Origin of the sequence: Providencia zhijiangensis (genome assembly GCF_030315915.2) — a bacterium.
GTDB classification, from domain to species: Bacteria; Pseudomonadota; Gammaproteobacteria; order Enterobacterales; family Enterobacteriaceae; genus Providencia; species Providencia zhijiangensis.
Window position 1 is genome coordinate 173014 of sequence record NZ_CP135990.1, and the last position, 57671, is coordinate 230684.

At 43.4% G+C, this 57671-nt stretch carries 58 protein-coding genes and 1 pseudogene (2 of these 59 only partly in view); 33 read left to right on the top strand and 26 right to left on the bottom strand.

Annotated elements, in window-relative coordinates; translation table 11 throughout:
- The 13 genes from QS795_RS00770 to QS795_RS00830 all read left to right on the top strand — a co-directional run.
- On the top strand, nt 1–377 hold the final stretch of the coding sequence (locus QS795_RS00770) for an EscV/YscV/HrcV family type III secretion system export apparatus protein (RefSeq protein WP_286271560.1). Its footprint begins 1690 nt before the window's first position; 377 of the gene's 2067 nt are visible here — the last part of the coding sequence; its start codon lies beyond the left edge, outside the window; the stop codon is at nt 375–377.
- Between the two features lie 11 nt (nt 378–388).
- Complete coding sequence (locus QS795_RS00775) at nt 389–793, top strand: InvB/SpaK family type III secretion system chaperone (protein WP_154602203.1); 405 nt, start codon at nt 389–391, stop codon at nt 791–793.
- A 6-nt stretch (nt 794–799) separates the two neighbouring features.
- Complete coding sequence (sctN, locus tag QS795_RS00780) at nt 800–2092, top strand: type III secretion system ATPase SctN (protein ID WP_318627168.1); 1293 nt, start codon at nt 800–802, stop codon at nt 2090–2092.
- On the top strand, nt 2092–2544 hold the full coding sequence (locus tag QS795_RS00785) for a hypothetical protein (protein ID WP_286271561.1): 453 nt from the start codon (nt 2092–2094) through the stop codon (nt 2542–2544). The genes sctN and QS795_RS00785 overlap by 1 nt, the downstream gene beginning before the upstream one ends.
- Nucleotides 2519–3748, top strand: coding sequence for a SpaN/EivJ family type III secretion system needle length determinant (locus QS795_RS00790; protein ID WP_286271563.1), 1230 nt, complete (start codon nt 2519–2521; stop codon nt 3746–3748). The genes QS795_RS00785 and QS795_RS00790 overlap by 26 nt, the downstream gene beginning before the upstream one ends.
- Nucleotides 3748–4677 carry a FliM/FliN family flagellar motor switch protein gene (locus QS795_RS00795; protein ID WP_154602206.1) on the top strand — a complete coding sequence of 310 codons (930 nt, stop codon included), beginning with the start codon at nt 3748–3750 and terminating at the stop codon, nt 4675–4677. Before QS795_RS00790 ends, QS795_RS00795 begins: the two co-directional genes overlap by 1 nt.
- Before the next feature lie 2 nt (nt 4678–4679).
- A complete protein-coding gene (locus QS795_RS00800) occupies nt 4680–5345 on the top strand; it encodes an EscR/YscR/HrcR family type III secretion system export apparatus protein (RefSeq protein ID WP_036949952.1) in 666 nt (221 codons plus the stop codon).
- Between the two features lie 16 nt (nt 5346–5361).
- Complete coding sequence (gene sctS / locus QS795_RS00805; protein WP_318626732.1) at nt 5362–5634, top strand: type III secretion system export apparatus subunit SctS; 273 nt, start codon at nt 5362–5364, stop codon at nt 5632–5634.
- The gene (gene sctT / locus QS795_RS00810) at nt 5631–6425 is read left to right on the top strand and encodes a type III secretion system export apparatus subunit SctT (protein WP_286271567.1); all 795 of its coding nucleotides are present in this window, start codon (nt 5631–5633) and stop codon (nt 6423–6425) included. The genes sctS and sctT overlap by 4 nt, the downstream gene beginning before the upstream one ends.
- A gap of 32 nt (nt 6426–6457) precedes the next feature.
- Nucleotides 6458–7531, top strand: a complete 1074-nt coding sequence (locus QS795_RS00815; protein WP_318626734.1) for an EscU/YscU/HrcU family type III secretion system export apparatus switch protein — start codon at nt 6458–6460, stop codon at nt 7529–7531.
- A 129-nt stretch (nt 7532–7660) separates the two neighbouring features.
- Nucleotides 7661–8194, top strand: coding sequence for a type III secretion system translocator chaperone SicA (gene sicA, locus QS795_RS00820; RefSeq protein WP_418055361.1), 534 nt, complete (start codon nt 7661–7663; stop codon nt 8192–8194).
- Between the two features lie 13 nt (nt 8195–8207).
- Nucleotides 8208–9473, top strand: coding sequence for a hypothetical protein (locus tag QS795_RS00825; protein WP_286271571.1), 1266 nt, complete (start codon nt 8208–8210; stop codon nt 9471–9473).
- A 67-nt stretch (nt 9474–9540) separates the two neighbouring features.
- Nucleotides 9541–10709 (top strand): IS3 family transposase gene (locus tag QS795_RS00830; RefSeq protein ID WP_166685554.1). Its coding sequence is split into 2 segments (ribosomal slippage): nt 9541–9790 and nt 9790–10709, totalling 1170 coding nucleotides; the frame shifts between segments, so codons are not numbered across the junction.
- Nucleotides 10710–10712: 3 nt separating this feature from the next.
- Here QS795_RS00830 and QS795_RS00835 read toward each other — a convergent pair.
- The 5 genes from QS795_RS00835 to proP form a co-directional block, all read right to left on the bottom strand.
- Nucleotides 10713–11057, bottom strand: coding sequence for a DUF6392 family protein (locus QS795_RS00835; protein WP_286271581.1), 345 nt, complete (start codon nt 11055–11057; stop codon nt 10713–10715).
- Complete coding sequence (locus QS795_RS00840; protein ID WP_181477839.1) at nt 11054–11563, bottom strand: DUF6392 family protein; 510 nt, start codon at nt 11561–11563, stop codon at nt 11054–11056. Before QS795_RS00840 ends, QS795_RS00835 begins: the two co-directional genes overlap by 4 nt.
- Entirely contained in the window at nt 11560–12963 is a 1404-nt protein-coding gene (locus QS795_RS00845; protein WP_318626735.1) for an S-type pyocin domain-containing protein, read from the bottom strand. The genes QS795_RS00840 and QS795_RS00845 overlap by 4 nt, the downstream gene beginning before the upstream one ends.
- A gap of 220 nt (nt 12964–13183) precedes the next feature.
- Entirely contained in the window at nt 13184–14608 is a 1425-nt protein-coding gene (phrB, locus tag QS795_RS00850; RefSeq protein WP_286271590.1) for a deoxyribodipyrimidine photo-lyase, read from the bottom strand.
- Nucleotides 14609–14633: 25 nt separating this feature from the next.
- Entirely contained in the window at nt 14634–16136 is a 1503-nt protein-coding gene (proP, locus tag QS795_RS00855; protein ID WP_108478692.1) for a glycine betaine/L-proline transporter ProP, read from the bottom strand.
- Between the two features lie 718 nt (nt 16137–16854).
- Between proP and poxB the strand changes: the two genes are divergently transcribed.
- Nucleotides 16855–18579, top strand: a complete 1725-nt coding sequence (gene poxB / locus QS795_RS00860) for a ubiquinone-dependent pyruvate dehydrogenase (RefSeq protein ID WP_036948406.1) — start codon at nt 16855–16857, stop codon at nt 18577–18579.
- Nucleotides 18580–18660: 81 nt separating this feature from the next.
- Here poxB and QS795_RS00865 read toward each other — a convergent pair whose 3' ends face one another.
- Nucleotides 18661–19578 (bottom strand): DNA-3-methyladenine glycosylase family protein, encoded by a 918-nt coding sequence (locus QS795_RS00865; RefSeq protein ID WP_286271596.1) that lies wholly within the window; start codon nt 19576–19578, stop codon nt 18661–18663.
- Nucleotides 19579–19788: 210 nt separating this feature from the next.
- Here QS795_RS00865 and QS795_RS00870 point away from each other — a divergent pair, with 210 nt between their 5' ends.
- Genes QS795_RS00870 through QS795_RS00880 form a run of 3 tightly spaced genes read left to right on the top strand, consistent with a single transcriptional unit; the run spans nt 19789 to nt 21219 of the window.
- Entirely contained in the window at nt 19789–20286 is a 498-nt protein-coding gene (locus tag QS795_RS00870) for a DUF2569 domain-containing protein (protein WP_154626357.1), read from the top strand.
- 28 nt (nt 20287–20314) lie between these two features.
- Complete coding sequence (locus QS795_RS00875) at nt 20315–20674, top strand: DUF488 domain-containing protein (RefSeq protein ID WP_154602241.1); 360 nt, start codon at nt 20315–20317, stop codon at nt 20672–20674.
- 14 nt (nt 20675–20688) lie between these two features.
- Entirely contained in the window at nt 20689–21219 is a 531-nt protein-coding gene (locus QS795_RS00880; RefSeq protein ID WP_286271602.1) for a DUF2569 family protein, read from the top strand.
- Nucleotides 21220–21267: 48 nt separating this feature from the next.
- On the opposite strand, the gene QS795_RS00885 is transcribed toward QS795_RS00880, so the two are convergent.
- The 7 genes from QS795_RS00885 to QS795_RS00915 form a co-directional block, all read right to left on the bottom strand.
- The gene (locus QS795_RS00885) at nt 21268–22851 is read right to left on the bottom strand and encodes an ATP-binding cassette domain-containing protein (protein ID WP_286271604.1); all 1584 of its coding nucleotides are present in this window, start codon (nt 22849–22851) and stop codon (nt 21268–21270) included.
- Nucleotides 22852–23227: 376 nt separating this feature from the next.
- The gene (gene glpD, locus QS795_RS00890; protein ID WP_286271607.1) at nt 23228–24730 is read right to left on the bottom strand and encodes a glycerol-3-phosphate dehydrogenase; all 1503 of its coding nucleotides are present in this window, start codon (nt 24728–24730) and stop codon (nt 23228–23230) included.
- Between the two features lie 258 nt (nt 24731–24988).
- Nucleotides 24989–25747 (bottom strand): DeoR/GlpR family transcriptional regulator, encoded by a 759-nt coding sequence (locus QS795_RS00895; protein ID WP_036948423.1) that lies wholly within the window; start codon nt 25745–25747, stop codon nt 24989–24991.
- A gap of 27 nt (nt 25748–25774) precedes the next feature.
- Nucleotides 25775–26620 (bottom strand): rhomboid family intramembrane serine protease GlpG, encoded by an 846-nt coding sequence (gene glpG, locus QS795_RS00900; protein WP_154602245.1) that lies wholly within the window; start codon nt 26618–26620, stop codon nt 25775–25777.
- 16 nt (nt 26621–26636) lie between these two features.
- Nucleotides 26637–26960, bottom strand: a complete 324-nt coding sequence (glpE, locus tag QS795_RS00905) for a thiosulfate sulfurtransferase GlpE (protein ID WP_036948430.1) — start codon at nt 26958–26960, stop codon at nt 26637–26639.
- 99 nt (nt 26961–27059) lie between these two features.
- The gene (nfuA, locus tag QS795_RS00910; RefSeq protein WP_036948432.1) at nt 27060–27638 is read right to left on the bottom strand and encodes a Fe-S biogenesis protein NfuA; all 579 of its coding nucleotides are present in this window, start codon (nt 27636–27638) and stop codon (nt 27060–27062) included.
- Nucleotides 27639–27701: 63 nt separating this feature from the next.
- Nucleotides 27702–28385, bottom strand: a complete 684-nt coding sequence (locus QS795_RS00915) for a phosphoribosyltransferase family protein (RefSeq protein WP_286271612.1) — start codon at nt 28383–28385, stop codon at nt 27702–27704.
- 56 nt (nt 28386–28441) lie between these two features.
- Here QS795_RS00915 and bioH point away from each other — a divergent pair, with 56 nt between their 5' ends.
- Complete coding sequence (gene bioH / locus QS795_RS00920; RefSeq protein ID WP_154602346.1) at nt 28442–29215, top strand: pimeloyl-ACP methyl ester esterase BioH; 774 nt, start codon at nt 28442–28444, stop codon at nt 29213–29215.
- A 39-nt stretch (nt 29216–29254) separates the two neighbouring features.
- On the opposite strand, the gene QS795_RS00925 is transcribed toward bioH, so the two are convergent.
- The 4 genes from QS795_RS00925 to QS795_RS00940 all read right to left on the bottom strand — a co-directional run bounded on the left by QS795_RS00925 (nt 29255) and on the right by QS795_RS00940 (nt 34895).
- On the bottom strand, nt 29255–29488 hold the full coding sequence (locus QS795_RS00925; protein WP_286271613.1) for a FeoC-like transcriptional regulator: 234 nt from the start codon (nt 29486–29488) through the stop codon (nt 29255–29257).
- 10 nt (nt 29489–29498) lie between these two features.
- The gene (gene feoB / locus QS795_RS00930; protein ID WP_286271615.1) at nt 29499–31817 is read right to left on the bottom strand and encodes a Fe(2+) transporter permease subunit FeoB; all 2319 of its coding nucleotides are present in this window, start codon (nt 31815–31817) and stop codon (nt 29499–29501) included.
- 56 nt (nt 31818–31873) lie between these two features.
- The gene (feoA, locus tag QS795_RS00935) at nt 31874–32104 is read right to left on the bottom strand and encodes a ferrous iron transporter A (RefSeq protein WP_154626375.1); all 231 of its coding nucleotides are present in this window, start codon (nt 32102–32104) and stop codon (nt 31874–31876) included.
- A gap of 448 nt (nt 32105–32552) precedes the next feature.
- Complete coding sequence (locus QS795_RS00940) at nt 32553–34895, bottom strand: Tex family protein (RefSeq protein ID WP_286271622.1); 2343 nt, start codon at nt 34893–34895, stop codon at nt 32553–32555.
- Between the two features lie 162 nt (nt 34896–35057).
- Between QS795_RS00940 and greB the strand changes: the two genes are divergently transcribed.
- From greB to hemN, 14 genes are all read left to right on the top strand, one after another.
- Nucleotides 35058–35543, top strand: coding sequence for a transcription elongation factor GreB (gene greB / locus QS795_RS00945; RefSeq protein WP_036948453.1), 486 nt, complete (start codon nt 35058–35060; stop codon nt 35541–35543).
- A 114-nt stretch (nt 35544–35657) separates the two neighbouring features.
- Nucleotides 35658–36377, top strand: a complete 720-nt coding sequence (ompR, locus tag QS795_RS00950; RefSeq protein WP_036948456.1) for an osmolarity response regulator transcription factor OmpR — start codon at nt 35658–35660, stop codon at nt 36375–36377.
- Nucleotides 36374–37705 carry a two-component system sensor histidine kinase EnvZ gene (gene envZ / locus QS795_RS00955; protein ID WP_286271628.1) on the top strand — a complete coding sequence of 444 codons (1332 nt, stop codon included), beginning with the start codon at nt 36374–36376 and terminating at the stop codon, nt 37703–37705. The genes ompR and envZ overlap by 4 nt, the downstream gene beginning before the upstream one ends.
- Nucleotides 37706–38216: 511 nt before the next feature.
- The gene (pstS, locus tag QS795_RS00960; RefSeq protein ID WP_286271629.1) at nt 38217–39260 is read left to right on the top strand and encodes a phosphate ABC transporter substrate-binding protein PstS; all 1044 of its coding nucleotides are present in this window, start codon (nt 38217–38219) and stop codon (nt 39258–39260) included.
- Nucleotides 39261–39371: 111 nt separating this feature from the next.
- A complete protein-coding gene (pstC, locus tag QS795_RS00965) occupies nt 39372–40328 on the top strand; it encodes a phosphate ABC transporter permease PstC (RefSeq protein ID WP_036948465.1) in 957 nt (318 codons plus the stop codon).
- A 1-nt stretch (nt 40329) separates the two neighbouring features.
- Nucleotides 40330–41211 carry a phosphate ABC transporter permease PstA gene (gene pstA, locus QS795_RS00970; protein WP_154602251.1) on the top strand — a complete coding sequence of 294 codons (882 nt, stop codon included), beginning with the start codon at nt 40330–40332 and terminating at the stop codon, nt 41209–41211.
- Between the two features lie 38 nt (nt 41212–41249).
- Entirely contained in the window at nt 41250–42026 is a 777-nt protein-coding gene (gene pstB / locus QS795_RS00975; protein ID WP_154602252.1) for a phosphate ABC transporter ATP-binding protein PstB, read from the top strand.
- 13 nt (nt 42027–42039) lie between these two features.
- The gene (phoU, locus tag QS795_RS00980) at nt 42040–42771 is read left to right on the top strand and encodes a phosphate signaling complex protein PhoU (RefSeq protein WP_006663093.1); all 732 of its coding nucleotides are present in this window, start codon (nt 42040–42042) and stop codon (nt 42769–42771) included.
- Nucleotides 42772–43011: 240 nt separating this feature from the next.
- The gene (locus tag QS795_RS00985) at nt 43012–43851 is read left to right on the top strand and encodes an ABC transporter substrate-binding protein (protein WP_036948477.1); all 840 of its coding nucleotides are present in this window, start codon (nt 43012–43014) and stop codon (nt 43849–43851) included.
- Nucleotides 43852–43925: 74 nt separating this feature from the next.
- Complete coding sequence (locus tag QS795_RS00990; RefSeq protein WP_154638567.1) at nt 43926–44678, top strand: amino acid ABC transporter permease; 753 nt, start codon at nt 43926–43928, stop codon at nt 44676–44678.
- A gap of 1 nt (nt 44679) precedes the next feature.
- The gene (locus tag QS795_RS00995) at nt 44680–45432 is read left to right on the top strand and encodes an amino acid ABC transporter permease (RefSeq protein WP_286271639.1); all 753 of its coding nucleotides are present in this window, start codon (nt 44680–44682) and stop codon (nt 45430–45432) included.
- Nucleotides 45433–45659: 227 nt separating this feature from the next.
- Entirely contained in the window at nt 45660–46994 is a 1335-nt protein-coding gene (locus QS795_RS01000) for an NCS2 family permease (protein WP_286271641.1), read from the top strand.
- A 388-nt stretch (nt 46995–47382) separates the two neighbouring features.
- Nucleotides 47383–47901 (top strand): Der GTPase-activating protein YihI, encoded by a 519-nt coding sequence (yihI, locus tag QS795_RS01005; RefSeq protein ID WP_286271643.1) that lies wholly within the window; start codon nt 47383–47385, stop codon nt 47899–47901.
- Between the two features lie 215 nt (nt 47902–48116).
- A complete protein-coding gene (gene hemN, locus QS795_RS01010) occupies nt 48117–49490 on the top strand; it encodes an oxygen-independent coproporphyrinogen III oxidase (protein WP_286271645.1) in 1374 nt (457 codons plus the stop codon).
- Nucleotides 49491–49702: 212 nt separating this feature from the next.
- Here the strand turns inward: hemN and ampC are convergent, their stop codons facing one another.
- On the bottom strand, nt 49703–50845 hold the full coding sequence (ampC, locus tag QS795_RS01015) for a class C beta-lactamase (RefSeq protein WP_286271650.1): 1143 nt from the start codon (nt 50843–50845) through the stop codon (nt 49703–49705).
- A 154-nt stretch (nt 50846–50999) separates the two neighbouring features.
- Between ampC and QS795_RS01020 the strand changes: the two genes are divergently transcribed.
- The gene (locus tag QS795_RS01020; protein WP_286271652.1) at nt 51000–51890 is read left to right on the top strand and encodes a LysR substrate-binding domain-containing protein; all 891 of its coding nucleotides are present in this window, start codon (nt 51000–51002) and stop codon (nt 51888–51890) included.
- Nucleotides 51891–51959: 69 nt separating this feature from the next.
- Here QS795_RS01020 and QS795_RS01025 read toward each other — a convergent pair whose 3' ends face one another.
- The 8 genes and pseudogenes from QS795_RS01025 to QS795_RS01060 all read right to left on the bottom strand — a co-directional run.
- The gene (locus QS795_RS01025) at nt 51960–52238 is read right to left on the bottom strand and encodes a helix-turn-helix domain-containing protein (protein WP_286271654.1); all 279 of its coding nucleotides are present in this window, start codon (nt 52236–52238) and stop codon (nt 51960–51962) included.
- 77 nt (nt 52239–52315) lie between these two features.
- Nucleotides 52316–52543 carry a helix-turn-helix domain-containing protein gene (locus QS795_RS01030; RefSeq protein ID WP_154638574.1) on the bottom strand — a complete coding sequence of 76 codons (228 nt, stop codon included), beginning with the start codon at nt 52541–52543 and terminating at the stop codon, nt 52316–52318.
- Nucleotides 52544–52727: 184 nt separating this feature from the next.
- Nucleotides 52728–53009, bottom strand: a complete 282-nt coding sequence (locus QS795_RS01035; protein WP_154638575.1) for a helix-turn-helix domain-containing protein — start codon at nt 53007–53009, stop codon at nt 52728–52730.
- A gap of 39 nt (nt 53010–53048) precedes the next feature.
- Nucleotides 53049–53543, bottom strand: coding sequence for a fimbrial protein (locus QS795_RS01040; protein WP_286271657.1), 495 nt, complete (start codon nt 53541–53543; stop codon nt 53049–53051).
- Between the two features lie 10 nt (nt 53544–53553).
- Complete coding sequence (locus tag QS795_RS01045) at nt 53554–54069, bottom strand: fimbrial protein (protein WP_286271658.1); 516 nt, start codon at nt 54067–54069, stop codon at nt 53554–53556.
- Between the two features lie 9 nt (nt 54070–54078).
- Entirely contained in the window at nt 54079–55056 is a 978-nt protein-coding gene (locus tag QS795_RS01050) for a fimbrial protein (protein WP_286271660.1), read from the bottom strand.
- Nucleotides 55057–55070: 14 nt separating this feature from the next.
- A pseudogene (locus QS795_RS01055) lies at nt 55071–57560 on the bottom strand (fimbria/pilus outer membrane usher protein).
- A gap of 24 nt (nt 57561–57584) precedes the next feature.
- A protein-coding gene (locus QS795_RS01060; RefSeq protein WP_154638588.1) for a fimbrial biogenesis chaperone crosses the window boundary here: on the bottom strand, nt 57585–57671 show its final stretch. 585 nt of this gene lie beyond the right edge of the window; 87 of the gene's 672 nt are visible here — the last part of the coding sequence; the start codon falls outside the window, past its right edge — the gene reads right to left on this strand; its stop codon occupies nt 57585–57587.

The window sequence follows — 57671 nt, forward strand, 5'->3', positions numbered from 1 at the left end:
AAGACAGCATGATGCTGGTAGAACATATTCGCAGCTCCATGGCGCGTTATATCTCATCCCGTTTCTCGGTGGAAGGGCGTTTGAATGTCTTAATGGTGAATGCCGAACTTGAAGACACCATTCGCCAAGGTATCCGCCAATCATCCGGTGGCGTTTATCTACATTTAGAACCTGAAAAAAGCAACGAACTTATTCAAGCTGCTGAAGTGGCATTAGAAAACAGTTACTTATCTGTTAGGGATATCAATGTATTGGTACCTGTGGATATCCGCAGGTTTGTGAAAAAAATCTTAGAAGGTCGTTTCCCTGAACTTGAGGTGCTCTCATTTAATGAGGTTTCCGAAATGGTGAAGGTCAACGTTATTAAAACGATATAAGGAATATGTAAATGAAATACCGTTTTGTCGAGAAATTGAATGAATTTTTAAATTCTATGGGGCGTAGTGATTTAATTAATCCGCAGCTTGATTGCCATTCCAATATTCAACTCGAAATGGATGATGCACCTGCGATTAATATCGATTTGTCATCCGATGATTTAATTATTTGGTGCAACTTAATGGAATGCAATTACAGCCGACTCGATGCATCCAGCGCTTCATTATTAAAAGACATTTTAGAGTATGTCCCGCGTAATTTTCACGCGGGACAACCTGCACTGAATCTCATCGAAAACAACTTGGTGCTATCGGCAGTATTAAAGGCGACTTCATTGGATAACATGCAATTATTTGCAGACTCTTTTGACGAATTTTTTGAGCGCGCCACCGAATTGCGTCTGCAATTATCGTAATTGATGATGAAAATTTTTGACGTTTGCGCACATCCTGTGCGCATTCATGGATGCTTGATTGAAGCCCCATTGAATGGCGTATTTATTGGCGAGATTTGCTTTATTGAGCAGTCATTGGCACAGCCAAAAATTATCGCCAAAGCGCAAGTGATAGGCTTCAAAGAGGGGCTAACGGTGCTGAGCCTAATTGGTCGTGCTCAGGGCTTCACCCGTGAAGTGGTTATTCGTCCAAGTGGCTACCCGTTTGTATTCCAAATGGGGGAGCACCTTGTGGGGAATATTTTTAATGCCGCAGGGGAATTAGAAGGCGCATTAAGCCAGAAAAACAGCGAAATCACTCAGTTAAAAACCAAACTGCAACGCATTGATAATCCTCCGGTAAGTGTAAATAAACGCCGTCCAATCAATGAACCGATGGTTACGGGAATTCGTGCTATTGATGGATTGTTGACGTGCGGGGTAGGCCAGCGCATCGGTATTTTTGCAGCCGCGGGTAGCGGCAAAACCTCATTAATGAACATGCTGATCAATCATGCTCACGGGGATATTCATATCGTGGCATTGATTGGTGAGCGTGGGCGAGAGGTGATTGAATTTATTGAAGAACTGAAACTGTCCCCCCATGCGGATAAAACCATTCTTGTGTATGCCACCTCTGACAGCCCGCCGATTGAGCGCTGTAATGCCGCCTTGTTGGCGACGGCGATGGCGGAATATTTCCGTGATTTAGGTAAGCAAGTTTTATTGTATGTCGATTCGATGACCCGTTATGCAAGGGCATTACGCGATGTGGCTCTTGCGGCAGGGGAACTCCCCGCACGTCGTGGTTATCCCGCCTCTGTTTTCGAACAACTCCCGTTATTACTCGAACGCCCAGGGCGCGTAAAACAGGGTTCAATTACTGCGTTTTACACCGTGCTATTAGAGAGCGAGGAAGAAGCCGACCCTATCGGAGATGAGATTCGCTCTATTTTGGATGGGCACATTTACCTCAGTCACAAACTTGCAGGACGAGGACATTATCCTGCGATTGATATTTTGCACAGTATTAGCCGTGTTTTTCAGAAGGTAACAACGCCGGAACATCGCCGATTTGCTGTCGATATTCGTGAAAATTTATCTCGCTTAGAGCAGATCAAGTTGTACCTCGAATTGGGGGAATACCAGCGAGGTGAAAGCCAAGAAAATGACCATGCGTTAGATAAACAGCAGGATATCAATCATTTCTTACAACAAAACATGGATGAATCAGAGGGCTTTGAGGAGATATTAGCCCAATTACACCATTTGGCATCCTGATGATTAATCAATTATTAGTGTTGACTGAAAAGCGTCTCGAAAGAGTGCAATTAGAGCAAAACAAGCTGAAAAACGCCATTTTGCAGTTGCAGCAACAGCGTCAAGATATCCACCAACGGATAGCTATATTAGCTCTGCAAGTGGGGATGTATGAAAAATCTGAAGAATTAACGCAAATGGATTTTTGGGAACGGCAACGGCAAAAAGCTGTGGTTTTATCAGAAATCGCCCAATGTGAATTTCAGATAGAAAACATCGACGCTGAATTATCTAAGTATCATTTATTGAAGCAGCAAATGGCTGAACAAACGTTCATTTTGCGTAATAAGTGCGAGAAATTCCGAAAATATCTCAAGCAACAACGTAGGGCGCAGTGGTTAAAATTAGAGCGCCAGCAACAAAATGAAATTGAGGAGCTGTTTGTTCATGTCGACAATAAAATCATTGCCTAATGAAAGTAAATTTAATTCCATGATGGAAGGTAAAAGTGCGTCGCTAGGTTTTCATCATCAACAATATGATCAGCAAAAACCGGGTTTTCAAAAGGAAGGCGGGCAACAGCATTCAGTAAAAAAAGCCGCTCAGGATATTGTTCAGAAAAAACTGACTCAAGTGTCTGGCAATAAAATAAAGCCCAAAAAACCAGTAGAAGAGTTGGCAATACCCGTTCTGTTGAACTTGCCGACGCCAATCCAGCACATTTACTCTGGTGGGAAAGTGGCATTTCTCTCTGCAGAATATGGCTCAGATAAAAAAAATAGTGAAGCGAATCATTCGTTAACGGCACAATCCGATAGCTCACTAAGTCAAACGGTGAGTGAAGGCGATATTCCACCGAGCACTTTTAACGCCAATGTTGGAGCGGTATCGATTGGTCAATTGGTTGACACGAAAACCGTTAAAACAAAAACAATGGAACAAAAAGCGGCTCGATTTTTGTCAGATAACCCGGCAAGTGCAAAGCAAACTCAATGGATGGATATTCCATTAGTGCAGCAGACTGAAACTGTGGAAATGGCGACATTGAAATCGCCTCTGCTTGATGGTCAATCAAACATAGTGGATAAAACGCCACCTTCGTCTGAACCTGTTATGCAAAATCAGCCGGTGCCAAATGAGCATTTGGCAGCTCAATATTTTCCCGACATGGAAAACCTCAACATTGAAAAATCATTTGTGATTCAATCGGATGAAATGGATATAGCCAAGAGCATCTTAACGCAAGTGCACGCAGAAATGGGGGAGAAATCACTGGCTGTGATACCCCAAATCTCGACTTCTCAAACTCCAGCTTCCCAAACATCAGCGTCTCAAGCCTCAGCACATATACAGCAAGCCTCTTCAATGGTCAGTAAGGTCGCTGAACTGATGGCAGCTTCCGAGGTTGAAAGTTCTAAAACAGTGCCTTCACGTACTCTGAGCTACACCTTTAGCCAATGGCAAAATGCACCAACGGTCTCTTTTGCTTTAGCGAGCGCCAGTAAAGATCAGGTGGTGGCATCAACGCTAAGCCATGAAGTTCAGCAGGTTTTGCAAGACAACCAGCATCTATGGACAGGCGAGCAAAAAATGGTGATCCGACGTGAAGAACATGAAGGTCAACAGCGTCAACAGCGTCAACGGCAGCAACAGCATCAGCAAGACGAGGAATCCTAATGCTAAATATTTGTCGAATTAGCCACCGAGAAAAGCAGGTGAGAGAGTGGCAGCAGCGTTTTCAATGGGACTTAGACATACATACTCCCAAGGTGGGAGAACGCTATTTTCAAGTCACCCTACACAGTAAAACGCAGAAAATCCAAGTGCTAGTGAATGCTGAAGAATGGTGCCGTTACCGCTGGCCTAAATTGGCTCACTATGCATGGAATCTCTTAGATACCAAAAGCTTATGTAAAGTTTTTACTTATGAAAATACCGGAAAGACGTTTTTCTCCGAGCAATTCCGTTGTCATTGTGTCGAGATTATTGATGATGAACAGCTTCAGCAACCTTGGTTAACTGTGAAAGAAAAAAAACTTGGCATTGTATTGCTAGCTGAGCCTATTGAAGGGCTAACTGAGCGTAAGGCGCAAAACGGGATAGCCGAGCAGCTTAAGCTGCAAGCCGACTGGATTTTAGGTTATAGCCATATCAGTCGTAAAACTTTGCAGTCTATCGCGCTTGGCGATGTGCTGCGTATTCAGCAATTGCAATTAGACATGACCGTTGCAGGGCGTGTATTGGCCCATTTTCAAAAACAACAAGAAGGCATTTTTATGATTGAACAGTTAATGACAGCAGATGACGAACAAATAGCTTCCGTGGTGGAAGAGGAGTTTGTCGATGAAACTGTTCGTCCTTTTAATTTGCAGGACATTACAGTCAAATTGACCTTTGTATTGGGTCATTCAGACATCAGTGTAGAGGAATTGAATTCGCTCCAGCCGGGGGCAATCTACTCAATTGGTGAAAACAAAGAGCGTGAAGTGAAGGTGTATGCGAACAAACAACTGATCGCGGAAGGTGAGTTGACCTATATTGGTGATAGTGACGAATTAGGCTTAGAAATTAAGCGATTGGTAAGCTTAGGCGATAAAAGGTTATAAGCATGCCAACAGTACCGAATGAAATTCCTTTATTAGTTCTGATCGCGTTTTCCACGCTACTCCCTTTTATCATTGCGGCAGGCACGTGCTATCTGAAAATTTCGATTGTACTAATCATGGTTCGAAATGCGATGGGGGTGCAGCAAGTGCCTTCAACAATGGCATTAAATGGTATTGCTTTGCTGCTGTCCATTTTTGTCATGATGCCGGTACTGCAAGATGTGAACAATTATATGCGTCACGAAAGCGTGGACTTTAGTAATGTGGAATCCATCGACAACTTCGTTGATAACGGGCTAGGGCGTTATAAAGATTACTTAGTTAAATATTCTGATCCTCAATTAGTGAATTTTTTCGAGTCTATTCAGCAGGGTAAAACGGAAGCCGAGGTGCAAGAAGAGCAAGCGGCACCAACGCTGTTTTCATTACTGCCAGCCTACGCATTGAGCGAAATTAAATCCGCGTTTGAAATTGGTTTTTATATCTATTTACCGTTTGTGGTTATCGACTTGGTGATCTCAAGCATTCTGTTGGCGCTCGGTATGATGATGATGAGTCCCGTGACTATCTCAGTGCCAGTGAAATTGATTCTGTTTGTGGCAATAGATGGATGGTCACTGATTTCGAAAGGGCTGGTGATGCAATATTTCGAACTCGCACAGCATTGACGTAAGGGAATAGAAAATGGATTCAATCATTTATGTCAGTAATAAAGCGATGTTGTTGATCGTCATACTGTCGGCTATTCCTGTGATTGTGGCGACGGTAGTGGGGCTGTTAGTGGGGCTTTTGCAAACCGTGACTCAGCTTCAGGAACAGACATTACCTTTTGGTATCAAGTTATTAGCGGTGTTTGGTTCCTTATTTATGATTTCAGGCTGGCTGGCGGATAAAGTGATGAATTACGCCATTGAAGTGATGACTACGGCGTTGCCAGCCATAGGATTATTGGGATGAATCAGGAGATGCTTGGGCTAGCGGCATCCTTGTATTTTAATTTCCAGCAAGGGTTAGTGAAAATCGCGTTTGCGTGGTTGCGTATTGCCCCTGTCATGTTTTTTTTGCCTTTTTTGAGTAACAAATTACTCAATGGTGGGATCATTAAAAACTGTGTCGTTGCGTATTTGGCGTTAGGAATGTGGCCTTATCTTACCGCTCGCGAAATAAATTGGGATGAAATCAGTCTCAGTGAGGTTTTTATTTACGAAATCAGTATTGGCATTGTATTGGCGCTGATTTTAGGGCTGCCATTTATGATTGCCAATGTTATCGGCGAGTTGATAGATACCCAGCGGGGAGAAACCATTAGTAGTATTGTAGACCCTGCAAGTGGTACGGAAGCCTCTGAACTGGCAGTGTTTATCAGCTATATCGTGTGTATGGTGTTCTTAGCGCAAGGGGGGATGTATCAACTTGCTAACGTATTTGCACAAAGCTACCAATTATTACCCTTTGCCCATGGGTTTACTTCATTCAATAGTTTGCCGTTAGGGGAATGGATAAATAAGGCAGTAGTGAATGGCGTGATATTAACGGCACCGATTATTGTGACACTCTTTATTTCGGAAGTCGCACTCGGGTTATATTCCCGTTTTTGTCCACAATTAAATGCATTTTCATTATCTTTGGCAATTAAGTCGATTATCGCTTTTATTGTGTTTTTACTTTACTTCCAAAATGAAGTTCCGGATATATTGGTTAATATGATTTCGATATCGCCATTAAAAACTATTTTTTATTCATCTTAATGAATATTGATACAGGATGATGAGACTGTGTTATGGCTGAAAAAACAGAAAAGCCTACCGACAAAAAAATAAAAGATTCTGCCAAAAAAGGACAAAGTTATAAAAGTAAGGACACTATAGCAGCGATTGTTTTAGTTACTGGTGCATTTGTTATTGGCGGAATGTCCAGTTTATATGAACTGGGTGGGTTAATGAAAAAATTATTATTAAACCCACATGATATTCATATCGACAATTTACTTTGGCAATTCTCAAAAATATTTTTGAGCATAGTGGTGCCTGTTTTGATTGCCTGTTTTTTATCAGGCACCATTATTTCACTATTACAGAGTCGATTTAGATTAGCGACTGAGGCAATCAAACTCGATTTTACAAAATTAAACCCAATTGCTGGATTTAAAAAAATATTTTCTTTAAATTCGCTTAAAGAATTAATTAAAGCCATTCTATATTTGTTGGTCTTTAGTGTTTCCGCTGCAACCTTTTTTGTGGTGTGGCGGCACGAAATTTTCATGCTATACCGTACCACGATCAATGGCATGATGACGCAATGGGTAAGTCTTTGTATTATTTTTGTTTTTGTTTTTCTTGTCGTAGCGATAGTTATTGTTTTGGTGGATGCAATTGCCGAGTTTTTCTTATTTATTAAAAACCTAAAAATGGAAAAACAGGAAGTCAAAAAAGAGTACAAAGATAATGAAGGCGACCCTCATATTAAAAGTGCACGTAAAGGGCTACACCAAGAAATATTATCAGAGGAAGTGAAGTCGAATATTAAAAATTCGACGTTCGTTATGGCAAACCCGACACATATTGCCATGTTGATTTATTATGATTCGAATATCGCACCACTACCTTTCTTAATGTTAAAAATGCGCGGAGTACAAGCTAAAGCTGTTGTTAAATATGCAGAGCAACAGAATGTACCCGTGGTAAGAGATATTATTTTGGCTCGCCAAATATGGCGAAATTATAAAAAAGATAGTTTTATTGATGAGAATGGATTGCAGGATGTAATGCAGATTATTACTTGGCTGATTCGTGTGGAATTAGAAAAATTAGGAATAGATGTTGATGAAGCATTGGAGCAGTTAATTTCATCATGAATCGATGGCGCGATAAATTAATTTATTCACTCATTGAATCGTTTTTTATAAGAAATGGAAAATTTGATTATTTATGATGCAACAGAGCCGTTTGCGTCATATATCACATATTAATAACGAGGTGACTATATGAACCACACTGAAACAGGCAGTTCCCAAACTGACAGCACTCAAATCGAAATGGAAGCATTACTCGACGGCATTACCACAGCACTCATGGATGGGGCAACGTATAAAGATATTCATGGTATTCCGCAAACAACGATGGATGGAATTTATGCCTATGCTTATGAATTTTATCAGCAAGGAAAATTAGAGGAAGCGGAAACCTTTTTCCGATTTTTAAGTATTTACGATTTTTATAACACTGACTATGTCATGGGATTAGCTGCTGTTTATCAATTAACGAAACGTTATGAGAAAGCAACGGAATTATACGCACTCGCCTTTGTTTTGGCGAAAAATGATTACCGACCATTATTCCATGCTGGGCAGTGTAATTTGATGCTGAAAAAAAGCAGTGCGGCAATTCACTGTTTTGAAAGCGTCGTTGAAAACAGTCTTGATGCTGATTTACAGAAAAAATCAGAGGCTTATTTGAGTGCTTTAAAAGCAAACTTCGAAAAAGCAGAGCCATCAGAATTATCGGACTCTAACACCTAGAGAAGGAAATATCATGAGTCAAGTCACTATGCCCGGCGTTAGTAGCGCTTCAGGTAACGATAGAATTAATAATATTCATACTTTCTTGAAAGGAAATAACCCTCTGGGGTTAGGTGAGGCAAGTGCAAAAGCGGTATTAGCCTTAGAAGAGGCATGTGGCGAATTAATGTCTTCAGAACAAATGAAGCGTCAACGTTCAGAGCATCTTCCAAAGCTAGTAGAGCCCAAAATGTCGGCAATGAAAATGTCACCAGAGGCTCAACAAGCTAAAGGGTTTAATGCAAACGCAGTACTGATTGAAACATTTTCAACCATTCGCCAGTTATTACATGAAGGTAATATTGGTGAGTTAAATAACCGCCTGCAGTTATTAAATATTGAATCGGAAGCATTGCGTCAAAAAGGTGCTGAGTTATTGGATTCCTTTGCTGGTTCTACTGAGCAGCTTAACGATATCCATGACAAAATGACTGAAAAAAAGGCTCAGTTAAATCCGCTGAATCTTAAATCTAACTCACTGGCGAATCAACGCTCGAGAAGTGAGGCTTTATTTACCGGTAATGAACAAAAGCTTACCAAGCTAAGCACTAAATTAGCAGAAAACAAAACCGCATTAGCTCAATTAGATTCACTTCCGAAACCTTATACCGAAGAGGTGTATAAGCAAGAGGGGATGTTGGAAGCGAACATTGCGCAACTTTCGAGTGAAATTGAGCAAATTACCCAACAGCAAAAAACGTTAGATTCAAACATTACAGTCTTCGATAGCGAGCTTAGTGTACTTAAAAATGAGATTAGCCAGTTAAATTCATCATTAGATTCATTGCTAGATGACTCCACAAAGGTAGCGGCAATTGCCGATGAAGACCGTCAGAAATTAAATCAATTTATAGAGACGGCACCGCTTCAAACGAATGTTGATGGTGAAAAGTGGGAAAATACTATTGCGTTGTTAACCATGCTGACAGCTCAATTGAAAAAAGCGATGAGTGAAGATTCAATCCGCAATATGAAAGAGCAAGAAGAGGTGATGATGAAAATCAATGAAGCCTCTCGTAAAGACTCTGATAAAAAAGCCAAAGAAGCCGCCGAAGCAGAACGTAAAGCGGCAGATGCCAATAAAGCGGCATCCTGTGCCAGTAAAGTATTTAGCTACATAATGTTAGCTGTTTCCGTCATCGCCACGGTGGCGACATTCGGTGCAGCCGCTCCACTGACACTTGCCATTGCTGCGATTGGTATTGCAATGTCGATAGCCGATATTGTCTTGGAAGTGTAGTGGTTTAATAAATTTGGCCACCTGAACAGAGGTGATATGCTCACCTCAGAACAACACAGGTGCCTTAATGAAAAAACGAAATTTCAGTGCAGAATTCAGACGTGAATCAGCCCAGCTGGTTGTGGATCAGAACTATACAGTTGCAGATGCCGCGAAAGCCATGAATGTCGGGCTTTCCACCTTGACGCGGTGGGTAAAGCAATTACGGGACGAACGGGCAGGCAAAACACCGAAAGCATCCCCTATCACGCCGGAACAAATTGAGATACGTGAGCTGAAGAAAAAAATTCAACGTATTGAAATGGAAAACGAAATATTAAAAAAGGCTACCGCGCTCTTGATGTCAGACTCCCTGAACAGGTCTCGGTGATCGGGAAACTCAGAGCGCATTATCCTGTGGCCACTCTTTGCTGCGTGTTCGGAGTTCACCGCAGCAGCTATAGATACCGGGAAAACCGGCCTGACAATCCGGACGGCAGGAGAGCCGTATTACGTAGTCAGGTTCAGGAGCTGCACGGCCTCAGTCATGGCTCAGCAGGTGCAAGAAGTATCGCTGTAATGGCAACACACAGGGGCTTCCGGATGGGACGATGGCTTGCCGGACGGCTAATGAAGGAGATGGGGCTGGTGAGCTGTCAGCAGCCTGTTCACCGGTATAAACGTGGCGGTCATGAACACATTGCTATCCCGAACCACCTTGAGCGACAGTTCGCAGTGACAGAGCCCAATCAGGTATGGTGCGGCGACGTAACGTATATCTGGACCGGTAAACGCTGGGCATACCTGGCCGTTGTACTCGACCTGTTCGCAAGGAAACCCGTGGGCTGGGCAATGTCATTTTCTCCGGACAGCAAACTGACAACCAAAGCGCTGAAAATGGCATGGGAAATACGAAATAAGCCATCCGGGCTCATGTTCCACAGTGATCAGGGTAGCCACTATACAAGCAGGCAGTTCCGACAGTTACTGTGGCGATACCGGATAAAACAAAGTATGAGTAGGCGTGGTAACTGCTGGGATAACAGCCCGATGGAGCGCTTCTTCAGAAGTCTGAAAAATGAGTGGGTGCCGGTGACCGGCTACATCAGCTTCAGTGAAGCAGCCCATGCAATAACGGATTATATCGTCGGGTATTACAGCGAAGTCAGGCCGCATGAATATAACGGTGGATTACCACCAAACGAATCAGAAAACCAATACCGGAAAAACTCTAAAACCGTGGCCAATTTTAGTTGACCACTACATACCCATAACTATTTTTTCATTAGCAATGCGAATAGGTGAACCAAAACGTTCACGCAATGACACCTCTGTCATCACTTGCTCTAACCCAAAAGGAATATCATTGGGAAACTTCCACCCATTACGCATATCATCTGGAATAACTGTTATTGTGACTTCTCTTAACGTTTTTGATGGATTATCAAAAGATAAAAAAACATATTCTTTTTTCATATCTAGCGTGACAACATCATCTCCTGAATTCCCTTGGGGCTTAGTTTTATAAGGGATTAACCCGTCATGATAAAGTTCATCATAGGTATCCCCTAACCGTTGTACTAATGCTTCAATATTTACACTCATTTGTAATGATCTACTTTCCAGCGTTTTTCCAAATTCGCTAATAATTCAAAAGTAACTTCTTGAGCAAGCATTTTCATCTTGGGGTGAAAGCTCACAATCATAGCTATAGGCTCCATAGATTGCGTTGTAATGCTTAGCTTAAATACCTCAGTTTTTCCTATAGGGATACCCAAAATAACATCTTCAGGAGCTTGTCTTATTGGATTGCCTATATGCTCATAAAACCAAACATCAGACATCACTTGTTCTAATCCAAAGGGAATTTGGTTCGGGAAAATCCATCCATTACGCTTATTATCTGGGATGAGAGTCATAGTAATCTGTGATAATTTTTTGGACGGATTATCAAATGCTAAAAATGTATATTCCTTTGACATTCTAAGTGTTAATACATCATCTCCAGAGTTGCCTTGGGGCTTAGTTTTATAAGGGATTAACCCGTCTTGATAAAGTTCATCATAGGTATCCCCTAACCGTTGTACTAACGCTTCAATATTTACACTCATTTGTATAATCCTTTTGCTTCGTTTAGTTCATGAATTTTGTCTAATTTTTCATCCAGTAATTTGCTATCGTAGCCTTCATTTTCTAGGCACTCTCGGTTAGCAGCCCAATTTCTGTCAACCGCCTCCCGTAAACTTTGCGCATCCAGTTCTTTTCGGCGTATTGATGATCCATTTTCAAGATTAACCCAACTATTATTCCGTCCTCCATAAGTTTCACTGCATTTTTGATGCACCTCTTTAGGTATCGCAATTGAAGCCACTTGATTAACCATTTTATCTAATTGTGTTTCTGTTAACGTTGAATATTTGTTTTTTAAATACATACGAACAGCTGCTTTAGACGGAAGGTGATCTATTTCATACATTCCCCCTCTTGAACGTCCGATAAAATTCTCGTAATAATCCACTTCCAAATCATCGACTGGCTCTTTTTGAAAAAACACATAGATTGCAGGTACTTCCCCTCGAGGATCGACAATCACATAATCATTAAAATCCGTTTCGTGAATAGGTACCCATTCAATCCATCCCGTTGATTGCTCGGGTATCGGACTTACGGTTATTTCTGGTTTTTCAATGTCGGGAATAGGATTTGGTAAACTCCAAATTTTTTGCGGTTCAGGTAAAGGGGTTGGTGGGGATGTATGTCCAATTTCACCACCATCATGAACGATGGTTTCCCGACGTCCGTTATCTAAACTAAATTTAACGGACTGAAAACCTAGTATAGGTTTTTCTGCGACTTCCTGAGCGGTGTAATCATTGTATTCCACCGTATTCTCTTTGAGATCCCAAACAAATTGTCCTTTAAATTCAGGGTCTGAAAATGTCGCCGTGCCATCCTCACGAATTTCAGCAAAGCGGACTCTTACCCTATCTAATCCACTTTTTTCATCCACTTCATACCCAACAATTTTCGGGTTTCCCGTCTCTTCATCTACTATGACTCGAAAACGAACACGGGTTGTTACTGTACTTTTTGCCGCGGCTATTTCTCTTAAAAAGGCTTCCGACGTATAGTCATAGGTAGATACCGTTGATGCTGAACGAGAAAAACCACCAAAAATGAGTCGCTTCTCAAAAGGACGACCAATAAAAATACGATCCATTGTCGCATCACCCACACTCGGCGAGTAAAAAAGACCCATCAATAATATCGTCATCGGGTTTGGCGCTTTAACTACCTGAGTTAATATTTCTAAGGCATCTTTCGGGGATATTGATGGTTTTGGTATTGCGGTTGTTGGTGGAGAAAGCGGGATAGATTGCGCAGGAGCAAAAGATAGCGCTCTAGGCTCCATGAAAAATCGTAGTTTCGGGACAGTGACATAAACCGTTGTCGTTGATGTTCCTATATTTGTTCGGCTACTTGCACTTCCAATGTAATTATTTTCTGGCATCCGAGCATCTCCTTTTAGCAGCAGGCTCCAATCTTAAAATGTGATGACCTTATTAAGACCATACAGTGAGATTAACTCAAATTCACCATTTAATTGATTTAGACTTAGTCTGAATTTTAGATAAGGTGGAATTATAGATTGAGAAAATAAGGATGTTTCAGAAAATGAAAAGGAAGCTTTATATCGGTATGGAGCTCGTGAAAAAATGGCGAAACTAACGCTATACAGCCCGCTTCCCTGCCTCAAACGCTTCCAACGTCATCAGCCGTGCCTGCTTATGGTCAACAATCGGGGTTGGATAATTCAGCGTGATTTGGTGAGATTCAGCCCATGTATGGGGTTCGTGAATAAATTTCTCGGGAACATCGCGAAGTTCGGGAAGCCACTCGCGGATAAACGTCCCCTGTGGGTCGAATTTTTTCCCCTGAGTGGTTGGGTTAAAAATACGGAACCACGGCGAGGCATCTACACCCGTTGACGCTGACCATTGCCAGCCGCCGTTATTCGCCGCCAAAGTGCCATCGATTAACTGGTTCATAAAGTAGTGCTCCCCTCTGCGCCAATCGACCAGCAAATCCTTGACTAAAAAACTTGCTACAATCATCCGTAGCCGGTTATGCATCCAGCCCGTTTGATTGAGTTGGCGCATGGCGGCATCTACTATCGGGTAGCCTGTTTGCCCGTTTTTCCATGCGGTAAATCCGGTTTCATCGGGGGTCCATTGAATATACTGCGTCCATTCAATAAACGGTTGGTGACGACAAAGGCGCGGAAAAGCGACCAATAGATGACTATAAAATTCTCGCCAAATTAATTCATTCAGCCAGCTAAAACCGCCACTTTCTTGGGAGTCAAAAACCTGCGGGTTCTCTGCCAATAAGCGATTCACACATTGGCGAGGCGAAAGCACTCCAAGGGCTAAATAGGGGGATAATTGGCTAGTACCATCAATGGCGGGAATATCTCGGTCGCGTTGGTAATCTTGTACGCGCTTGCTGCAAAATTGGCGTAACTTCGCTAATGCAGCTTGCTCTCCGGCAATAAATTGCGGTGAAATTTCAACGGATTGGTGAGCAAAAAGTGGAGGTGTATTTTCAACGGTTAATGCGGCTCCCCGTGGTTTGGGAGCAGGAAACGAGCGAAAATCACTCATCAGCAATTGACTCAAAAAGGCGCGGCGAAATGGGGTATAGACTTGGTACATATCCCCTTTTTGCGTTGTCACTGAACCTGGCGGAAGTAATAGCGCATCATCATAGGTGAAAATATTCAGATGTTGTGCCTGCTGGCGTAACTGTTCATCCCGCAAGCGCTCATTTAACTCGTACTGGTGATTGAAATATAACCCTGTGGCATTTTGCTGTTGGGCAAAATCTAGCAACCATTTCACGGAATCCGCAAAGGTCGCCGTGGTATGGCAAATCAGGGGAATACCTCGTTTCGCTAAAGCGTGTTGTAGCTCCACCAGGTTTTGATGCAAAAAGGCAATTTGCCTTGGTGATACGTTGTGAGTTGCCCACTGTTCTGGCGTCGCAATATAGACGCCAATCACAGTGGCAGTAGGATCCTCACACGCGAAGGTAAGCGCTTTATTATCGGTGACTCGTAGATCGTTGCGAAACCAAACTAAGTGACAAGCCGACATCGCTTTCCTCGCTGTTTTTTAAGGATTAATCTAATTTTGGGTGCTGGTTTATCAGCGACTGACGCTGTTTTTCCAGCTCGGCAATTTGTTGTTCGATATCTTCAACTTTCTGTTCGATATTGTCAAAATGCTCACTCAAAATTTCTTTTGCTTCTGCTTTATCTGAGGCCGCCGGTGTTGCACCACGTAGTGGTTTATTGGCCGTTTCTGGCATTCTAATACCGGTATACAGACCAATTAATGCAATGACTATCAGATAATATGCAGGCATATACAAGTCATTAGTCGCTTCAACTAACCATGCTGCCGCCGTTGGTGTTGCACCCGCAATTAATACCGAAATATTAAAAGCGATAGCTAATGCACTATAACGAATATGAGTAGGGAAAATAGCGGGTAAAATCGATGCCATCACCCCGGTAAAACAGTTGAGCAATACCGCAAGAATCAGCAATCCGACAAAAATTAAGCCAACAGAGCCGCTATTAATCATCATAAATGCGGGGTAAGCCAATACAATTAATCCCACGCTGCCCATGATCACGAAAGGTCGGCGACCAATTTTGTCACTGGCTAAACCAATGATTGGCTGTACAAACAGCATACCAATCATAATGGCGATAATAATCAACACACCGTGGTCGGTCGAGTAGTTCAAATTATGGGACAAATAGCTCGGCATATAGGTCAGCAGCATATAGTACGTCACGTTAGTGGCGATAACTAAGCCGACACAAATCATCAAGCTTTTCCAATATTTAGATGCAACTTCACGGAAAGAGACTTTCGGTGGATTTTGAATATTGGCTTTGTCTTGCTGCTCTAAGCTTTCAATATGTTGCTGGAATGCAGGGGTTTCTTCCAATGAATGACGTAAATAGAGACCGATAATACCCAGCGGTAAGGCTAAGAAGAACGGAATTCTCCATCCCCAATCGTGGAAGTTAGCTTCACCCACAAGGCTTGAAATCAGCACGACGACACCCGCACCCATCACAAAACCTGCGATAGAACCGAAGTCTAACCAACTGCCCATAAAGCCACGCTTACGGTCAGGGGAATATTCAGCAACAAAGATGGCTGCACCGGAATATTCACCACCTACGGAGAAACCTTGAGCCAGTTTAGCGAGCAGTAATAAGATAGGCGCCCAAATACCAATTCTTTCGTATGATGGGATCAGGCCAATACAGAAGGTACTGATTGCCATAATAATAATGGTCATGGACAACACTTTTTGTCGGCCGTATTTATCCCCGAGAATACCGAAGACAACACCCCCAAGGGGTCTAACCAAGAAAGGCACGGAGAAGGTGGCTAACGCCGCAATCATCTGAACGCTCGGTGATGCGTCCGGAAAGAAGACTTGACCCAGTACATAGGCTAAGAAGCCGTAAACACCGAAGTCGAACCATTCCATCGCATTACCCAGCGAAGCCGCTGTGATTGCTTTTTTCAATTTTCCATCATCAATAATTGTAATATCGTTGATATTTAATGGTTTTTCTTTTTTCTTTCTGATCTTCATGGAACCATCCTCTTATTTGAATTTTAAGATGTGGGTTTCCCGATCCGATTTGCTCGGACAATCTGCAAATAATGAAAATTAGTATGGATAATTAAATGCAGTATCTAAACTAATTGAATGGAGAGTAACGAATAAGCTATTTAATGTTACAGCAAAATAACTATATCAATAATGCAGGGGTAGATTGAGAATACTGCTCTTTAATATTTAATGCCAAGTTATGAAAATATATCAAAAATATCACCTTTAAATTGTCATTTATTGAATAATAATATCGCAAAAATGGTAATTTGTAAAATCGAGGGAAAGATTAATACTATTTTAGCTGAAACTTTTTGGTTGATTTTCAATGATATTTATTTGTTTTTATTGGAATTTATCTGATCTGTTTTTCGATGGTTTATAAAACGGTTGATGGGTATGAAAAGTGAGTCTGTAACGAAAAAATAATTCCCACATTCAGAGGTCATTTCGTATTGAAACGGCACCGTCTTTTTGTGACTTTATATTTGTCCTGATATTGCTGTCTTCTTTCGATATTCGCGGATGAATATCTTGTTCTGTTTTTGAATGTACTGCATTGGTAGGAATGGGGAATCGATTTAGTTAGAATCGAATACATATTATTAAGTGTATTTGAAAATCAGCACCGCTTGTTAAATATGTCATTGTTAACAAGAATACATTGAATTTAATCCGACTTAAAAAGAGTGCCATTATGAAAAAACAGAGTATTGCATCCTATATTGCGAAAGTACTGGATAACGCAGGTGTTAAGCGCATCTGGGGAGTCACTGGGGACTCATTAAACGGTTTAACAGATAGTTTACGTAAACAAGGGGCTATTGAGTGGTTAGGTACCCGTCATGAAGAAGTGGCTGCATTTGCCGCGGGCGCAGAAGCGCAACTAACGGGTGAGTTAGCGGTGTGCGCGGGTTCTTGTGGACCTGGCAACATGCACTTAATCAACGGGTTGTATGATTGCCATCGTAACCGTGTACCTGTATTAGCCATTGCTGCGCATATCCCATCGAGTGAAATCGGTAGTAATTACTTCCAAGAAACCCACCCAACGGAACTGTTCCGCGAATGTAGCCACTATTGTGAAATGGTGACTAACCCTGAACAAATTCAACAAGTTTTGGGCATTGCGATGCGTAAAGCGATCCTGAATAAAGGCGTTTCTGTTGTCGTTATTCCGGGTGATATCGCCCTGAAAGATGCACCAGAATCGGCGAAAGAAGAGTGGTATCAGCCACAAGCACCTTTGATCATGCCTCAGCGTCCTGAAATTGAAAAATTAGCAGAAGCACTGAATCAGTCAGAAAACATCACGTTGTTCTGCGGTAATGGCTGTGCTGGCGCTCATGATGAAGTGGTGAAACTGGCAGAAACCTTGAATGCGCCAGTGGTACATGCGCTGCGTGGTAAAGAGCATATTGAGTGGGATAACCCAAATAGCGTGGGTATGACGGGGTTAATCGGTTTCTCATCTGGCTACCACGCGATGATGAATGCGGACACCGTTGTGCTGCTAGGTACGCAATTCCCGTATCGTCCGTTCTACCCAACTGATGCGAAAATTATTCAGATTGACCTGAATGCCGGAAGCTTAGGCTCCCATTGCCATATTGATATGGGGCTAATCGGGGATATTAAGGCGACATTGACTGCCTTACAGCCACATTTAACGGCGAAGCAGAATCGCAAACATTTGGATGGCGCACTGAAGCACTATGCCGAGGCGCGTAAAGGGCTGGATGATTTAGCTAAGCCGGGTCATGAAGGGCTGATCCATCCACAATATTTAGCCACTAAGCTGAGTGAGCTGGCGAACGACGACACTATCTTTACCTGTGATGTGGGCACACCAACGGTGTGGGCTGCGCGTTACTTGAAAATGAACGGTAAACGCCGCCTGATCGGTTCGTTTAACCACGGTTCGATGGCAAACGCAATGCCACAAGCGATTGGTGCGCAAGCGGTTGATAAAAATCGCCAAGTGGTTGCGATGTGTGGTGATGGCGGTTTCAGTATGTTGATGGGTGACTTTATTTCACTGTCGCAGATGAAATTACCAGTAAAAATCATCATTCATAACAACGGTGTGTTGGGCTTTGTGGCGATGGAAATGAAGGTTGCAGGCTTTATGACTGCGGGCACCGATTTACAGAATCCAAACTTTGCTGCGATTGCCAATGCGGCAGGTATCAAAGGCATTCGCGTTGAGAAAAGTGAAGATCTGGACGGTGCGCTGAAAGAAGCTTTTGCCCATGATGGCCCAGTTGTTGTGGATGTATTGACGGCGAAGCAAGAGCTTTCAATGCCTCCAGAGATTGAAGCGCAAGAAGCCAAAGGCTTTAGCTTATATATGCTGAAGGCAATTATGAGCGGTCGTGGTGATGAAGTGGTGCAATTGGTGAAAACCAACTGGTTGCGTTAATTGTTATCTAATCGAGTAGCACCCTAAAATTAGTATCATAAATAAATCCCCAATTCGGTGTACTGGATTGGGGATTTTTGTTTAATATCCCGCAGCGGATTGGCTGCGCCAAAGGTGGGCTGCAACCAGCGCTCGCCATGGTGCAAATTGGGCTAGCCATTGTTGGGTTTCTTTCGCAGATGGTTGCGCATCTTGGGCTAATAAGGTTTGTAGATTGCGCCGCACGGCAACATCCCCATGCAGGGAGCCATCTAGGTAATTAAATCCCCGCAGGAGACCATAGCTGACAGTCCAAGGTCCAATGCCTTTGATGGCTAGCAATTTTTCGGTGACATCATGAACATTTTCAGGGGTAACGGCGTTGTCTAGGTCTAATTCACCCGCCTGAATAGCGGCACACAGCCCGCGTAAGGCGATGATTTTTCCAAGAGAAAAACCCGCTTGCCGTAAAATTTCATCGTCCACATTGATGACTGAGACGACGGTGGGAAAGCACCAAATGCCTGATGAATGCTGCTGCCCGGCAGCTTGAATAAAACGTCGGCGGATGGCGATGGCAGCAAGAACACTAATCTGCTGGCCGATAATGGCCCAGACGAGTGCTTCAAACGTGGTGGCGGATTGATACACTCGCACACCTCGCTGTGGCGCAATCAGTTTACCCAGTATTGGGTGGGTAAGGTATTTTTCTTCAAATTGATCAACGGGTTGATTCAATCCGAGTAAATGAATCGCAAGCGTGTGTAGCTCATTTAAGGAAGGCGAAGTTTCTGCATTATCAACATCAAGCTGCAATATTGCTTGTTTATTGTCAGTGGCTTGGCCGTTAATGGATAGGCGAATTTGCGCAGCGTGTTCCTGCCAGATGATCCCTTTGCGCAAGGTGTTTTTTTCAACAATCTCGGCGATATTTTGCGGATCCCGCAAGTGAAAGGCAAAAAAATCATCAATACGGTAATGAAGTGGCAGTGATATAGAAACGGATTGCGTTGATGCCATAGTTCGTCTTCTTCTGATTTATGCTCATTTTTGGTTAATTTTTGACAAAAAACGTCAAACGCTACATTTTTAGCCGTTAGAGTATGTTAGCTTAGCAAAAAGGTGATTCAGATAATCATGTGCTAATTTAGCTTGCCCATACCTATTCAGCAAATTCTTGCGCAAGTCGGTGAGCAGATTAACTGCATAAATTAAATCAAGGATGTGAAGATGAACGCAGAAAATAATGAAATGCTCCCTGCGCCAAAGCCTAAGCCTGAATTAAATGGCATCGGTGGATGGTTAATTCTCCCCTTGCTTGGGGTGATTTTTTCGGCGCTATTTATGCCGTTTAGACTTTGGCATCATAATCAAGAAGTGATTGAATACTGGAGCGAATTGACGTCCCCAGGTTCAGATTATTTCATTCCGCTATTCAAAGAAGTGATATATTTTGAAACGGTTGGTAACGCGATTATTTACGGTACAGTTCTGTATCTTTGTTATCTCTTTTTCACTAAGAAAAAATTAATTATTAAGGTGTATGCCTTTTTCCAAATTTTTTCATTGGCTGTGATGGTTTTTGATTTGGTGCTTGCCAATCAATTGTTAGACCTCGAAATAGATTCCAATGATATTCGTGAATTGATACGAGGGTTATTTGGTTGTTTTGTCTGGGTGCCTTACTTTTTTGTCTCTGTGCGTGTTCGCAATACGTTTATTAATTAGTAAACCCCAATGACCGTGGAGCCTGCTGATGATTTACTGTAAACGAGTCTATGACCCTTGTAGCCCTCAAGATGGTTATCGCATTTTGGTGGATAGACTGTGGCCTCGCGGGATCAAAAAGGTAGATTTGCAGTGTGATGAATGGAACAAAGCGGTTGCGCCCTCCAATGAATTGCGCAAATGGTTTCATCAACATACTGACCAGTTTGAGCAGTTTGTGACGCAATATCAGCAAGAACTACAGCAAAATGATGCATGGCACGCCGTATCTGCGAAAGCGCAGCAAGGGGACATCACGTTGTTATATAGCGCCAAAGATACGCAACATAATCAGGCATTGGTACTGAAAGCTTTTATCGAAGAAAAACTCAAAGAACGTAAAGAATAAAAAAGGTTATTACTATGGATGTGAATTTATCATCTAATCCCGAATCATTGCCCGCGGCTCAAATGCCGGTGCAGAGTCATACTAAACCTCAAAAATCCCTCCAAGGGATTGGTGGCTGGCTGATTTTACCTCTGTTAGGTCAGCTGTATATGCTGGGTAATTTGGTCAAAATGATGGTGAATGATATTGCTGAGGTTCAAGGTGCTTGGTCGCTGGCAACAAACCCAGCATCGGACTTTTATATGTCTGGTTTTGCCTCTGGGTTTTATGCTGTTCAGCTCAGCCTTGGGGTGATTATCGCATTAATGGTGGGGTCATTAATTGCTGTGTTTAAAAAGAAGTCTATGGTTAAGTGGCTGTTTATCATTACGATGATGCTCTATGTTGCGGTAATTGGCGCCTCTCGCATCGCTTTTCCCGTCGCGTTTCACCTCGAAATCGACTATAGCTACATTACTAGCTTTTTTAATGGCAGTTTTTATTGCTTGATTTGGGTTCCTTATTTTCTGGTTTCTGCCCGCGTAAAAAATACCTTTGTGAATTAAATAAAGGGCTGCGAAGCACAGCCCGTACAGTTAACTATTTAACCTTTATTAACCGCCTAGTTGTAAATCATGGGTAATATTGCACTGTTCCACGAATGCTTCATCGTGAGAAACCAGTAACAGTGTCCCTTGGTAATCCCGTAATAGCCCTTCCAATAGCTGTTTTGAATCTAAATCTAAGTGATTGTCTGGCTCATCGAGCAGTAAAACAGCGGGAGGATGAGGGCTATGCGTCAGAGCTAGGAGCGTCGCTTTGAGCTGCTCGCCACCACTGAGCTGGCACAACGGCAGTAACGATTTATCCCCTCGAATACGTAACATACCCAATTGAGTGCGCCACTGCTCTACGGAAATCGCTGGCTGATATTGATAGAGTGCCTCGGCAACTGGTAATGACTTCTCCAAAAGATTCAGATGTTGGTCTAAATAGCAAAAATCACCGCTGATGCGGCACTCTCCAGACAGCGCCTGCAACTGATTTGCCAACACTTTTAATAAGGTAGATTTTCCCGAACCATTGCGACCTTGGATGTGCCAGTGTTCACCGCTATAGGCGGTAAATGAAAGTGGCTTCGTTTGCCCATAAGGTAGCGTCAATTGGGAGACAAAAATGCGCATTTTCCCGCCTTCGCTTTGGTAATTGAGTACCATTTTTTGCGGCTGAATATGGCTGACTTTGTCTTGATTCTGCTGATGTTGATGCTGTAATTCGCCTAATACACGCTGGTGACGTTCCGCCACATTAGATTGCCTTTTTTCGGCTCGGTTTTTCTGCATATCGAGTAACAGTAAGGATTGAGAACCACCATAGCGAATATTTTCACCTTGTTTACGCCGTTGGGCGGCTTTTTGTAGGGTGGCTTGCTGCTGTTTTTTCTCTTGGCGGATCTGTTTTTCAAGCTGTTCGCCTTCTGCTTCAATGGCATTGATAGCAAAGGTTTTTTGCTCATCATACAGGGTGTAATTTCCGCCGTATTCCACTAAGCCTTTGTCGGTTAATTCAAAAATAGCGTCCATCTTTTCAAGAAGATGCCGGTTATGGCTGATGACTAAACAGCCGGCTTTGTGCTGACTGAGTTTTTCACTTAGCCATTGGCGTCCTTGTTGGTCAAGGTGGTTGTCGGGTTCGTCGAGTAAAAGAAAATGGTCAGTATGTAAAAATGCACGACATAGTGCTAAGCGAGTGCGTTCACCGCCGCTCAGTTGTTCAATAGGGGCATCCATTGATGCTGTTAGCTGCGCAGACGCTAGCAGCATTTCCCATGTTGCAGGCAGATGCCAATTATCTTCCGTTAGCTCGAAATCGGTCATGGTGCCAAGACCTTGTTCAATGCGTGAAAAGGCTTGCCAAAGTGCATCAATACCTAGTGCTTGAGCAAGGGTATTACCCGTTAAGCGGTTGAGTTGATCCACATGAATTATCGGTAAATGCCAATCAACTTTGCCGTGAGTGGGGGGGAGTTGTTGGGCAAGTAATCGCATTAATACGGATTTTCCACGACCATTGTGACCAATTAGCGCATTTTTTTGGCGAAATAAGCTACTACTCAATGGTGGAAAGAGTGCGGATTGGTCGAACTCGATGGTTAATTGTGAAAAATGGCATGCGAGAGTAGGGTTAGCTATTGTCATAGAGACCTCCAAATAGAGGGGGCAGACAACATTACGCTATCTTTCGCACTAGTATTTTTCGACGCATTTTCTTTTAAAAAGCATATTTCGAAAAAGAAGCGATGAAAACTGTGTCTGCCAAGAACAGAAAAATAATGACCTTAAACAAGGCATTGTGGATATTTTCTGGCAGTACTTAGTTCATCGTCGGAAAGGCTCACTTTAGAAGAGGGCAAAATTGCGTGTGAATTATAAACAGAATTGTGAAGAAGAAGCAAGGTAGATAAATTGAAGAGGGTCTGAAGGTAAAAGCGCCAGTCTGTGGGCACAGATAGGCGCTTTTGGTACAACAACGAGTTTTTTTACGATTCTATCTTACTGCGTATCTCTTACGAGATTATGCTGTCACAGCCACTTTTGTGTGCTCTGCAAGCCATTGTGCAATGCGCTGTTTCTCAGCGTCGTTCAGCCACATGCCCAATTTGGTACGACGCCAAATTGCATCGTCTAATTCTACAACCCACTCATTTTCGACTAAGTAGCGTAATTCGGCTTCATAGACGTTTGCGCCGAATGCTTCACCTAAATCAGACAGTGAGTTTGCGCCCGCTAAAATCAACTTACTGTTGCTGCCGTAAGTTCTTGCGTAACGCAGTGCTAAGCCTTCTGGGAGCCATGGGTAATGCCGGGTTAATACGCGCGCATAACCATCGCGGTCACAACCTTCGATATCGCCACCCGGTAATTGGCCGTTTTTAGTCCAAGGCTCGCCAGCATGTGGATAGTATGCCGCTAATTTACCTACAGCCGCTTCAGCCAGTTTACGATAAGTGGTTAATTTACCACCGAAGACTGACAGCAATGGCGCTTTACCATCTTCATCGTGAACATCTAAAGTGTAGTCACGAGTGATAGCTTGTGGAGAGTCTGACTCGTCATCACACAGAGGGCGAACACCAGAGTAATCCCACACAATATCTTGTTTGGTCAGCTGTTTTTTGAAGTGGTCGTTATACACTTTCAGCAGATAATTGACTTCGTTTTCGTCAATTTTCACATCTTTAGGATCCCCTTTGTATTCAACATCGGTGGTACCGATAATTGAGAATTCATCCATCCAAGGGATCACAAAGACGATTCGGTTATCTTCGTTTTGCAGGATATAGGCTTGTGGTTCATCGTGAGCGCGTGGAACCACGATATGGCTGCCTTTGATCAGACGAATACCATAAGGGGATTTCAGTTTTAAGCCGTCATCGAAGAACTCTTTAACCCAAGGTCCTGTTGCGTTAACTAGACCTTTAGCTTTCCAAGTATGAGTTTCGCCAGTACGTAAGTCTTGAGCTTCAACCACCCAAAGACCATCTTCACGGTATGCGCGAGTCACTTTTGTGCGAGTGCGAACTTCACCGTTTTTACGAACCACTTCTTGAGCGTTCAATACCACTAAACGCGCATCATCAACCCAGCAATCTGAGTATTCGAAACCTTTGGTTAGTTCAGGTTTTAAGACGGAATTTTGGTTGAACTTTAAGCTCTTGCTGCTTGGCAGACTAACGCGTTTGCCTAAATGATCGTACAGGAACAGGCCGATACGGATCATCCAAGCTGGGCGTAAGTGAGGCTGATGAGGTAGACGGAAGCGCATTGGGAATGCGATGTGCGGAGCCAGTCGTAATAGGACTTCACGCTCTGCAAGTGCTTCACTCACCAGTCTAAATTCATAATGTTCGAGGTAGCGTAAACCACCGTGGATCAGTTTCGAACTTGCAGATGAAGTTGCACTCGCTAAGTCTTGAGATTCAAGCAGCAGTACAGATAATCCACGCCCAGCAGCATCAGCCGCAATACCAGCGCCGTTGATTCCGCCGCCAATTACAATCAAGTCTTTCGTTTCCATGCATCCCCCTGAGATGTTCGAACCATTTTCTATAATGTTCGTTTTCGCTCATTTGATTGTAATCAAATTTTGTACGTCTGCCAACCTGTAATCCATAAAAATAACAAGCGCGTGATGCTAATAACATTTTGTGTATAAATTTAATCTGTTTAATAAATTGGCAATATGACAAAAGGATGACAACAGAATGAAAAGAAAGGAAAAAATAAGAATTGATGGTAGACAAGCTACCATCATTGAGAAGTTAAAGCTGGGGGGCTAGCAGAGCTCTAATTGAACGTTATGCTGTTCGATAACCTTTAGGATACTGGCTGGAGGTGCTTGGGTGGTAAATAAGGTATTGATTAAATTCATATTACCTAAATTCACCATCGCATTTCGGCCAAATTTGGAGTGGTCGGTAACCAACATGACATGGCGAGAGTTTTCAATAATCGCGCGCTTGGTGCGAACTTCATGGTAATCAAATTCAAGCAATGAGCCGTCCATATCAATTCCACTGATCCCCAGAATGCCATAATCCAGCCTAAACTGAGAGATAAAGTCGAGGGTGGCTTCACCGACAATCCCACCATCACGCGAGCGAACTTCACCGCCTGCGAGGATCAAACGAAAATCCTCTTTTGCCATGAGTAATGTTGCAACGTTCAGGTTGTTGGTCACGACGCGCAGGTTTTTATGATTAACCAATGCGTGGGCGACAGCCTCTGGAGTTGTACCAATATCAATAAATAGGGTTGCGCCGTCAGGAATTTGGCTTGCCACACGTTGAGCAATACGCGCTTTTTCCTCAGACCACATGGTTTTGCGGTCATTGTAGGCGGTATTGACGGAACTCGAAGGCAAGGCTGCTCCACCATGGTGTCGTAGGATTTTATTTTGTTCAGCAAGATCATTGAGGTCTCGGCGAATGGTCTGAGGGCTAACCTCAAACTGCTCGACAAGTTCTTCAGTACTGACATATCCCTGAAGACGCACAAGTTCAACAATTGCATCATGTCTCTGGGTTTGTTTCACAGCATTAGCCTCTAATTATAAAATGTTCTATTTGGAACCTTGGTGTTTAAAACTGAGCCTATTATCCCATATTCCCATCAATAATCCGATAATTAACCCTGAAGTATGTGCGGCATTAGCAATGTCCATACCGAGCAGGTCAAAGTAACCGAAGAATAACCAGATAATCGAGAATACCATGAGCCCGCGAGGGATGCCGATACCGATTTCTGGGCGACGTTCGCCAGTGATCCAAACATAGCTAACCAGTGCATAAACGACACCGGATAAACCGCCAAAGTTGTTCTCACTGAATAGGGATTGACCCCAGTTACTGAATAATGCGGAGACTAATAAAATGGTGAACAGTTTTCCTGTGCCCATTTTTTTCTCAACTTGCCCGGCCAAAAACCACCAGAGCGCAAGGTTGAAACCGATGTGCGAAATAGAAAAGTGAACGAACGCTGGGCTTATCCAACGCCACAATTCGCTTTGCTGATCACCAATAGGCCAACCTAGATAGTATAGAACGACACGGGGATCTGTCAGGGTGACCCAAAGATAGACTGCGATAGACAGCAAAATAACGGCGATAGTCAATGGGCCGGATTGCTGTTTTAAATAACTGAATGTCAGATAGTTACGATATTGAAATTGGGCGTCTGTACGACCCGTTTGCCAACTGGCTTCGAGATAGCGAGGGTCATTAGGGTTGCGCAAAAAGGCTTCTAGCTCTTGGCGAACTTGCTCCGCATGCTGCTCATCATCGAGCCAAAGTTCATAATGTTGTTGGTCGTTGGATGGATGGAATTGTAGTTGGATATTTTTTCCTGCCATATAATCGACAAACGCTTGAGCCATCCGTGGGTTTTCAAAAGAGATAATGTGGATCATAAATACGCAGTCTCGTTTAGAGCGCCGTAATGGCTTGTGGGTATTCTCGTGACCATGCCTCAAATCCGCCATTAATGCTATATACAGATTCAAAACCAATATTAATTAAGTATTGCGCCGCGCCTTGGCTGCTGTGACCGTGGTAGCACATCACCATAATCGTTTGTTCGTAATCTGTTTTTTCGACAAACGGGTGAAGTGACTCATTGGTTAAGTGATAAGCGCCTGTCGCGTGACCAGCACGAAAACTTTGGGGATCGCGAACATCGACAAGGATAGCAGTGCCATCTAACCAGTGCTGATAAGCTTGTTCGGGTGTTAGTGTCTCAAAATGGTCCATAAAATACCGGAAAGTTAGGGGATATGTCATGAAAGAGCATCCACAGACGTGCTGAGGATGCTCCGATACTCAGTAGAAAATGCGTGTGAGCAGAATCTATTAGTAGAAAGAGTGCTCGCCGCGTTGGTGCTCAGTCAGGTCTTTAACGCCTTTTAATTCACCTTCGAACATTTTCAGTAATTCTTTTTCGATACCTTCTTTCAGCGTCACATCGACCATGGAACAACCGTTACAGCCGCCGCCGAATTGCAGGATAGCAAAACCATCTTCGGTGATTTCCATTAATGAAACACGACCACCGTGGCTCGCTAATTGTGGGTTAATTTGTGATTGTAAAACGTATTCAACACGCTCAATTAATGGCGCATCTTCAGACACTTTACGCATTTTCGCGTTCGGTGCTTTTAAGGTTAACTGAGAGCCTAATTGGTCAGTGACGAAATCAATCTCAGCATCTTCTAAGAATGGTGCGCTAATTTCATCAACGTAAGCAGAGAGTTTTTCAAACTTCAGCTCTTTATCGGTGGCTTCTACGGCACCAGGAGGGCAATAAGAAACACCACACTCCGCGGTTGGTGTGCCTGGGTTAATGACAAATACTCGAATTTGGGTTCCTGACTCTTGGCTTTCCAATAACTTGGAGAAGTGAGTCTGTGCTGCTTCTGTAATATTAATCATAATCTCTTGCTCAATAATAGTTGACTGCTTTAGTTGGTTATAATACGCCCATTTACACCCATCCTACAAGGTGCGACAGAGTGACCACGCGTCAACAGTATGCGCTCCCGCACAAATCAACAATTGAGCGGCTGCATGCATGGTTGAGCCAGTTGTAATCACATCATCAATAATAGCTATGTGTAGACCTGAAACCGAAGTTTCAAGGGTAAATGCCTCTTTTAGGTTATTGCGGCGCTGCTTACGAGTTAATGAAACTTGCGCCAGTGTATCACGAGAGCGCAATAATGAATTTTGCGAATAGGCAATATTTAACCATGTGGTTAAATTACCACCAATTAATGCCATGTGATCAAATCCTCGGCGCCAACATCGTCGAGGATGGGGAGGTATGGTTATCAATAAGTCGGGTTTTTTCCATTGCTGTTGGCGATATCCATTCAGCCAATAAAGTAAAAATATCCGTGTCAGGGGGATAGCTAACTGGGGTTGATAACGAAATTTATATTGATGGATAAGCTGGCGTAATGGCGCTTGATACGGCGTTACGGTAATTAGCCTCTGCCAAGGCGGTGGCTGAACAAGGCAGCGTCCGCAAGGAAATTGGTGATATTCACACGGAAGAGCGCATTGTGGACAAACCTTCGGCATTGACGGTAACTTTTTGATACAAAAGCTGCATATCCCTTGCTGGGGAATTTTTAATAACTGCCGGCATAGCCAACAGACCCCTTCCATTGCTAGCATAGGCGAGTCCTAGATTGAAAAATCAGAATGAAAATAACAGTGAAGAGAGTGTAATCATGGCGACGCTATATTGGCAGACAGTGGGTGAAGGAAAACAAGATATTGTGTTACTGCACGGATGGGGATTGAATGCCGAAGTCTGGCAGACAATTATTCCTCGAGTGGCTTCGCAATTTCGCATCCATTTAGTTGATTTACCCGGTTATGGGCGTAGCCATGATTTTACGCCAATGAGTATTCAATCCATGGCTGATGTTATCTGGGAACAAGCGCCTAAAAATGCGATTTGGCTGGGATGGTCACTCGGCGGGTTAGTGGCAAGTCGTATCGCGCTCGATCACCCAAATGAGGTAAAAGCCTTAATCACCGTGGCATCTTCCCCTTGCTTTGGCGCTCATGATGAGTGGCAAGGTATCAAACCTGAAGTCTTACTTAATTTTGAGCAGATGCTGGCTGAAAATTTCCAGCGTACTGTCGAGCGTTTTCTGGCACTGCAAACATTGGGAACAGAAAGCGCCCGTGAGGATGCGCGTACATTGAAATCTGTGGTATTGGCGTTGCCAATGCCATCGGTTGAAGCCTTGAATATGGGGCTGGAATCTTTACGTATTGAAGATTTACGTGAGGAACTCACCCATTTACAGGTTCCTTTCTTACGCATTTATGGTTATTTAGATGGCTTGGTTCCACGTAAAATCGCAGGGAAATTAGACGAGTTGTATCCCAATTCATTATCCGTTGTGATGCGCAATAGTGCTCATGCACCGTTTATTTCTCATCCCGATGAGTTTTGTGAAACATTGATTCAGTTTGCGAAATCATTGAACTAAATCAGTGCATTTGAAGCTAATTCGCTGAAATGGAAACAACTATTTAATCTTATAGACCAAATGTGAGCAATCGTGACTCTCGGGGCATCCTTTACAACTGGTACCCGTAAGGCACGCGCTCACATCGACTTTTTCAATTTTCCCCATACTGACCAGCTTTTCAGCCATGGCATTCACCAGTGCAGCAGGGGCGTTTAGTTGAGAACTCAGAAGCGCAATGTCAGCTTGCCCATATAATGCAATTAAATCTCGGACTTGTAGCAAGCTGGCCATCGTATTTTCCTTAGTGGCAACTGTTGTTAGAACAACCTGAACACTGTTGCGCTGTTTTGGATTTAATATTGAACGTCACGCGGCTGCGCATGCGGCGTAGAGCGGTGATGAGTACAATATTAAACAGCAGCACAGCGCCAATTATGACCAAGCTGCTTTGTGGATGTTCGCTAAATGTGGCGGTTTGATAGAACAGCGCTGCGAGGCTATAAGCCACGTTTAATCCCCACAAAATAGAGAATGTCATCCAGCTTTTGTTGGTTTCACGGGCGATTGCTCCCATTACTGACACACAAGGCACATACAGCAGCACAAAGATTAAGTAACTATACGCTGCAATATCGGAACCAAATTTCGCCGCCATGGTACCCATGGAACCTGTTGCCATCTCAGCATCACCCATACTCGCTTCGATTGGGTTAGATAATGCGCTGATGGAAAATGTCTCTTTTAAGCTATCCCATGTATCCGTGACTGCTGCGCCTAACTCATCGAGCAGGTCAAAAGATTCGGCATCGAAAGGTTCGCTGGTGATCGCCTCGGCGGTGTACAGGGTATTTAAGGTTCCAACAACCACTTCTTTAGCCATTGCACCGGTGATCAAACCGACAGTTGCTTGCCAGTTATCATTGTGCACACCAATAGGCTGTAATACTGGAGTGATCACTTTACTGACGGAAGCCAGCGCAGAATCATTGATGTTGTCCACAGGCTTGCCGGATAACGAAAAGCTGTTTAGCGCGCCAATGAAAATGCTCGCCACCACAATGACTTTACCCGCACGGATCACGAAGCCTTTTAAACGTTGCCAAGTTTGGATGAGCAATGTTTTTGTATGAGGTACATGGTAGACCGGCAGTTCCATCACAAACGGGGATGCTTCACCGCGCATCAAGGTATGTTTCAGTAGCAGGCCTGTTAGGATTGCCACGACAATACCGAGAATGTAGAGGGAAAACACGACGCTTGCGCCATTTTTACCAAAGAACGCCGCTGCAAATACTGCGAAAATAGCTAAGCGAGCGCCGCAGGACATAAACGGCGCCATCAGTACGGTGATTAAGCGTTCACGAGGTGCATCTAAGGTGCGTGCACCCATGATGGAAGGCACGTTACAACCGAAGCCAACAATCAAAGGAACAAAGGATTTACCCGGTAAACCAAGAGATTGCATCAGTCTATCCATCACGAAAGCCGCTCGAGCCATGTAGCCGGAGTCTTCCAAAATAGATAAAAACAGGTACATCATACCGATTTGTGGTACTAGTGGCAGAACCGTATTGATACCACCGCCAACACCTTGAGCAAGGAAAACGGTCAACCAATCAGGGAAGTTTGCGGTTGCGCCAATCCATTGAATACCATGAATAAAGATGGCCTCAGACGCCCCTTCAAAGAACGGCTGTAAAGCGCCACCGATATTGATCGCAAGGACGAACATCAGGTACATCACGAACAAGAAAATTGGCACACCAAGCCAGCGGTTCAAGATAAATTTATCCAGCGCTTGAGTGAGTTTATTCGGCTCAGCGGCACTGTTATTAATCGCGGCGTTACAAATTGAGGCAATGGATTGATAGCGAGCATCTGCAATGAGTAACTCAGGCTCTTCTTGCAAGGTCTCTTTGAGTTTAAGGCGAGTTTCAGCAAATACTTGTTCGGAGATATCAGCCCGCTGGCGGCTATAAATATCGCCTTCTAAAATTTGGAGAGCTAACCAACGGCGCTGCTGCTGACTAAATTGCTGAGCAGAAATTTGCTCTGAAAGCATATCCACGGTTTGTAACAGTTGTGGTGGATATTGCACTAAGGCTTGTTGGCTATTTTTAGGATGGCTATCAATCGCTTGTTTGAGCTGTTCAAGGCCTGTTGCACGGGTAGAGACCATTGGAATTACAGGGCAACCTAGCTGCTTTTCGAGCTGTTTTACATCGATATCGATATGTTGGCTTTTGGCTATATCCAACATGTTCAGTGCGACGATGCAGGGAACACCTAGCTCAACAAGTTGTAATGTCAGATATAAATTGCGCTCGAGGTTTGAGGCATCCACCACGTTGATCAACATGTCGGCTTCGCCACTTAAAATAAAGTAGCAGGCGATTTGCTCATCGAGGGAGGTTTGCTCTGAAATAGTCGTAAGGGAATAAGTACCTGGTAAATCAACAAGTTCAATCTTGTGTTCAGGGGTGTGGAAGCGTCCGACTTTACGTTCGACGGTCACTCCTGCCCAGTTACCGACGCGCTGACGTGACCCGGTTAACTGGTTAAACAAGGTTGTTTTACCAGCGTTAGGGTTGCCAATAAGGCCGATAGTTAATGGTTTCATAGTGTGTATGCCAGTCGTGAAAATGAAAATCTTTATTGGAATTAATCCAAAAATAATTAGTTCGTTTGCGCTTCATCTAAATTAATGAGTGCTAAATCTTTTTTGCGTAATACTAAGCTGACGCGATGAGTTTCAATTTGCACAGGATCACCAAACGGCGCTACGCGCACAACTTTGAACACTGAGCCTGGGAGCAGACCAAGGGAAAGCAGTTTTTGGCGATAGGCTGGACTTATCTCTGGTGAAAAGCCAAGTATTTTATAACTGCATTGAGGAAGTATGGACATAGTACCTTCCAATTACGGTTTATTCTGTTGATTTAACATGAAAATTACGATGTTAAATTACAGAGAGTGTTATTAAGAATAATATTGATAATTATTATTATAAAAGTGGTTATCTTTAAAAGAAATAGAGTGGAAGATAAAATTAAATCTAATTAACAATGAGAATCATAATCATCTACCATGGTTATATTTAGCCTCTTTTTCGGGCAATATTAAATGATGTGGATCAAAAAGGGATTTAGTTGGTGGAGTTTTTTAAAACTAAAATGCAGATGTTAGTATTGTTAATTAATATAATTAAATAAGACAAAGTGCAGATAATAAATTGAATTAGTTATTTAATTTATTTTTATAAGAAAAATGGAATATGTTTAAATTAAATACTGAGAGATGATTAAATGCATTTTAATAAATGCCCTTACCGATGAAATGGCAAGGGCATCATGGCTTAGCGTTTTTTACCAAAAGCGGCAGCCAGTGCATCACTCATCGCACTGTTGCTAGACGCCGCAGAGTTAGATGATGAATTTCCTCGTGCATTCCCTCGCGAAGCAGGGGCTTTGCGGGTATTTCTATCTTGCGCTGGAGCCGCACTGCGAGGTGCGCTGCTACCTTCACCCGCTTGCTCATCTAAGCGCATAGTGAGCGCAATACGCTTACGGGCAATATCCACATCCAGCACTTTGACTTTCACAATGTCACCGGTTTTGACGACTTTGTGAGGATCTTCAACGTAGCTGTTTGAAAGGGAAGAAATATGCACCAGACCATCTTGATGAACACCAATATCCACAAATGCCCCGAAGTTAGTGACGTTAGTCACTGCACCTTCTAAGATCATTCCCAGTGTTAAGTCATTCATTGTTTCGACACCGTCAGCAAAGGTCGCCGTTTTAAACTCAGGGCGTGGGTCACGACCCGGTTTTTCCAGCTCTTTAATGATGTCAGTAACGGTAGGAACCCCAAACTGTTCGGTGGTAAATTCACGTGGACTTAAGCCATTTAATACCTGTGAATTGCCCATAATCTCTTTCAGCGGCTGGCGCACAGCTTCAAGAATTTTTTCAACAATTGGGTAGGCTTCTGGGTGAACCGTTGAGGCGTCCAGTGGGTTATCCCCATTGGTGATACGCAAGAAACCAGCACACTGTTCAAAGGCTTTTGGCCCTAAACGAGCAACTTTAAGTAACTGTTTTCTATCATTGAATTGACCGTTAGCATCGCGCCAATCAACAACGTTTTGCGCGATCATTTTGCTCAACCCTGCAACACAGGTGAGTAGCGCAACAGAGGCGGTATTCAAATCGACGCCGACGGAGTTTACGCAGTCTTCAACGACCGCATCTAACTTACGGGCTAGCTGAGTTTGGCTAACATCATGTTGGTACTGGCCGACCCCGATAGATTTCGGGTCGATTTTCACCAGCTCAGCTAGCGGGTCTTGTAAGCGGCGAGCGATAGAAACCGCGCCACGCAAAGAAACGTCTAAATCAGGAAACTCTAATGCTGCCAGCTCAGAAGCAGAATAAACAGAGGCGCCTGCTTCACTGACAATCACTTTTTGTGCCGTGACGTCAGGGAACTGTTTTTGTACTTCAGCAAAGAAGCGTTCGGTTTCTCGTGAGGCAGTTCCGTTACCAATCGCGACCAGCTCGACGTGATATTTTTGACATAAGGCTGCCACAATAGCAGCCGCTTTGGCAGCTTGGCCTGTGTGCGGGTAAATGGTATCTGTCGCCATTACTTTACCCGTCGCATCAACGACCGCTACTTTTACACCGGTACGTAAGCCCGGATCGAGCCCCATCGTGGCACGCATACCCGCAGGCGCTGCCATCAATAAATCACTGAGATTACGAGCGAATACGTTAATTGCTTCTTCTTCCGCTTTCTCGCGCAGGGCGCTCATGATTTCAGTTTCTAGGTGCAGTAACACTTTGACTCGCCACGTCCAGCTGATGACAGCTTTACGCCATTGGTCTGCGGGGGCATTATTCAAACGCACATCTAAATGACGCGTAATAATTTCTTCGCAATAGCTCTCTTTTGGCGGCTCTTCAAACTGAGGATCACAGTTGAGGGATAACTGCAAAACACCTTCATTGCGACCACGGAACATGGCCAAAGCGCGGTGTGAAGGAACGTGAGCAACCGGTTCATGGTGATCAAAATAGTCACTAAATTTCACGCCTTCAGTCTGTTTGCCATCAGCAACAACAGAAACAATGTGCGCATTTTTCCAAATATAGTCGCGAACTTTTGCTAATAAGGAAGCATCTTCGGCGAAACGCTCCATTAGAATGTAGCGAGCACCATCTAAAGCGGCTTTGGTATCCGTGATGCCTTTATCTGCGTCAACATAGCTTTGTGCAAGTGTATCCGGTGATTGGCTCGGATCGTTCCACAACGTATCCGCTAAGGGTTCTAAGCCCGCTTCGATAGCAATTTGTCCACGAGTACGGCGCTTTGGTTTGTAAGGAAGGTAAAGGTCTTCGAGTTCGGTTTTATTCAGCGTTGTGTTGATGGCAGAAGCGAGTTCTGGAGTAAGCTTACCTTGTTCATCAATGGATTTTAAAATGGTTTGCTTACGGTCGTTTAACTCTCTCAAATACCCTAAACGGCTCTCTAGCTGGCGTAGCTGAGTGTCATCCAATCCCCCCGTAACCTCTTTACGGTAGCGGGCGATAAATGGGACGGTATTGCCTTCATCCAATAATGTAATGGCTGAAAACACCTGTTTTGGTTGGGCTTGTAGTTCGGCCGCAATAATTTGGCTTAGAGTTTCATTCATGTCGTGTTTAAATACCTACTCAAAGAACAGTGAAAATAGACTGCACAGTTATACTTGCTGGTAGACAGAATTGCCAGACAGAATTTTTGCCTAGTGGTAGGCAAGTCGCAGATTATATTTTATAAAATATTATAATTATCCGATTTATATACCTTTAATGAAATGAATAAGAGCCTTTTAATTACCCGTGAAGGATGGGACGCTTTAGACAAAGAACTTAAATATCTTTGGAAAGAAGAGCGCCCTCGAGTAACACAATCCGTCTCTGAAGCCGCAGCTCAGGGGGACCGTTCCGAAAACGCAGAATATATCTACGGTAAAAAACGGCTGCGGGAAATAGACCGCCGTATTCGTTTTTTATCCAAAAGATTGGATCAGCTTAGAATTGTTGAACCCGATCCTCGACAAGAGGGGCGTGTGTTTTTTGGCGCATGGGTTAAGCTTGAAGATGATAATGAAAATATCAGAATTTTCCGGTTAGTGGGGGCTGATGAATTTGATCCTGCTAAGCAGTGGATTTCTATCGATTCACCAGTCGCTCGCGCATTAATTGGCAAGCAGGTTGATGATGAAGTGGTCGTTACCACGCCGGGCGGAAAAGTCACGTATTTTGTGCTAGAGATTAGCTATAAACCATTAATCAGTTAAAGAGTAAAATGATTCATTAAAGTTAGTGTTAATGGTAAATTAATGGCATGAATATTATTTTTGTTACTTTCATCAGCAGAATAATTCTAAAATTCCACACTTTGGGGGCTATAAATGCAGGAAAGTTATAAAGTTCTCGTCGTCGATGATGATATGCGTTTACGTGCTCTGCTTGAACGTTACCTCACCGAGCAGGGTTTTCAGGTAAGAAGTGCAGCGAATGCTGAACAGATGGACAGGATCCTAACGCGGGAATCTATTCATTTAATCGTATTGGACTTAATGCTTCCTGGGGAAGATGGCTTATCCATTTGCCGTCGTTTACGTAGTCAAAACAACCCAATTCCAATCATTATGGTTACCGCGAAAGGCGAAGAAGTTGATCGTATTGTGGGCTTAGAAATTGGTGCAGATGACTATATCCCTAAACCGTTTAACCCTCGTGAACTGTTAGCGCGTATTCGTGCGGTGCTGCGTCGCCAAGCGAACGAGTTACCGGGTGCGCCATCGCAAGATGATGCCGTCATCACTTTTGGTAAATTCAAACTGAACCTCGGAACCCGTGAAATGTTCCAAGGCGAAGAAAATATGCCATTAACCAGTGGTGAGTTTGCGGTGTTGAAAGTATTAGTTTCTTATCCACGCGAACCATTATCTCGTGACAAACTGATGAGTTTGGCTCGAGGTCGTGAATACAGTGCGATGGAACGTTCTATCGACGTTCAAATTTCACGTTTACGCCGTATGATTGAAGAAGATCCTGCGCACCCACGTTACATTCAAACCGTTTGGGGCTTAGGATACGTATTTGTTCCAGATGGAAGTAAAGCATGAAGCGACTGAGGTTCTCACGACGTAGTACATTTTCTCGCTCGTTATTTTTGTTCGTTGCGCTCCTGTTCGCAAGCCTTGTGACCAGCTACATGGTTGTATTGAATTTTGTTGTGATGCCAAGCTTACAGCAGTTCAATAAAGTGCTTGCTTATGAAGTGCGAACATTAATGACAGAGAAAATGGTTCTACAAGATGGAACCTCAGTGCGAGTTTCACCCGCATTACGTAAAAAAATCTACAATGAGCTCGGGATTACCTTTTACGCCCATTCAGCGGCGATGGAAGAGGGATTAAACTGGGCAAAAGAGTATGATTTTCTAAGTGAAAACATGTCGGAATACTTAGGTGGCAAGGCCAGCGTGCATCTGGAACTTGGGCGTGAGTATCCGATATTGTGGTTAACATCCTACCTAGCACCGGATATTTGGGTGCGCGTTCCACTCACCGAAATCGGTCAAAATCAGTTTTCTCAAGTTTTCCGCTATACACTCACGGTCTTCCTCACTATCTTTGCAGGGGTTTGGCTCTATATTCGCTATCAAAATAAGCCATTATTGGAGCTGGAATATCACGCGGGTGAGGTCGGAAAGGGGCATGTTATGCCGCCGATGCAAGAGAAAGGTGCCACTGAGGTGCGTGCGGCTATTCGCTCGTTCAACCATATGGCGGCAGGGATAAAATCCCTCGAAAATGATCGTACAGTATTAATGGCAGGGGTCAGTCATGACCTTAGAACGCCACTAACCCGCATTCGTCTCGCAACGGAAATGATGGGGCCTGAAGATGGTTATCTTGCTGAATCTATCAATAAAGATATTGAAGAGTGTGACGCAATCATCGGTCAATTCATGTCTTACCTGAAAACAGGGCAAGAGATGGATATGGAGTTCTGCGACCTTAATGTCATTCTGAATGAAGCCGTTGCCGCAGAAGCGAATGTGGTGGGCGATATCGAAACGAATCTGGTGCCGGGCGCCGTGATGTTTAACGGTAACCATCTGGCTATCAAGCGTGCAATCACTAACATGATTGTCAACGCATACCGCTACGGTAATGGTTGGATAAAAGTCAGTAGCGGCAAAAATGAAGATTATGTTTGGTTCCAAGTCGAAGATGATGGTGCAGGTATTAAAGACGAAGATATTCATCGACTCTTCCAACCCTTTGTTCAAGGGGAAAAAGCGCGCAGCAATACCGGTACAGGGCTGGGGCTCGCGATAATTCGCAGAATTATTGATGCTCATGAAGGGAATATTGAGATCCATAAAAGTGAGCGCGGTGGGTTTGCTATTCGAGCCTTGCTCCCTCTCAAAGAACGCGAAGACTAAATATCTCGTCGTATTTCGCGTTGTAGCGTTGTTGGCTGCGCTCGTTAACCCTAGTCACATACTTGTGTATGCTCCCAGGGATAACTTCACTTGCCGTATCTCGTCGTATTTCAACTTGTAGGGGTGTTGACTACGCTCAGCTACTCAGGTCACATACTTATGTATGCTCCCTGAGATATCTTCTCTTGTCGCCTACCTACAAGCTGAAATACTTAGAGATATGTTGTGTAGAAAGATAGAAAGAGAAAGAAATTTTTTCATTTATGACAATATGTCATATTCCAAACGCTAAGCTGTCATATTCATCAATCTTATTTAGTTGATTGAAAAATAAGAAAATAATCATTTTTATCCCATTCTGCTACACTTAATCATGTCGATAAAATCCGCAAATGTCATAAAACTGTCATAAAGATGACATATTGCCGTAACTCAATTGTCCTATTTTCCCTACCGTGACATACACCCAATAATTTAATACTTGATTATTTCTTACATCCCCGGAGGGATTATGAAAATGATGCGTACCACACTAGCAAGCGTAATGGCAGCAACCTTATCTCTGACGGCAATGTCTTCTTTGGCTGCTACCAGCCTGACCGGAGCTGGCGCGACATTCCCTGCTCCTGTTTATGCGAAGTGGGCAGATACTTATCAGAAAGAAACAGGTAATAAAATTAACTATCAGGGGATCGGTTCTTCTGGTGGTGTAAAACAAATTAATGCAAAAACAGTTGATTTCGGTGCGTCTGATGCGCCATTGACTGATGAAAAACTCAAAGAAGACGGCTTATTCCAATTCCCAACCGTGATTGGTGGCGTGGTTTTAGCAGTAAACGTTAAAGGCATCCAATCTAATCAGCTGGTTCTTGATGGTAAAACGCTGGGCGACATCTACTTAGGCAAAATTGCTAAATGGAATGACCCAGCCATCGCAAAACTGAATCCAAACGTAAAATTACCTGACCAAAACATCGCAGTGGTTCGCCGCTCTGATGGTTCTGGTACCACATTCGTCTTCACAAGCTACTTAGCAAAAGTTAGCTCAAATTGGAAAGATGAAGTCGGTGCAGGTTCAACGGTTAACTGGCCGAAAAACAGCGTAGGCGGTAAAGGTAACGACGGTGTTGCAGCCTTTGTTCAACGTCTGCCAGGCTCTATCGGTTATGTAGAATATGCTTACGCAAAACAGAATAATCTTGCGTATACTAAGCTGGTTTCTGCAGATGGTCAGCCAGTTTCACCAACAGGTGAAAGCTTCAGCGCAGCAGCGAAAAAAGTGGACTGGTCTAAATCATTTGCACAAGACCTGACTAACCGTGAAGGCGCTAACGCATGGCCAATTACCTCAACCACATTCATCTTAGTTCACAAGCAACAAGCGGATGCTGAGAAAGGTAAAGCGGTTCTTGATTTCTTCAACTGGGCTTACGACAAAGGTGGTAAACAAGCAGAAGCATTAGATTACGCTGTGTTACCTCAAGAAGTTGTGACCGCAGTACGTGCAGCATGGAAAACAGAAGTAAAAGATAGCCAAGGTAAAGCACTGTTCTAAGTGCCCCTCGGGTTGGAAAAGGGTAAGCGGGTGCTGAGGAATAGCTCCCGCTTATTCACCGTAGTAACGTAAGTCCTACTGAAAAGTAGGCATGGAATGAGAACAAAGCGCATGGCCGAAAAAATAACGGCATTCAAAGCCCCTAGTAAATCGGGCGACGTGATTTTTAGTGCATTAGTCAAAATAGCAGCGCTAATCACTCTCCTCATGCTTGGTGGCATTATTATTTCCCTGATTTTCGCATCTTGGCCAAGTATGCAGAAATTCGGGTTTTCGTTTTTGTGGAATAAAGAGTGGGATGCGCCAGCAGAACAATTTGGTGCATTAGTGCCTATTTACGGCACTATCGTCACATCATTAATCGCTCTGATTATCGCCGTACCCGTGAGTTTTGGTATCGCATTATTCTTAACAGAGCTCGCGCCTAACTGGTTAAAACGCCCATTAGGTATTGCGATTGAGCTTCTCGCTGCAATCCCAAGTATTGTTTATGGTATGTGGGGACTGTTTGTCTTCGCTCCGTTATTTGCAGAATACTTCCAAGAACCCGTTGGTAATGTCATGTCGAGCATTCCAATTGTTGGCGAACTGTTCACCGGTCCTGCGTTTGGTATCGGTATTCTTGCTGCGGGTATTATCCTCGCCATTATGATCATTCCTTACATCGCCTCGGTAATGCGCGATGTATTTGAACAAACTCCTGTGATGATGAAAGAGTCAGCCTATGGAATTGGCTGTACTACATGGGAAGTGATTTGGAACATCGTTCTGCCTTATACCCGTAATGGGGTGATTGGCGGGGTGATGCTGGGGTTAGGTCGTGCTCTGGGAGAAACCATGGCGGTGACATTCGTCATTGGTAACACTTACCAGCTCGATAGCCCTTCACTGTTTATGCCGGGTAACAGTATTACCTCTGCGCTGGCGAACGAATTTGCTGAAGCGGAAAGTGGTTTACACACAGCGGCACTGATGGAACTTGGTTTAATTCTGTTTGTGATTACCTTCATCGTTCTGGCGATTTCCAAGCTGATGGTAATGCGCCTTGCTAAGAATGAGGGACGCTAATATGTCGATTTCTGAACCTGTTGTAGTGAATCAAAAAGAACGTGCACGCCGCCAAGCATGGCGCCGTCAAGTCAACAGAATGGCATTATTAGTCTCCATGCTGACGATGGCATTTGGTCTGTTCTGGTTAGTGTGGATTTTATTCTCCACGGTAACCAAAGGGATTGATGGCATGTCCCTCAATCTGTTTACTGAAATGACACCGCCGCCAAATACAGAAGGCGGTGGTTTGGCGAACGCCATTGTGGGAAGTGGATTGCTAATCTTATGGGCGACCGTTATCGGAACACCATTAGGGATTTTAGCGGGCATCTACTTAGCGGAATATGGTCGCAAGTCGTGGTTAGCTTCGGTGACGCGTTTTATTAACGACATTCTGTTATCTGCGCCTTCAATTGTGGTTGGTCTGTTTGTTTACACCATTGTGGTGGCTCAAATGCAGCATTTCTCGGGTTGGGCAGGGGTGATTGCACTTGCATTACTGCAAATCCCAATTGTTATCCGTACCACTGAGAATATGTTGAAGCTCGTGCCTGATAGCCTGCGTGAAGCGGCTTACGCACTGGGCACACCAAAATGGAAAATGATTTTATCCATTACATTAAAAGCATCTGTATCTGGGATTATTACCGGTATTTTGCTGGCTATTGCGCGTATTGCGGGGGAAACCGCACCGTTGCTGTTCACGTCACTGTCGAACCAATTCTGGAGTACCGACATGAATGAGCCAATTGCTAACTTACCAGTGACTATCTTCAAATTTGCAATGAGTCCGTTCTCTGAATGGCAGGAATTAGCATGGGCAGGGGTTCTCCTTATCACCCTATGTGTTCTGTTAATCAATATCATTGCCCGTGTTGTGTTTGCACAGAAAAAACACTAATCCCAGACGAATAAAAGAATTGATAGAGAGAAGTAGCCATGATTAATGCAAACGATATTGCAAACAGTAAAATTAAAGTTCGTGACCTTAACTTCTACTATGGAAAGTTTCACGCGCTGAAGAATATCTCTTTAGACATTGAAAAGAACAAAGTGACCGCGTTTATCGGCCCATCAGGTTGTGGTAAATCCACGCTGCTGCGTACCTTCAACAAAATGTACGAACTGTATGGCGAGCAACGTGCTGAAGGCGAAATTTTACTGGATGGTCAAAACATCCTGACTGACAAACAAGACATCGCGTTATTACGTGCGAAAGTCGGTATGGTGTTCCAAAAACCAACGCCATTCCCAATGTCTATCTACGACAATATCGCGTTCGGTGTGCGTCTGTTTGAAAAGCTGTCCCGCGTCGAAATGGACGAGCGTGTGCAGTGGGCACTGACAAAAGCGGCACTGTGGAATGAAACCAAAGATAAACTTCACCAAAGCGGCTACAGCCTCTCTGGTGGTCAGCAACAGCGTCTGTGTATTGCGCGTGGTATCGCTATTCGCCCAGAAGTTCTGTTACTCGATGAGCCATGTTCTGCTCTGGACCCAATCTCAACGGGGCGTATTGAAGAGCTGATCACGGAATTGAAGTCAGAATACACGGTGGTGATAGTGACCCACAACATGCAACAAGCAGCACGCTGTTCGGATTACACGGCATTTATGTACTTGGGTGAGTTAGTGGAATTTAACAACACTGACAAGATGTTCACCACCCCTGAAATGAAACAAACTGAAGATTATATTACTGGCCGCTACGGTTGATATGGAGCCGACGATGGATACGCTGAACCACAACAAACATATATCAGGGCAGTTCAACGCTGAACTGGAACATATCCATACTGAGTTGATGACCATGGGAGGGCTAGTTGAAGAGCAGCTCACCAAGGCTATCACTGCGATGCATAATCAGGATGAAGCCCTAGCGCGAGAAGTGATTGCCAATGACCACAAAGTTAACATGATGGAAGTGGCAATCGATGAAGAGTGCGTCAAAATCATCGCCAAGCGCCAGCCAACAGCGAGCGACTTGCGTTTGATTATGGCAATCTCAAAAACCATCGCTGAACTGGAAAGAATCGGTGACGTTGCGGATAAAATCTGCCAAACCGCACTGGAAAAATTCTCTCAGCAGCACCAGCCATTATTGGTGAGCTTGGAGTCATTAGGTCGCCATACCGTGCAAATGCTGCATGACGTGCTGGATGCTTTTGCGCGCATGGACTTGGAAGAAGCTATTCGTATTTATCGTGAAGATGAAAAGGTAGACCAAGAGTACGAAGGGATTGTTCGTCAGTTAATGACGTACATGATGGAAGATCCGCGTACCATTCCAAGCGTCTTAACTGCGCTGTTCTGTGCTCGCTCCATTGAGCGTATCGGTGACCGTTGCCAGAACATTTGTGAATTTATTTTCTACTATGTTAAAGGGCAAGATTTCCGCCATGTGGGTGGAGACAGCCTTGAAAAAATGCTGACTAGCTCGAAAGACAGCAACAAAGAGTAACTGTTAAACCACTGGGGTGTCCGCACCTCAGTGTTCATCTTCTTCATTTTCTTCTTGCTCGATAAGAGTCTTAATCTGCAACATTTTAGGGGTCGCTCCGATGGATTTTCGCCCCTTTTTTTATGCTCATTCATATTCCAAATTGATATAAATATATTATTTAATATTATTTCAAGTGCTAAGAAATAGTTGATAGCTTGTGATGGTCAATTTACGCAAATTTACCGTTAGGGGCATTCAATGAAAGCACGTTTTCTTACTTCCGCACTTTTAGTTGCAGGTCTGGCGCTGACAGCGAATGTCGCTAGCGCAGATAAATTAGATGATATTAAACAAGCGGGAGTGATCCGCATTTCTGTTTTTGACAGTAATCCCCCATTCGGATTTATTGATCCTAAAACCAAAAAACTCGCCGGCTATGATATCGATATCGCTCAAGCGATTGCGGATGATCTTGGCGTGAAATTAGAGCTGCGTCCAACCAACCCGGCTAACCGCATTCCACTGCTAACATCCGGCAAAGTTGATCTGATTGGTGCCAACTTCACAATTACAGACGAACGTGCAAAACAGGTGGATTTCTCCATTCCTGACTTTGCAACAGGGCAAAAATTTATCGCTCGTAAAGGCGTACTGAAAACCCCTGAAGATATCGCCCCACTGCGTATTGGTGCAGATAAAGGCACCGTGCAGGAAGTGACTCTACGTGAACGTTTCCCAAATACCAAAGTGATTTCTTATGATGACACTCCCCAAGCCTTTGCTGCGCTGCGTAATGGCAACGTTCAAGCGATTACCCAAGATGATGCGAAGCTGGTGGGCTTGCTAGGTAATTTGCCAGAAAAAGTGAAAGCAGACTTTGAAATTTCACCGTTTAGCTTAACTAAAGAGTACCAAGCGTTAGGCGCGAGCAAAGGGGAAACACGTTTAATTGAGAACGTAAACGCCACCTTGCTGAAACTGGAGAAAGAAGGCAAAGCGAACGAGATTTACAACCGTTGGTTTGGTCCAGACACCAAGGCGGCACAACCACGTGGTGAATTCAAATTTGCCCCATTGAGCGAACAGCCTAAATCTTAAGTTAGTGATGAAGTTTAGTGAGAGTAAACGCCCCTGCCATGTTGCAGGGGTTGTCAGTTATAGCGAGGCGAAATATGTTCGACAAATTTTTCAGCGGTGACTTCTGGTCTGCGCATCTACTAGCACCACAATACCTTGAGTGGTTTGGCTATGGCTTTTTGCTCACAGTCTGGATCTCGGTTTGTACAATCATCGCTGCCACGCTATTAGGTTTTATTGCTGCTTCAGCAAGAGACAGTCAAATTGCACCACTACGCTGGTTTGTGACCGTTTATATTTCGATTTTCCGTAATACGCCACTACTGGTGCAACTGTTTTTCTGGTACTTCGCCTCGGGAGAGATCCTCCCTGAATCAGCGATGGAATGGCTGAATACGCCTCATGAAATTGAATTTTTAGGGATAACATTAAGCTGGCCATCCTTTGAGTTTTTGGCGGGATTTGTTGGTTTGACGCTATACACCGTACCTTTCATTGCGGAAGAAGTGCGCTCAGGTATCCGAGGAGTGCGCCAAGGGCAGAAACAAGCGGCTCTCGCTTTAGGACTGACTTCATGGCAGTCCATGCGTTTAGTGATTTTACCGCAAGCCGTAAAAATCGCGTTACCGCCACTGTTAGGGCAATACATGAACGTCGTCAAAAACTCATCATTAACCATGGCGATCGGGGTAGCGGAGCTCTCTTATGTATCACGCCAAGTGGATAGTCAATCATTACAAACATTTGCTGCATTTGGTTTGGCGACAGTACTGTACATCGCAATCATCGCCGTAATGGAAGGCTGGGGTCAGTGGCGACAACAGCGTCAGTTGGCTCAGGGGGTATAAGATGGATTTTTCAGTCATTACGGATAACTGGCAATATTTGCTATTTGGGGCTTACCCTGATGGACCATTGGAAGGAGCCGCTTTAACACTAATTATGAGCATATTGGCTGGCGCCACATCTATTGTCCTCGGCACATTGGGCGGTATTGCGCTGGCGATGCTACGTGGTTTCTGGATGAACCTTTTTGCCGCTGTTTTAGGGTTTTTCCGTGCCATTCCCGTCATTATGTTGATTTTTTGGACTTACTTTTTATTGCCGATTGTCTTCGGAACCGAAATTCCAGGCGTTGCGGCGGTAGTATGTGCACTGGCGTTGATCACTTCAGCCTATTTAGCACATGGCGTGAAAGCGGGAATTTTAGCTATCGGTCAAGGGCAATGGAATGCGGGATTATCTTTAGGGTTTAACCGCTGGCAAGTGTTATGGAATGTGGTGTTACCTCAAGCCTTACGCATGATGGTGCCTTCCTTTATTAACCAATGGGTTGCGTTAATTAAAGATACCTCTCTGGCGTATATTGTAGGAGTGGCGGAGCTGTCATTCTTAGCCACACAGGTGAATAACCGTGAAATGATTTATCCGCTGGAAGTGTTCCTGTTTGTGGCATTTATCTACTTTGTGATGTGCCTGTCAGTAGAAATTATTGCCAATCAAGTGGCGAAAAGACTCAGTGATAAAAGTGCAGTGCGCAGCCGTTCAGCAAAACGTGGTTGGCTGTTTTGGCGCCGTCAAAAGCTGATTGCGCTTTCTTAATTGCATAAAGGCGGCGAAATTCCGCAATGGCGGTATGACAACCGCCATGTCTCTCTCGATATTCATTTACAGTATCAGTCAGTTAGAATATGTGACTTATTTAAAATGACGCAATCGTTTTCTTTTGGATCGTTTAGTTGTACCATGAGCCGAAAAAAACTTTTTTTCGTGCCCACCACGCATCTATTGGCAATCTAGGGCATGACATTTCGACAAGGCGCATTTTAATGACTAATCAATCATCTGGCTCCTCGCAATCGCAGGGTCTGTTTCAGCGTGTGTTTAAATTACAAGAACACGGTACCACCGCAAGAACAGAGCTTGTTGCAGGGTTCACCACCTTCCTGACGATGGTATATATCGTTTTCGTTAACCCACAAATTTTGTCCGTCGCTGGCATGGATATCAAAGCGGTATTCGTAACTACCTGTTTAATCGCAGCCATCGGCAGTATTTTAATGGGCTTACTGGCTAACTTACCTATCGCCGTTGCACCTGCGATGGGGCTAAACGCTTTCTTTGCCTTTGTGGTCGTTGGGGCGATGGGTTATTCATGGCAAGTCGCTATGGGTGCGGTATTCTGGGGCGCAGTGGGCTTATTTATTCTGACGTTATTCCGTATTCGTTACTGGATCATCGCCAATATTCCTCTGAGTTTACGTGTGGGGATCACCAGCGGTATCGGTCTGTTTATCGCCATGATGGGACTGAAAAACTCCGGTATTATCGTCGCAAATCCAGATACCTTAGTCTCGATTGGTAACTTAACTCACCATAATGTGTGGTTAGGGGCATTAGGCTTTTTCATTATTGCCATTTTAGCGGCGCGTAATATTCATGCGGCAGTATTGGTGTCTATCGTCGTGACGACGCTGATTGGCTTAGCGCTGGGTGATGTGAAATATACGGGCATTTTCTCAATGCCACCAAGCATTACCAGTGTTGTTGGCCAAGTGGATTTTGCAGGCTCGCTGGATCTGGCACTTTCTGGGGTTATCTTTGCCTTTATGTTGGTAAACTTGTTTGACTCCTCGGGCACCATGATTGGGGTAACCGACAAAGCCGGCATTACCAATGAGCGCGGGACTTTTCCTCGCATGAAACAAGCACTGTATGTGGATAGCTTAAGCTCGGTAGCCGGTTCCGCAATGGGGACTTCGTCCGTAACGGCGTATATCGAAAGTTCTTCAGGGGTATCGGTGGGCGGTCGTACAGGTTTAACCGCGATTGTCGTCGGTGTGTTATTCCTGTTGACGATGTTTATCTCTCCGCTGGCAGGCATGGTTCCTGCTTATGCAACCGCAGGCGCGCTGATTTATGTTGGCGTTCTGATGACTTCAAGCTTAACGCGCGTGAAATGGGATGACTTAACGGAATCCGTTCCCGCGTTTATTACTGCGGTCATGATGCCATTTAGCTTCTCGATTACAGAAGGTATTGCGCTAGGGTTTATTGCGTACTGTGCGATGAAGATTGGTACAGGGCGCTGGCGTGATCTGGGTCTGTGTGTGATCCTTGTCGCAGCGATGTTCTTGTTAAAGATGATCTGGATCGACGCCTAATATGCTCGAATGCTCGTCATATTTTGCACTGTAGCGGTGTTGGCTTCGGTTGCTAACCCTAGTCACATACTTATGTATGCTCCTAGGGATTAGCAACTCTTGCCGCCTTGCTACAGCACAAACTATTTAGAGCATTGGAAAATATAGCAACTTGAATTAGTTAGAATATTTCTCAAGGTGACTCTCTATTTTTAGTTCAAGACCCTTCAACCAGTTTCCCTTTTTGTTGCTTGCATGCAACTCAAATTATTTAAGGTATAATCATTAAAGTACTGTTGCGAATGCAAAGTGAGATAAAATTCACCTAAATTGCAAAGTAGTGCTTTCGCTGCTTAAGGGATCCTGCTAGATTCCGCCGCAGAAACTGATTTTATCAAGGTAGCAAACCATGAATTCACCGAAAAAACCGACCGCGAAACCGAAGAAAAAATACCGTAAGACAAAAGAAGAGCTCAACGCAGAAGGCCGTGAGCGTAAACGCGAGAAAAAACATCGCGGGCATAAGTCTGGTAGTCGTAACCAAGACGGCTCTTCGAATGGTCAAAAAAATGGACAGAATGTTCAGGCTGACCCACGCATTGGCAGTAAAAAACCAGTTGCGCTGATTGTCGAAGATAACAAACCGACTGCACGCCCTGTGGTCAAAGAGCAGCCTGTTGCTAAAGAAAAACTGACCCCAGAAAAAGAGCTGGAAATGTTGGAAAGCAACGATCGCTTAGATGCGATTCTGGCACGTCTGGAAGATGGCGAAACCATCACTGCGCAAGAGCAACAATATGTTGATACCTGCTTAGATCGCATCGATGAACTGATGAATCTCCTCGGTATCGAATATGCAGACGAAGACGGTGATGAAGAGGAAGAAGAGAAATTTGATGACATTATGCGCATCTTAAAAAGTAAATAATTTCCTCTCTATTCATTCCTCCCGTGCTAAGCGGGAGGAATTCTGCTTAATTTCTCGCCTATCTTCCTTTTCTTTGATGTTGCATCGGATCTGTATTTTCTAACATCGCTATAATCTTTGCGGTATAGACTCTTTACATAAATCGCTAAAAAATAATCTAAAGAGATATAATTAACAGTGATGCTTTCGAGCTTGTGGTCAATTAAGGAATATCAATGTCAGAGCAAAATATTGTTTGGGATCTCTCTCTCATCCAGAAATATAACTATTCAGGCCCGCGTTATACCTCTTATCCAACAGCCTTAGAGTTTAATCAAGACTACAACGAACAGGCTTTTATTGAGGCAACCCAGCGTTATCCTGACCGTCCTTTGTCTCTGTATGTGCATATCCCGTTTTGCCACAAACTGTGCTATTTCTGCGGCTGTAATAAACTTGTCACTCGCCAAAAGCATAAAGCGGATGAGTATCTACAAGTCATTGAAAAAGAAATTATCCAGCGTGCTGCATTACTCAAAAACCGCACTGTCACCCAAATGCATTGGGGCGGCGGTACACCAACGTATCTAGACAAGGCGCAAGTGAGTCATTTAGTTGGCTTGCTGAAAAAACATTTTCATTTTGCGCCGGATGCGGAGATGTCCATTGAAGTCGATCCCCGCGAAATCGAGCTCGACATGATTGACCATCTGCGCAGTGAAGGCTTTAATCGCCTAAGCATGGGCGTTCAAGACTTTAATAAAGAAGTGCAAGTTCTGGTCAACCGCGAGCAAGATGAAGAGTTTATTTTTGCGCTCATTAAACGCGCCAAAGAGACTGGCTTCACTTCAACCAGTATCGACCTGATTTACGGTTTACCAAAACAGACTCCTGAAAGCTTCGCGTTTACATTGAAAAAAGTGGCGGAGCTTGCGCCTGATCGTTTAAGTGTTTTCAACTATGCCCACTTACCGAATCTGTTTGCGGCGCAGCGTAAAATCAAAGATGAAGACCTGCCAACAGCAGAGCAAAAACTGGATATTTTGCAAGATACTATCGCAACGCTGACATACGGCGGTTATCAATTTATCGGGATGGATCACTTTGCTCGCCCGGAAGATGAACTGGCAGTGGCACAGCGAGAAGGGATTTTACATCGTAATTTCCAAGGTTATACCACCCAAGGGGATTGCGATTTATTAGGGTTAGGGGTATCGGCAATAAGTATGCTCGGCGATAACTACGCTCAAAATCAGAAAGATTTAAAAACTTACTACGCACAAGTGGAAGAAAAGGGGCATGCCCTATGGCGTGGCTTGGTGTTAACCGACGACGACTGCCTGCGCCGCGATGTGATCAAAACATTGATCTGCAACTTCCAATTGAACTTTGCGCAAATTGAAGCGCTCTACCCAATTGACTTCAAAACCTATTTCAAAGAAGACCTAGAACTGCTCAAACCAATGGCAGAAGATGGGCTGGTGGAAGTCAGTGAGAAAGGGATAAAAGTCACGCCACGCGGGCGTTTGTTGATTCGTAATGTGTGTATGTGTTTTGATGTGTACCTACGAAGTCAAATGAGATTACACCAATTTTCTCGCGTCATCTAAATGTTCGTCATACTTCACGCCGTGGCTTTGTTGTCTGCTCTCGGTCACTCGGGTCACATACTTTTGTATGCTCCCCGAGATAACCTCGTTTGACGCCTAGCCACAACTTGAATTATTTAGAACATTGGATGCTTGGCATATGACTATTTTGAGTATTAACTTTTCGCCATATAGTTATTTAGAACATTCCACATTCTGCATATTTCACTGGGTTAGTGTTTCACTTTTTCGATTAGCTGGTAGGCGGTGTTGATGCGCTCAGGGATTGGGTACCACTGGTTGGAGAGCAGCACCACGGCGATTTTTTCCTCGGGGATAAATACCGCGTAGGTGGCGAATCCGCCGGTGGAGCCAGTTTTGTTATACAGCGAGCGGGATTCTGGTGGCATTGGTGGCTGAATGGCGTCCACTTTTTGCGGTTTCAGTGCCATATCATCACGGTTACCCTGTTGTAACTGGGCGAGTGAAACTGGCCACGGGTAACTTTCCCACATCAAATCTTGCACAAACGAATCCGTCATATACACGCCAGCATGTGTATCTTCCACCGCTTCTTGCCACGGTTTCGCCACGTCGGCCACTTGCATATTAATATCTAAAAAGTGGATTAAATCCTTCGCATTAGACTTCAAACCATACGCTTCATTATCTAAAATTTGCGGCGTCACACGCACCGGTTGATGCTGCTTGTTATACCCTTGAGCATAATTTTTTTGCTGATTTTGCGGTACCTGTAAATAGGTATGCTTCATGCCCAAAGCCGGTAACATCATCTTTTCCATCGCATTTGGGAATGACTGGTTCAGCTGCTTAGCGGTAACCATGCCTAATAAACCCACACCAAGATTGGAGTAAGAACGGTACTCACCGATAGGTTTTACAGGGGACCACTGCTGATAATAATGGATTAGTTCTGCGCGGTTAGTTACTGCGTCTGGCACAAATAGCGATAAGCCAGAAGTATGAGTCGCCAGATTCATCACTGTCACTTTATCAAATGCGCTATTTTTTAATTCGGGTAAATAATGGCTGACAGTTTGTGCAAAATCTAACTTACCTTGCCCTTGAGCATAGGCGGCAAGCGTAGCAGTAAACGTCTTTGATAAAGAACCGATTTCGTACAACGTATTGTTGCTTACAGGCACCTTGGTTTGTTTAGACTGTACGCCATAGTGATAAATAAAATGTTCACCATCTACTGAAATGGCAACGGACATCCCCGGAATCTGCTGTTGTTTCATCAACGGTTTAATAATGCTGTCCACATCTGATTGCGTTAATGCCGCGCTAGATAGTGAGGTAAATGCCAAACTCAGGGCGACAAGCAGCCGTCCGCGACGAAAAAGATTTTTCATACAGATATCCATTTAAATAAAAGTTTTAGTTATGATGAGTGACAAGCAAAAAGTGGTCACATACCAAAGGAAGAGTGATTCTGGTGTCGGAGTATGCGGCTTTTTTTGCATGAGTTAAAACGATATAAAATTCGATGAGGTAAAAGAAAATCTTATGGCTGAAAATGCTCGCTACCGTTTACCCCTCAATGCACTCAGAGCCTTTGAGGCATCTGCGCGCCATCTAAGCTTTACGCGGGCGGGCATGGAATTGAATGTCACTCAGGCAGCGGTAAGCCAGCAAGTTCGTGCATTAGAAGAACAGTTGGGCTTGGAGCTATTTATTCGTTTGCCAAGAGGACTGGCACTGACCGATGAAGGGTTGGCATTATTGCCTGTGGTTAGCCGATCTTTCGACCAAATCGAATCATTATTGCAGCAATTCGAAGATGGTCATTATCATGAAGTCCTGAATGTTTCTGTGGTGGGTACCTTTGCGGCGGGCTGGCTATTACCGCGTTTATCGCATTTTTCCGATCTTTACCCTTATATTGATTTGCGCATTATGACCCATAATAACGTGGTGAATTTAGCTGGAGAAGGGGCTGATTTTGCGATCCGTTTTGGGGAAGGGCTTTGGCCGTTAGTGGAAAATACGTCGTTATTTTCTGCACCGCATACGGTGCTTTGTGCTGAAAAGGTCGCGCATAAACTTAAGCATCCTATTGATTTACAAGATTTTCCATTGATGCGCTCTTATCGTAAAGATGAATGGGAAAAATGGTTTTTAGCGGCGAATGTGGAACCGTGGCGCGTGAAAGGGCTTGTTTTTGATTCTTCCCGTTTAATGGTCGAAGCGGCTTTACTGATGGACGGTATTGCCATAGCCCCAGGTTGCATGTTTGAGCGGGAACTCAGGGCTGGGGATTTGGTGCAGCCATTTGATATTTCCGTGACCCTCGGGGGTTATTGGCTGAGTCGATTAAAATCCAAACCGATGACGCCAGCTATGACTATTTTCCAGCAATGGTTACTTGAGGAATCAAAAAATGGGAACACCTTATAGAGCGATAAATCGGTGCTTAAATTTTAAAGCACCGATTGTGAAGTTGGATAAAATGTGTGTAATCGGTAATTAGAAAACTACGGATTCGGCGGCATAGTAACGTTTCTTGCCGTCCTGTTTATCATTAGTCTTATTAAACTCAGTAAAAAAATAAATTGGGTCTACTGAGAAAACCAATGAAAATTGGTAAAGTGTATCTACATGTATATTGACTTCACCATTTTCATAGCGTGATAAGTGCTGCTGGCTGATTCCCATCAACTTACTGAGTTTTTTACCACTCATTCCATGAATATCTCTTAGTGCCCTTATTTTTAGACCGACAGATTTTGATATTATCTTCTCCATATCTTTAACTCCTAGATATAGTTATTATGAGAGTTACTTATAGGTTATATTTGGATATATAAAATATATCGAAAGAATTATTTATGATTGATGTCTAATAAGGCTTGAATATCAATATTAAAATAATTCGCATATTGTCCTAATCTATCTAAATTAATTCTATTAATCCCCCTTTCATAGCGTGATTGCTGTTGTTCGCTAATGCCAATAATATTGGCGAGTTCCCTTAATGTGATTCCATTCATTTTTCGATAATAAATGATTTTACTACCTACCATTGTAGATATGGGATAGTTTTTATTCATATTGAGCCTTTTGATGAGTAAATTGGTGAATGAAAATAAATTAATCTTAATTAGATATATTTAAAAATCTAATAAACTCAATATAGTCATCAAATTAGCACTAATCTTTATGTTAAACTAGAACTTTATAATAATAGATGAAAATTTTTAAGGAGTAATTCCTTAATTCTAAAATATATTTCTTTTATTTATTATCATTATCTGACAGTCTATTAATGTGTTGTCTAATGTTTTCAGATTCAAATTCACTAATATTAAAAAAACTAATCAAACTGACATTAAATATTTCAGCATACTGATTAAGGCGATCTAAATTAATACGATTAATTCCGCGCTCATAGCGAGATTGTTGTTGTTCACTGACTTTGATTATTCTGGCTATATCATAGAGTGACATGCCACTCATTTTTCTATAATAGGTAATTTTTCTGCCAATAATTCGAGATACAGTATAATATTTAGGCATTATTAACTCCTTTTTTCATTACCTAATACGAGCCTTGCTTTATGGATATATTAATGTGAACTCTAAATGGCTCTTAAAATTTCCTAATGTAAACATGGGTTGAAGGCTGACTATTCTTGCAGATAACGGAATTTCGGCACTTTTTGTGGCGCTATTGATAACAACATCTATAGTACTGCCATTTTTTAGAGTGGCTTTATTGTTCGTCTGTGCTAAATGAAGCAGGCTACCCGTAGAACTGCCTGTATTCACAAAATAGTTATTATTAGTGTTATCAGGTGTACCACTAACACTGAATTTGGCATTTTTTGTTGAAACAGGGCAATCAACCAATTTGATAGAAAAATCGACCCATGGGCTTTGCGCAGGGTTGCGATAATTCCAACGGTTTATCTTACCTAACTCCACGTTATAACTGGTATTTTCAACTTTGCAGGGCATAACCACGACATTACCATGCACATAGATATTGACGTTTTCTGCCATCACCGGCAGGGCGCACAATCCAAGTAAACTGAATAATATTCTTTTCATAATCAGCCTGTTATAAATAGGTAATGGTGGCGGTAATATTGGTGGATAAAGTGCCAGCGGTACCATTACCGAGGGAAGAGAATGCCCGTGTGCGTAGAGGTATGCTTACTAGTGCTTGCCCATTAGTGGGGACGGTTAGTACTTTGTTATTGCCCAATGGCGTTGTTCCAGCTCCATTCTGCAGCTGGATGGCAATATTGGTAGCGGTGCCGCTATTTTTATATAAGCTCGCGACATCGGCACTATCTGCGCTCCCTGAAAAAGTTAGCTTCACGCTATTAATAAATGAAGAGCAGTTTTTTAATTCGATAGTGAAAGGTTTCCAGCTTGATGCTTTAGTTCCACTATAAAAAGTATCCAAAGGAATTGTAGTGAGATCGACACTCTGATTATTTCCTGCGGATAAACTGCAAGTTGCTGCTTTAATATTACCGGTAAAATTCAATTTAACGGTACTTGTTGAATAGGCAAATAAAGGTATCCCTGCCGCACTTAGGAATAAAAAAAGCAATGTGTTTTTTTTCATTTTAAACCTCTATTCATAACGAATATTAACCGTCGCATTGGCATTGGCTGTACCCGGCGTAACTGTGCTTGCGGTTTTAATATAACGAGCTTTCCAACCGAAAATATAATCTGTTTGGGTTATACCATCTTGTTGAGTAAATTTCTGATTTAATACAATAGGTGTTCCAGCATTATTTAATAATTGGATTGCAATGCCTTTAGCACTATTTGTACCGACTAAACCTAATCGCCCATTTGCAGCATTATCGATGGTATCTGAGGTGACGGTAACTTTAATATTTGTACCTGCTGCACACGTTAAAGCGATCGGAATATTTACAGATGTACTAAAAGAACCTATATTAGGAAACTGTGTATCATACCAGTCATTCATATTAATATTGTAAGTTGATTGGTTATTCTTCAACGAGCAACTCACTACGGCAATACGATAATTACTGGCAAAACTCAGTGTTGCGCCTAAAAAACGATTATTTGTTTTCGTATTATATTGTGTCAAATTTGCAATTTGACCACTTCTAATCGTACCGGAGGTAGCAATTACTCCTGTTTTTAATACCTCAACCTCCCAGCCTAGAGGACCAGGTAAACGCCAAGAAGTTGAGGCTGTAATCGATTTTGTAGGAATATAATCCGGTACGCTAGGGCTATTAAATTTAATTCTGACCCCCACTCCTGGAATATTGGTAGCAACAATTTTACTTGAGTTAGCCGTCCAACTGTTGACATAGTAAAGGTCTAAATATCCACCGCAGTCACTTTCATATTCCATTGAGAAATAATAATCACTGGTAAATGCTTCAATATATTGCTTGTCTAAAACATAATTGTTAGCAAGTGTATTGTCATACTGCACATAAATAGTCTTATCACTTATGTCATGATTAGCAGTATAAGTACCTTTAAGGCATTCTGCATAGGATGTATAAGAATAAAAAAATAGACACCCTAATAATAAAGCTAATTTGTATACTGTTTTATTCATTATGATGTTCCATATTATCTGCAAATTGTTTTAATTTTATATAAACCCATATAATTCGAAACACCGGTTAGATTATAATCAACCTGACACTGTTGTTTATCGTTATATTGAATAATAAAATGACCGCTTTCAGTTAAGCCGGATAAATATAATTCGCCATCATTACCGACTAAACCATTTAATTGACCATTATCTTTAAAGATGGCTTGTGCACCAAATGGAACTGGTTTACCGTCAGCAAAGGTAATTACCATAATGGCGCGATACCCCACATTGGCATTGAAGCTGGCTTTCGCAATCGCTCCACGGCTTGGTGCTACATTTTGCGTAGTGAGCTCCATCTCGGTATTATCTGGCAACTTACTGGTATCAATTTGAATTCCGTTACTGCGATAAGCGGTGATATAAGGTACTAAGGCATAGCCTTGCCCGTTAGTTTTAATACCTGTTTGGTTCAAAATCGGCACGTTAGCTGCATCAGGAATTTCCACCAAGGCAACAGTTTCACCAAGCTGTTGACCAAGTACTACGCCACCTGAATGAGCGACTACACTGCCGCTAGCACCATAGTAAAGATTGTAATTATTAGTGCTGTAACCCGTACCGCCTGAAACTTCTCCGTACTGCCCACGGTAGCTGGCATTTAAATTACCGGAAGTCCCTGAGTTTCGAGTTGAAAAATTCTGCTGGGCCCCCCAATTCAAACGGTTATCCAATTGCGTTGCCGAAATTCCCATACTGCCAGAAGACCCATTGCTACTACTGTTTGTACCGTTGAGGTTGTAATAGAAGGTGCTGTCAAACGCACTGAATGGCACGCTCACGGTAAAGGCAAATTGGTGGTCATTATCTTTATTACGACCATCGTAGCTATTTGGGTTGGTATTCTTGTTATAGCTATAGTTCACCCCGTAGCTAATATCGTTCCAGTTATTGTTATAGCCAATGGTTGTGGATTGAGTTTTACGATCACTATTCCAATAATCTTCGCTTACAAAGCCAACGGATAAGGAGCCCCAGCCTTCGCCTAGACTTTGGCTAAGGGTAATTTCCCCGCGGTTACGGCGGCGCTCATACAGTGCTGTAAAGGTTTCTTTTCTATAACCATCAAAAACTTCCGCTAAGCTATAAAAACCTTTTGTGGAGTAACGATAGCCCGCAAGGGCGATGTTTGTACCAATATCATTCAGGTTTTTGTTATAACGAAAACGGTAGGATTGCCCGCTTTCTTTGTCTCCGTTGCTTAGCGTAGAGCTTGCGTGAGTCACATCAATTGATAGTGCTCCAAAACGTCCTAAATTTTGCCCTGAGCCGATGGAATAAGCCTGATATTTATCACTAACTTGGCTACCACCAAACAGAGTAACTCCCCAAGGAAGCCCGTAAGTTAGTGCCAATTGTGCAAAGGTTTTTTTATCTACATTACTGTCATAGCTACGGTATTGCCCGCCTGTCACGCTATAAGACAGATAGCCTTCACGCTGCAAAACAGGTAAAGAAGCAAAGGGGATAATTTGGTACTGTTCGCTACCGTTGGCTTCTTTAATCGTAACGTGTAAATCCCCACTACCCCCTGTAGGGTAGAGATCGTTAATTTCAAACGGACCCGCTGCCACATCGGTTTGGTAAATGGTGTAACCGTTTTGACGAATGGTGATCTGCGCATTACTGCGCGCAATACCACGTACCACTGGCGCGTACCCACGTAGGCTTTCTGGGTTCATATCATCGTCAGTGGAGAGCTGTACTCCACGAAACGGCACACTGTCAAAAATATCGGATGGTGATGAGCTGTCTCCAAGGATCAGTTGGCTTTTTATCGCATTGATATTACGGCTTAAATAGGTATATACCGTGTCCCATTTGTTGCGTTGTCCATCACTGCTTTGCCACGTGGTGTAGTTGCGCAGACGCTATGGACCGATATTCAGTCCCGGGCGCAAGTTCACATAGCTAGAATTGCTGCTGTTTTTATCGTTTTTACGATCGGTATTGCGCGAGCCATTATAGCTGTAATTGAGTAACAGGGCGGTGATCCCATCGTCGATCGCCGCGAGATCCACATAACCGCGCGGGTTCATGTTCAATGCAATCTGCGGAATGCTTAAATAAAGGCGCTGAGAACCAAATTCAAACTCACTTTTGGCATCGGGGATCGCAGACAAATTAATGCATTGGTTACCCGCGACTTGCAATTCAGGGTATTCCCCGACTTTAACGCCAACATCTTTCAGGTCAGAGAGCGTTAAGCAAGGCTCCAGTTCATTATTTTTATTGGTGGAAAAGCTAACGCTTTTTGAGCCAATCAAGCTCTTATTAATGTAAATATCCACATAATATTGACCCGGTAATTGTTCATTACGCTCAAACTGCTCTAAGTCCACGGATTCTTTATTCGGTAGCTCAAGAAATTCAGGATCAAAATAGGTGTCCGTTTCTGCCGAAGACGTCGCAATATAGCCTAGAGATAAAAATAGGCTAAGGCATATTTTATTTATTTTCATAGATAAACCTAATTATCCTTAAAACTATATTTTTATTTCTGCTGGATTATTAGCGGAGCCATAATCATTAATTACTTCCCATTTAATGGTTCCGTGTAATTCAGGATTGTT

Excerpts from the sequence above, each read along its gene's own strand:
- feoA (WP_154626375.1), bottom strand. The coding sequence starts at position 32,104 with ATGTCCATACTTCCTCAATGCAGTTATAAAATACTTGGCTTTTCACCA.
- QS795_RS00875 (WP_154602241.1), top strand. The coding sequence starts at position 20,315 with ATGATTTACTGTAAACGAGTCTATGACCCTTGTAGCCCTCAAGATGGT.
- QS795_RS01045 (WP_286271658.1), bottom strand. The coding sequence starts at position 54,069 with ATGAAAAAAAACACATTGCTTTTTTTATTCCTAAGTGCGGCAGGGATA.
- greB (WP_036948453.1), top strand. The coding sequence starts at position 35,058 with ATGAATAAGAGCCTTTTAATTACCCGTGAAGGATGGGACGCTTTAGAC.
- QS795_RS00840 (WP_181477839.1), bottom strand. The coding sequence starts at position 11,563 with ATGAGTGTAAATATTGAAGCGTTAGTACAACGGTTAGGGGATACCTAT.
- ampC (WP_286271650.1), bottom strand. The coding sequence starts at position 50,845 with ATGAAAAATCTTTTTCGTCGCGGACGGCTGCTTGTCGCCCTGAGTTTG.
- glpE (WP_036948430.1), bottom strand. The coding sequence starts at position 26,960 with ATGGACCATTTTGAGACACTAACACCCGAACAAGCTTATCAGCACTGG.
- pstC (WP_036948465.1), top strand. The coding sequence starts at position 39,372 with ATGGCCGAAAAAATAACGGCATTCAAAGCCCCTAGTAAATCGGGCGAC.
- QS795_RS00825 (WP_286271571.1), top strand. The coding sequence starts at position 8,208 with ATGAGTCAAGTCACTATGCCCGGCGTTAGTAGCGCTTCAGGTAACGAT.
- phrB (WP_286271590.1), bottom strand. The coding sequence starts at position 14,608 with ATGTCGGCTTGTCACTTAGTTTGGTTTCGCAACGATCTACGAGTCACC.
- QS795_RS00790 (WP_286271563.1), top strand. The coding sequence starts at position 2,519 with ATGTCGACAATAAAATCATTGCCTAATGAAAGTAAATTTAATTCCATG.
- QS795_RS00785 (WP_286271561.1), top strand. The coding sequence starts at position 2,092 with ATGATTAATCAATTATTAGTGTTGACTGAAAAGCGTCTCGAAAGAGTG.
- QS795_RS00990 (WP_154638567.1), top strand. The coding sequence starts at position 43,926 with ATGTTCGACAAATTTTTCAGCGGTGACTTCTGGTCTGCGCATCTACTA.
- QS795_RS01000 (WP_286271641.1), top strand. The coding sequence starts at position 45,660 with ATGACTAATCAATCATCTGGCTCCTCGCAATCGCAGGGTCTGTTTCAG.
- sctN (WP_318627168.1), top strand. The coding sequence starts at position 800 with ATGAAAATTTTTGACGTTTGCGCACATCCTGTGCGCATTCATGGATGC.
- nfuA (WP_036948432.1), bottom strand. The coding sequence starts at position 27,638 with ATGATTAATATTACAGAAGCAGCACAGACTCACTTCTCCAAGTTATTG.
- pstA (WP_154602251.1), top strand. The coding sequence starts at position 40,330 with ATGTCGATTTCTGAACCTGTTGTAGTGAATCAAAAAGAACGTGCACGC.
- QS795_RS00925 (WP_286271613.1), bottom strand. The coding sequence starts at position 29,488 with ATGGCCAGCTTGCTACAAGTCCGAGATTTAATTGCATTATATGGGCAA.
- QS795_RS01035 (WP_154638575.1), bottom strand. The coding sequence starts at position 53,009 with ATGCCTAAATATTATACTGTATCTCGAATTATTGGCAGAAAAATTACC.
- envZ (WP_286271628.1), top strand. The coding sequence starts at position 36,374 with ATGAAGCGACTGAGGTTCTCACGACGTAGTACATTTTCTCGCTCGTTA.
- glpD (WP_286271607.1), bottom strand. The coding sequence starts at position 24,730 with ATGGAAACGAAAGACTTGATTGTAATTGGCGGCGGAATCAACGGCGCT.
- sctT (WP_286271567.1), top strand. The coding sequence starts at position 5,631 with ATGAATCAGGAGATGCTTGGGCTAGCGGCATCCTTGTATTTTAATTTC.
- bioH (WP_154602346.1), top strand. The coding sequence starts at position 28,442 with ATGGCGACGCTATATTGGCAGACAGTGGGTGAAGGAAAACAAGATATT.
- QS795_RS00995 (WP_286271639.1), top strand. The coding sequence starts at position 44,680 with ATGGATTTTTCAGTCATTACGGATAACTGGCAATATTTGCTATTTGGG.
- poxB (WP_036948406.1), top strand. The coding sequence starts at position 16,855 with ATGAAAAAACAGAGTATTGCATCCTATATTGCGAAAGTACTGGATAAC.
- sicA (WP_418055361.1), top strand. The coding sequence starts at position 7,661 with ATGAACCACACTGAAACAGGCAGTTCCCAAACTGACAGCACTCAAATC.
- QS795_RS00985 (WP_036948477.1), top strand. The coding sequence starts at position 43,012 with ATGAAAGCACGTTTTCTTACTTCCGCACTTTTAGTTGCAGGTCTGGCG.
- QS795_RS00915 (WP_286271612.1), bottom strand. The coding sequence starts at position 28,385 with ATGCTAGCAATGGAAGGGGTCTGTTGGCTATGCCGGCAGTTATTAAAA.
- phoU (WP_006663093.1), top strand. The coding sequence starts at position 42,040 with ATGGATACGCTGAACCACAACAAACATATATCAGGGCAGTTCAACGCT.
- QS795_RS01050 (WP_286271660.1), bottom strand. The coding sequence starts at position 55,056 with ATGAATAAAACAGTATACAAATTAGCTTTATTATTAGGGTGTCTATTT.
- QS795_RS00795 (WP_154602206.1), top strand. The coding sequence starts at position 3,748 with ATGCTAAATATTTGTCGAATTAGCCACCGAGAAAAGCAGGTGAGAGAG.
- QS795_RS01030 (WP_154638574.1), bottom strand. The coding sequence starts at position 52,543 with ATGAATAAAAACTATCCCATATCTACAATGGTAGGTAGTAAAATCATT.
- glpG (WP_154602245.1), bottom strand. The coding sequence starts at position 26,620 with ATGATCCACATTATCTCTTTTGAAAACCCACGGATGGCTCAAGCGTTT.
- feoB (WP_286271615.1), bottom strand. The coding sequence starts at position 31,817 with ATGAAACCATTAACTATCGGCCTTATTGGCAACCCTAACGCTGGTAAA.
- QS795_RS01020 (WP_286271652.1), top strand. The coding sequence starts at position 51,000 with ATGGCTGAAAATGCTCGCTACCGTTTACCCCTCAATGCACTCAGAGCC.
- QS795_RS00880 (WP_286271602.1), top strand. The coding sequence starts at position 20,689 with ATGGATGTGAATTTATCATCTAATCCCGAATCATTGCCCGCGGCTCAA.
- hemN (WP_286271645.1), top strand. The coding sequence starts at position 48,117 with ATGTCAGAGCAAAATATTGTTTGGGATCTCTCTCTCATCCAGAAATAT.
- QS795_RS00835 (WP_286271581.1), bottom strand. The coding sequence starts at position 11,057 with ATGAGTGTAAATATTGAAGCATTAGTACAACGGTTAGGGGATACCTAT.
- sctS (WP_318626732.1), top strand. The coding sequence starts at position 5,362 with ATGGATTCAATCATTTATGTCAGTAATAAAGCGATGTTGTTGATCGTC.
- QS795_RS00940 (WP_286271622.1), bottom strand. The coding sequence starts at position 34,895 with ATGAATGAAACTCTAAGCCAAATTATTGCGGCCGAACTACAAGCCCAA.
- QS795_RS00870 (WP_154626357.1), top strand. The coding sequence starts at position 19,789 with ATGAACGCAGAAAATAATGAAATGCTCCCTGCGCCAAAGCCTAAGCCT.
- QS795_RS00885 (WP_286271604.1), bottom strand. The coding sequence starts at position 22,851 with ATGACAATAGCTAACCCTACTCTCGCATGCCATTTTTCACAATTAACC.
- QS795_RS00815 (WP_318626734.1), top strand. The coding sequence starts at position 6,458 with ATGGCTGAAAAAACAGAAAAGCCTACCGACAAAAAAATAAAAGATTCT.
- pstB (WP_154602252.1), top strand. The coding sequence starts at position 41,250 with ATGATTAATGCAAACGATATTGCAAACAGTAAAATTAAAGTTCGTGAC.
- yihI (WP_286271643.1), top strand. The coding sequence starts at position 47,383 with ATGAATTCACCGAAAAAACCGACCGCGAAACCGAAGAAAAAATACCGT.
- pstS (WP_286271629.1), top strand. The coding sequence starts at position 38,217 with ATGAAAATGATGCGTACCACACTAGCAAGCGTAATGGCAGCAACCTTA.
- QS795_RS01025 (WP_286271654.1), bottom strand. The coding sequence starts at position 52,238 with ATGGAGAAGATAATATCAAAATCTGTCGGTCTAAAAATAAGGGCACTA.
- QS795_RS00865 (WP_286271596.1), bottom strand. The coding sequence starts at position 19,578 with ATGGCATCAACGCAATCCGTTTCTATATCACTGCCACTTCATTACCGT.
- QS795_RS01040 (WP_286271657.1), bottom strand. The coding sequence starts at position 53,543 with ATGAAAAGAATATTATTCAGTTTACTTGGATTGTGCGCCCTGCCGGTG.
- QS795_RS00800 (WP_036949952.1), top strand. The coding sequence starts at position 4,680 with ATGCCAACAGTACCGAATGAAATTCCTTTATTAGTTCTGATCGCGTTT.
- QS795_RS00775 (WP_154602203.1), top strand. The coding sequence starts at position 389 with ATGAAATACCGTTTTGTCGAGAAATTGAATGAATTTTTAAATTCTATG.
- proP (WP_108478692.1), bottom strand. The coding sequence starts at position 16,136 with ATGAAGATCAGAAAGAAAAAAGAAAAACCATTAAATATCAACGATATT.
- ompR (WP_036948456.1), top strand. The coding sequence starts at position 35,658 with ATGCAGGAAAGTTATAAAGTTCTCGTCGTCGATGATGATATGCGTTTA.
- QS795_RS00845 (WP_318626735.1), bottom strand. The coding sequence starts at position 12,963 with ATGCCAGAAAATAATTACATTGGAAGTGCAAGTAGCCGAACAAATATA.